The organism is Aminobacterium sp., from assembly GCF_034926885.1.
In the GTDB taxonomy this organism is placed as follows: Bacteria; Synergistota; Synergistia; order Synergistales; family Aminobacteriaceae; genus Aminobacterium.
In genome coordinates this window covers 1-57,671 of the sequence record NZ_JAYFQR010000002.1, presented here as the reverse complement: position 1 = coordinate 57,671, position 57,671 = coordinate 1, and the positions used below count along the sequence as shown (strand labels likewise).

Sequence of the window (57,671 nt, the reverse complement as noted above, 5' to 3'; positions counted from 1 at the left end):
TTATGGAATTTCACAAGACTTTTATTGAGAAAACGATCCCTCTCTTATGAGGCGTTCTGGGGAATATCTATTTTGGCGCTTATATTAGGAACAGCTCTGTGGACGCGGCCTTTCCATCGTATCGAGGATGCAGTGTGGATATCTGTTGCTTTCGGAGTTGCCAATAGGGAAATTTTCCTTTTTCAGCCTCTTCTTTCCTTCTCTGAAAAGGGACAAAAAATTTTATTTACCTTCGCGGGAATGTGTGTATTGTCGGCGCTCCTCTTTTTCGGACATGGCCTTTATGGCGATCGTCTCGTCAGTCTTTCTCTTGATAGCGAGAGTGCTGAAAACAAAAAAAATTATCTGGAAAAAGCCGCAACATCCCTTATGGTGCAAGATATAGCAGAAAAAAAATTAGCTTACTATTATTTGAACTTAGGTGAGAATCATGAAAATCCCGAATTAGTTGCTATTGGTCTCAATCGCCTTTACAACGTTTTTAAGCAACAACCTCACAGTAGGGAGCTTTCAGTTCTTCTCGATTGGGGGAAAAAGCTAGAAAACAAAACTCTAATTCAGGAAATGTCATCTTTTATTCAGTAAACACTATGGGGCAGAGAAAATATTTTCTCTGCCCCATAGTATTATTAATCGTTTTATGGAATGTACAGTAAATCCCTATATGTAGGATAGGGCCATACGCTAGCTGCCGTAATGGATTCAGCTGCGTCACACATGCCTCGAATAGCTTCATAGAGAGGCAATCCTTCTTCTGTGAGAACCTGAGCCTGTTTCTCAAGCGGCATTTCTTGAATAGACTGACGCAAATTGTCCAGACGTTCGATAGATGTTAGAAGCCCGCTCTTAAGTGATCCTAGGCGTTCTACGAATTTAAACCATGGCTGTGTATCGATAGCTCCCTTTCCTTCAAAAGAAGAGAGGGATTGTCCTTCTAGAACAATTTGTTTCGTCAAAGCTGGTAAAATACCTTCCCAGACCATGGAGTGAAGAATGCCCATCTCGATTTCAACAGTTTTTACGTATTGCTCAAGTCGTATTTCATAATATGCAGATGTCTCTCTATCTGTCATAACATGTAAATCAGACAAAAGCTGGCGATGCTCAGGAACAAGATAGAGGGCAAGAGCTTCCGGGGTACTGTTTGCAATAGTCAAGCCCCGTCTTTTTGCTTCATCGTGCCATTCCTGACTATATGCGTTTCCTTCGAAGCGAACATTTTTACTTTCCTGAGCTGCGTAACGAATAGCTTCAAGGGCTGCATCTACAACGTCCCCACCGCCAAGTCGGGACTCTATCATTGAGCATATCTGATCTAATCCCCACGCCCAGATACTCAAGATCATGGTAAGAGGTCCGGCTATGGATTGAGATGCACCAGGTGCACGGAATTCAAACTTGTTACCTGTGAAGGCTAATGGAGCAGTTCTGTTTCTATCTGTATTATCTACGCTGACTTCTGGTAGACGTGTTAGGCCGAGATCGATGAGACTCTTCCCGGGGAAAGATTCGGGAAGTCCTTGCTCGATTCTCTCAAGAATAGCAGATAGCGTATCTCCCAGATAGACACTCATAATTGCAGGAGGAGCTTCATTTCCTCCAAGTCGGTGCATATTCCCTGGAGATGCAATGGAGGCGCGAAGAAGGGGGCTATACTTTGAAAGCCCAAGGAGCAGCGCTGATAGGAACGTCAAAAACTGAATGTTCTTTCTCTGGTTTGATGAAGGTTTCAATACATTCTTACCTTCACTATCCTGTATTGAGAAGTTAATGTGTTTTCCACTTCCGTTGAGACTGGCAAAAGGCTTTTCGTGAAGCAAAAGCATGAGATCGTGGCGACGAGCCATTTTGCGCATAGTTTCCATAATAAGCTGGTTCTGATCGCATGCCAGGTTGGCTTCAGCGAACTGTGGTGCAAATTCGAACTGGCAGGGGGCAACCTCATTATGTCGAGTTGTAATGACAACACCCAGCCGATACAGATCTCGTTCGACATCTTCCATATATGCAAGAACTCGTGGAGGAATGGCGCCAAAATAGTGATCTTCCATCTGTTGTCCTTTAGGAGGCTGACAACCAATAATAGTACGTCCGCAGAATTGAAGATCGGGACGTTTACGTGCACCAGCTCCGTCGACAAGGAAAAATTCCTGCTCAGCTCCTACTGTTACCTTAGCCCAACGGACACCGCGGTTTCCAAAGAGTTTTAAAAGACGAAGGGCTCGGCTTTCCACGGCATCGAGCGATTTCATCAGAGGTGTTTTGAGGTCTAATGGAGTTCCGTCGTAGGAGATGAAGACAGATGGAATACAGAGAGTACCTCCCTTTCGGCTCGTAACAATAAAAGCAGGACTTGTTGGGTCCCATGCACTATATCCGCGTGCTTCAAAAGTAGAGCGAATGCCACCTGATGGGAAAGAAGAGGCGTCTGGCTCACTTTGTACCAGTTCTTTTCCTTTAAAAGACTCCATGGGCAGTCCGTTTTCGTCGGCAGTGAGGAACGCCATATGCTTTTCTGCCGTAAGTTCTGTTCGAGGATGAAACCAATGTGTGTAATGAGTAGCCCCTTTTGAAAGAGCCCATTCTTTCATTGCGGCTGCTACCATATCGGCAATACTTGCGTCAAGTTTCTGACCGCCTTCAATAGAAGCAATGAGAGCATCGTATACATCTCTCGGTAGTCGTTCTCGCATAGCTCGTCGATCGAAAACATACATGCCGAAAATATCACGTGGTTTATCGTACGCCATCTTAATCTCCTCTCCCTTTCTAATGTGGATATAGAATAAAAAACGATGCTGTTTTATAGCACTTAAAAAATAAAGAGTCAATAGCTTTTTGCAAATTTAATGTTATAAGTATGGGTTTAATGTGCAAATTGCATTTAAAAAGTTGTTTTATGCACATTCAATTCTAAAGCGAAGCATTTTTTATGCAGTTTTGCATGTATATGTATTTGGGGATGACAAAATATATCAAAACTGGGTATTTCGTCTCTTTTCTTGTGAGATGCAACAAATGCGAAGTCTTGTAAATATAGTGTAAAATCAAAATAACGTCACTTTTATAGAGAGAGGAGCGAATGGCTCAATGCTTCTTAAGAAAGAGTTTATTTTCGATGCGGCTCATAATCTTGTGCACTATAAGGGGAAATGCGAAAACCTTCATGGGCATACCTACCGCATGGTTATTGTTATAGAAGGAACTCCAGATCATGAGGGAATGGTCGTTGATTTTTGCGAAGTCTCTTCAATAGTAAAGGAAAAAGTTGTTTCTCGTCTTGACCATGCTTATATTAACGATATTATTCCTCAGCCTTCAGCGGAAAATATTGCTGTCTGGGTCTGGAAAGAGATAGAACAGTTTTTCAAACGTCCACATTGTCATCTCTACGCTGTAGAAATTTGGGAAACCGCAACCAGCGGAGTTATTGTCAGAAAGGAAGACATCTATGCGTGATGTTCAAAACGAGAGAGATTCAAGAAAGGTTGCCATTGACCTCGTAGGGGTACGAAATGTTTCTTATCCTATAGTTGTTCTTGACAGAGAACAGAACGAACAGCAGACTGTAGCTCAGATTTCGATGGCGGTCTCCCTGCCTCATCACTACAGGGGAACACACATGAGTCGTTTTATCGAAGTGCTTGAAGAGATACAAGGCAAAATTACCTTATCCCGAATGGAGCAAATTACAGAACACCTTCGCCAGGTTCTGGAAGCCGATCGGGCGGAGATAACCTTTCAATTTCCCTATTTTATCCGCCGTTATGCTCCTGTAACAAAAATTCCGAGCTATTCCCGATATGATGTTACTTTTTGGACTCAAAAAGAGGAAAACTTCGACCTGATAACTACTGTTTCGGTGCCAGTTCAAACGTTATGTCCATGTTCAAAGGAAATTTCGGATGTTGGAGCTCATAATCAAAGAGCTCGGATAGATATTTCTGTCCGTATGAAAAATTTCGTATGGATAGAGGAACTTGTAGAAATAGCTGAGCGATGTGGTTCTGCACCTCTTTACACATTATTGAAACGGGAAGATGAAAAATATGTTACTGAACAAGCGTATAATAACGCTAAATTTGTGGAGGATGTTTTACGTGATACAGCGTTGGAACTCGACACGGAAGAACGCATTTCATGGTACAGAGTGCGAGTTGTAAGCTCAGAAAGTATACATAATCACGATGCTTTCGCGGAATTAGAGCGGCACGTATCTTCTTAGGGGGGATAGTATGAACATACTCTTTGGTGGCAAGGCTTTTTTACGTTTATGGGATGTGCTTTCTCCGGCTTTCCAAGAGCATTCTTTAGATGTTGCCGAAGACGAAGAGATACCTTCCAAACTCCCATGGGCAGATATTTTTGTTATACGCCCCATGACTATAGATAAGGATATTCTCAAGTATGGAGCAAAACTTAAATTGGTTCAGCAGTGGGGTGTTGGTGTAGAGGGGTTAAACGTTGAAGATTGTACTGAAGCAGGCGTTTATGCATGTAATATTCCTTCGCGGGGAACAGGTAATGCAGAAGGTGTTGCAGAGATAGCCATTCTTCATATGATGCTGCTGGCAAGACGATATCACAGGGCGAAAGAAAAACTTCAGGAAGGCAAGGTGTTCACACCTCCGGGAGTCACTCTTTGGGGAAAACGAGCTTGTGTCATCGGACTTGGAAACTTGGGGCACTGTGTTGTTGAGCGGTTAAAAGGCCTTGGAATGAGCGTTACTGGGGTTAATAGAACGTACCGGGAAGAATTTTCCCAATGGGGAGTTGATACCTTTTATTCCCTGGCTGAAATGGAAAAAGCATTGGCAGGTTGCCGCTTTGTAATTTTGGCGTTGGCTTTGACTCCAGAGACATATCATTCAATAGCAGAACCTTTCTTTCAGTCGATGGATAGGGACGCTTTCTTTATTAATGTGGCTCGCGGGGATATTGTTGTGCGTGAAGCCTTTGATAAAGCTCTTCAAAACAAATGGATTGCAGGCGCAGGTTTCGACGTTTTTTGGAAAGAGCCGCCTGAAATTACTGACCCTATATTGAATCACCCTCTTGTAACGACAACCCCTCATATTGGAGGGGTCACTGATGCTTCTTTGAATGGTGCTATTGACTTTATTGTAAAAAATGTTCAGAGGGTGGCCCTTGGAGAAGAGCCCTATTCTTGCTTGAATAGCAGGGATCTTCAAAGAAAGAAGACACTCTAATCGATGGACTTTAAAGAAAAAAGGAAAAAACTTCTTTATGGAGTTATTGTTTTATGTTTTATAACGGCAGCTATTTGGATTTATGGTCTTTGGTGGCGTTATTACGAAGTGACTCATCCTCGTATTGCACAGGCTATTCCTCATTCGTATGAGGAGCAGGTTCCTCTGTATGGTGTTCTTTTATGGGACGAAGTTGTAGTGACTTCTCCCCTCAAGGGAACACTTTCATATGCTGTTTCAGGGCATGGAGGGAGAGTCAGCAAAGGGGATGTCATTGCGACTGTAACAGCCTCCGCACGCCAACAATTACGGGCCCCTCAGACAGGTTATTTTATTCCGGGCCTTGATGGTGTGGAAGGTGGGTTGAGCTACTCTTCCCTTTGGGGGGGAGAGGAAAAATTTCCTGACCTTCCATCGCTGAGGTATTTTCCTGGAAATCATAAAGTCAACAAGGGAGACGCTATCGGTAAAATTATTCCGATGCCTCAACAGCTGCGTATTGTAGGTTATGCCGATTTAACTCCGGCCCTTGAAAAACAACTGGCACGAGGAGTACTTTTGGTGCGCAGAGGGCCCAAAGAATCATTGTACGAAGCGGGAATACGCGTAGTTCGTAAAATGGGGTATAGAACAAAATTGTATCTCTCATTGCCCTTTTTTCCTGTTAATATTGTGAAAAATCGTTCTGTATCGTATCTTATTTCTACGGAAGAACGTGTAGGCGTTTCAGTTCCTCAATCGGCGGTTATCTTGCGAGGCGGGAAACTTGGGGTTTTCCTTGTAGAAGGAAACTATGCCTGTTTTAAAGAAATCAATGGTATTCCCCTGTCTGATCATCTTTTTTTCGTGACAAGCGGACTGCAACCAGGAAATATTGTTATACTCAAAGCAGATCATGCCAGGGAGGGTCGAGTTGAGCTATGGTAAACGTTAATATTTGTGAAAATGTAGAAAGAATTCGTGGCTTGATTGCAGAAAGTGCAAAGAAGAGCGGGCGCAAAAAAGAAGAGATTCAACTTATTGCTGTGACTAAAAATCACAAAGTAGAAGAAATGGTTAAGGCCATACAGGAAGCGGGCGTTACGAACATTGGTGAAAACCGAGTGCAGGAAGCCCAGACCAAGTGGGCAAGCTGGCCGGAAAATGTAAATGCTGAATGGCATCTTATAGGACACTTGCAGAGAAACAAAGCAAGAAAAGCTCTTGAATTTTTTAATGTTATTCAATCTTTAGATTCTATTGCTCTTGCAGAACGACTTGAACGTATTTGTGTGGAAATGAAGCGTACAGTTCGTGTTTTGCTTGAGGTCAATACCTCGGGAGAAAGTGCCAAACATGGAGTTGCTCCCGATGATGTCTATTCTCTTTTCGATTATGTTATGGGAGAGTGTCCATCTCTAACAGTTCAAGGTCTTATGACTGTAGGTCCTCTCACGGAAGAAGAAAGCGAAGTTAGAGAGGCTTTCGCTCTACTCAGAAGCTTGAAAGAAAATTTAAGCTCATCAAGGGACGTTTCGCTTCCAGAACTTTCTATGGGGATGAGCGGCGATTTTCAGTGGGCTATCGAAGAGGGAAGTACCATGGTCCGGATCGGGACGGCGATATTTGGTCCTCGATCGTATTAACCGCTCTTATATTATAGGAGGTGGTTCAATGTTCGAGCGCCTTATGGCGATGTTGGGGCTTGCCGAATATAACTACGATGACGTTAATGGTGAAGATGAAACGGAATTAGAAACAACCTACGGCGAAGAAGATGTTGAAGAACGCCAGAAACGTATCTTAAAATCTCCACCGACACAGGCTCAGATTATTATTTGTCGTGGAGAACTTTGTCTTGATCGTAGAGAAGAACTTGGGGAAGCCCTGCATAAGGGTCTTAATGTTATTGTTGATTTGCGGAATATGGATCGTGACGTAGGGCAAAGTGTACTTGATTTTTTGTGTGGAGTTGCTTTCGCTATGCGAGGAGATGTAGTTCGTGTCTCTCCAGGAGTATTCATGGCATCTCATCGCAAGGGTATAGTGGAAGAATGGAAGGAGGAACATCGTGCCTGATCTTATCACGGCGCTTGATATTGAAAGTAAAACCTTTTCCAGGGCTATCAGAGGGTATGACCCCGATCAGGTTGACGAATTCCTTGATCATTTAGCAGAGACGTTACGTCTTATGGGGCAGCAGTTCTCAGACCTGGAACGGGAAAAAATGCGTTTGGAAGAGCAATTGAAGGAATATAACAATCTTAAGGATACATTGCAGGAAACACTTCTCATGGCTCAAAAAAGTGCAGAAGCGAAAAATGATGCGGCAAAGCAGGAAGCTGATGCTATTATTTCTGAGGCCCGGGCCAAGGGAGAGAGAATTGTTTTTGAGGCGATGAACGAGCGAGACCGTCATCGACGTGATGCGGCCAGGTTTTCTGACATGAAACGCGTCTTTAAGAGTGATATGGCAGCTTTGTTGACCAAGTTCTCTTCCTTAATCGATTCTATTGAAGACGATGTTGACGTTACTCAGGAAATTACTGTAGTTGAGGAGCATCAGGCGGAGTGACCGAACTTGAAGTACATCAGCAACCGATTCGCTACATAAAAGGGGTAGGGGCAGTTCGAGAAAAACTGTTGAATCGTCTAGAGATAGAGACGGTGGAAGATCTTCTTCTTTTTTTCCCCCGTCGTTACGAAGATCGGAGGGGATTAACCCCCCTTGCCGATGTAAAGCCGGATACAACAGTTTCTCTTCTCGTTCGTGTTGTTGCTTTGGAAAAACGCCAGACCTCAAGAAAAGGCTTCATGATTATCCAAGCTCTTCTTACTGATGGACACGATTTCATACGGGCTGTCTGGTTCAATCGGAAGGGACTTGAACGCCTTCTCACTCCAGGGAAGGAAGTTGCATTATATGGTGCAGTTGAATGGCGATACGGGCAACTGCAAATTACGAGTCCTGAATTTGAAATCATAGAGGAAGGGGAACATCCGGATTCCATTGGACATATTGTGCCAGTTTATCCACTTACTGCCGGATTGCAACAACGCTGGTTTCGCAATGTAGTTCGTTTTTGTCTTGAAAATTATAAAATAACGTCGGACCCTCTTCCAACATCTATTTGCTTGAAATATGAATTTCCGACGTTCTTCGAAGCTGTTCGTGAAATGCACTATCCACAAGGCAGAAAGAGCTGGAAGAAAGCGCGGGATCGTCTTGCTTTTCAAGAGCTATTCGTTCTACAGACAGGAATGGCTCTCCGACGGGGTAAGCGTTCGCATTTTGCAGAAAAAGCGCCAATATTACCTGTAGATGGCCCGTTGCGGAAAAAGTTTTTAGATGAGGTCTTCCCTTACGCCTTGACTGAAGCGCAAAAGCGAGTCTCTTTCGAAATAAGTTCAGATTTGGAACAGAGCATTCCCATGCACCGTCTGCTTCAGGGGGATGTGGGCTCGGGAAAGACGGCTATTGCTGTTTTAGCCCTCATTCAAGCTGTGGAAGCTGGGTTTCAAGGAGCATTTATGGCTCCTACAGAAATTTTAGCCCAACAACATTACTATCGATTGAAATCCTTATTTAAACATTTGGGAATTTCTGTAGTTTTGCTCGTTGGTTCTTTAAAAAACAGCGTGAGGGATGATACACTGCACAAAATAGAAAGCGGCGAAGCACAGGTGGTTGTCGGGACCCACGCATTATTCTCAGATCCTGTTCTTTTCTTGAAACTGGGTTTGGCGGTTATAGATGAACAGCATCGATTTGGAGTGCTTCAAAAAAATGCACTGCGTTCCAAGGGAAGCAATGAGGGCATGGTTCCTCACGTGTTGGTGATGACGGCAACGCCCATTCCCAGAACACTTACGCTCTCTGTTTACGGAGATCTTTCTGTCTCTACAATAGATGAGATGCCTCCTGGGAGAACTGAGATTCATACTCGCTGGCTCAAGAAAAAAGAAGAGAGGCGATTGTGGACTTTCATTCGGGAGCGATGCTCGGAGAAAGAGAGAGTATATTGGGTGTGTCCTCTTATTGAAGAGAGTGAAGCCCTTTCAGTAACATCAGTTACGGAAAGATATGAATATTTGCAGGAACTATTTTCTGAACTGAGAGTGGGATTATTACATGGACAACTTCCAGCGAAGGAAAAAGAAAACGTGATGAATCATTTCGCCGCGGGGAAACTTGATATACTCGTATCGACTACTGTTATAGAAGTTGGAGTTGATGTTCCTGAGGCGACGGTCATGATTATCGAAGATGCGGATCGTTTTGGTCTTTCGCAACTTCATCAACTTCGTGGTCGAGTGGGAAGAGGAAAAAAACAGGGGTATTGCGTTCTTTTAAGTAATCCATCAACAAAGGAAGCTGTGGAACGGCTAAAAGTTATGTGTGCGACAACTGACGGATTTAAAATAGCGGAAGCAGATTTGAAACTTCGCGGTCCAGGAGAAGTTTGTGGCATCAGACAGCATGGAATTACAGATTTTCGTGTGGCTGATTTATTGAAAGATCGTTCTCTCTTGGAATTGGCCCGAAAAGATGCGTCTGATCTGATCGAAAAGGATTCACGACTTGAAAAAGAACCGGAACTTTTGAACTACGTGTTAAGAACAGTTGGACGAAACCTGGATTTGGTGGGAATTGCATGAATGAAGAATATTTTGAAAACTATCTTCAGCGTTTGTTGACCCGTGGAGCCTATACGTGTTGGCAAATTCAGGATAAACTCATAAAGAAGGGTGCAGCTGAAGAAGTAGCACATACATTGGTAGAAAAATATACAGAATTGGGCTTTCTAGATGATGAAGCCTATAGTATTCTTTATGTAGCATCTCATGTGGGGTGGGGTGACCGAAAGTTACGGGACGAGCTGAGACGACGAAAAGTGAGTCCTACGATAATTCAAAAGGTGCTCGAGGAAGCGGAAACAGACGAAGTACATCGTGCGTGTGTCTTGGCACAGGAGTGGAAGCGGCATGATGTTGATTCTCGAAAAATATGGGGACGATTGATACGTCGTGGATTTTCTGCCAGTTCCTGCAAGATTGCTTTGGAAAGGACTTGTGAGCCTTTCCGTTGATCTGTAAAATAGAATCCTCAGCACTACGTGTGCGGTCTTAAAATGTTACTGATCAGCACCTTGATAATAAAATGAGGAGTGATAGGCCAATTATGCAAATGATGACTGCTATTATAGGAATAGCTGCTGGCCTTGCTGCTGGAGTTGCAGCAGGGTTCATGCTTTCAAAGACTATTGGAGCCAAACATCTTGAAAATGCCAAATTACGAGCAGAAACAATTCTTAAAGAGGCTCTTCAAGAGGGGGAACAGCGTAAACGGGAGAAGTTGGCGGAGGCTCGCGAAGAAGCGTATAAACTTCGTCAGGAAGTTGAACGGGAAAGTAAGGAGCGTCGCTTGGAACTTCAAAGAGCAGAACGACGCCTTGAGCAAAAAGAAGAAAATCTTGATAAAAAGATGGACCGGATTGGTCACAAAGAGGAAGAACTTCGTCAACGTAAAGACGATATAGAGAAACAGTCTGCCGAGGTAGAGCTTGTTCGACAGGAACAGGTTAAACGCCTTGAAGAGATTGCTCAAATGTCGAGAGAAGAGGCCCGTCAGATTCTTCTTAAAGAGACAGAAGACGATATGCAGCATGATTTGGGCATGCTTATGAAAGATTTAGAGGAACGAACGCGGCGAGAAGCGGAGAAAAAGGGGAAAGAAGTTCTTGCGACGGCTATCCAACGTTGTGCTGTTGAACAGACATCGGAAGTCGCCGTGAGTGTCGTGCCTCTGCCTTCTGATGAAATGAAGGGACGTATTATTGGCCGTGAAGGACGAAATATTCGTTCCTTTGAAACCTTGACAGGCGTAGATCTTATTGTTGATGACACGCCAGAAGCTGTGACTTTGAGCAGTTTTGATCCTGTACGAAGAGAGGTTGCACGTCTTTCTCTCGAAAGACTTGTTGCCGATGGAAGGATTCATCCTGCCCGGATCGAAGAACTGGTGGAAAAGGCAACAAAAGATGTTGATGAGCAGATACTTGAAGCTGGAGAAACCGCCCTTTTGGAAACAGGCGTTAAAAATATGCACGATGAGCTTATTCGCCTTATAGGTCAATTGCGATATCGATATAGCTACGGACAAAATGCCTTACAGCATAGCCTTGAAGTATCACACTTATCGGGTATTATCGCTGCTGAATTGGGTGTTGATGAGGAGTTGGCCAGACGAGCCGGTTTGTTGCATGATATAGGGAAGGCTGTGGACCATCAGATAGAGGGGCCTCACGCCCTTATCGGAGCAGACTTGGCGAAACGGTATGGCGAATCTCCAGAAATCATAAATGCTATCGCGGCACATCATGAAGATGTAGAGCAGCAGTCGGTGTTTGACGTTATTGTTGCTGCTGCAGATGCTGTGAGCGCATCTCGTCCGGGAGCTAGAAGAGAAAGCCTTGACGCATATATACGCAGACTCGAAAAGTTGGAGGAAGTAGCGAAATCTTTCAAGGGAGTAAGTAAAGCATTCGCTATACAGGCTGGACGTGAAGTTCGCGTTGTGGTCTCTCCCAATGTGACGGATGAAGGCGTTGTTTATAAAATAGCCTATGATATCGCCCGTAAGATCGAAGAAGAGATGAAATATCCAGGTCAGATCAAAGTCACGGTAACACGTGAGGTTCGGGCAACAGAATATGCGAAGTAGGCATTTGCGATGATGAGAATACTTTTCGTTGGAGATATAGTGGGGCGACCGGGTCGAAAAACTTTTTTGACCCAGTTGCCTCTTCTTAAGAAAGAATTTTCGAAGATTGATTTTGTCATTGTTAATGGTGAAAATGCTGCTGCTGGAAAGGGCTTGACGGAGAAAATCAAAGATGAGTTCTTTGATGCAGGAGTAGATGGTATTACATCAGGAAATCATATTTGGGATAGGTCTGATTTTTACACAGTTTTAGACGAAGAAACTCGAATAGTGCGGCCTGCTAACTATCCGCCAGGGTGTCCTGGAATAGGAGTGACTGTTCTTTCGAAACGAGGATTGAAGCTTGGCCTTATAAATTTGCAGGGTCGGGTTTTTATGCCTGATACTGATTGTCCTTTTCGTAAGGCTGATGAAATTTTAGAAGATTTTGCCGATGTTCCCACCCTAATTGATTTTCACGCAGAGGCAACATCTGAAAAGAGGGTTTTAGGTTTTTATCTTGATGGCAGAGTTTCAGCTTTTCTTGGAACCCATACTCACGTACAGACAGCTGACGAAGAAATTCTACCAAAAGGAACAGCATATATTTCTGATGTAGGAATGACAGGTGCGCATCACAGCGCTATTGGTATGACGTTAGAAAGTGTTTTGCCAAAATTCCTTACAGGTCTCCCCTCTCGATTTCAAGTGGCCAGCGACGATTTGCGTCTTAATGCTGTGCTTATTGATATCGACACAGAGACTAAAAAAGCTACACACATAGAAAGAATAGTACGAGTATTAGACGAAGAAAACTAATAAGATAATAAAAAAATTGATTAATAAAACAAAAGGGAGGAGCTTTCAAAAGCTCCTCCCTTTTGTAATCATGTAAATTTAATAATTTGTTGTCTTAGCAGATACGGGGCAACATTTCGCCTACTGGCATATCCACTACTCGCATACCACCAATTTTTGTCTGAAGAGCAACCATTCCCTTATGTTCTTCAGTGACACTGCCTATTATTGAGGCTTCTTGGCAAAGAGGGTTTTCCCGTAAAATATTCAATACCTTATCTGTGTCTTTCGGGTCAACTCCTATGGCTGCACATCCTTCACACGCCAAATAAAGCGGATCAAAACCTAAAATATCACAGACAGACTGCACTGATGAACGAATAGGAATGCCCTCTTCTGAGAGTGTTACTCCTAATTGTCGTCCTTCGGCCCATTCGCACATAACCGTACCCAGCCCCCCTCGGGTGCAGTCACGCATACAGCGTAACCCATCAATTTTGAGCAGTGGTTCCAATGCTGGCCAAAGAGGAGCACAATCACTTTTCAGGTCTTCCGGATTAAGATCAAAACGGCTTGCTCCTATTGCTGCACCGTGTCGTCCTATAGATGTGCTAACGATAATCGTATCGCCTGGCTGGAGAAGATTCATCCCCAACGGAGCAGGTGTAACTCTTTCTCCAACAGCGCATGTTGTTATGAAAAGACCTTCAACGTGTCCCTTGGGAACTACTTTAGTGTCCCCTGCTACAAGCTGAATGCCGAGTTTTTGGCATATCGAAGAGGCACTTTTCATATATCGTGTGAGTTCATCTATATGAAGACCTTCTTCTGCAACAACACTCATCGTTATAAATTGAGGTTTAACCCCACGAACGGCTAAGTCATTTGCACTTCCGCAGATTGCAAGCTCTCCAATATCCCCACCTGGAAAATCTCGAGGCGAAACAGTAAAGCTATCAATGGTTACACCAATCTTCTCCCAGATAAGAGCACAATCTTCAAGATCTGACGTAAGATTTTTTTTAGGAAAGACGGAAAGAATGACCTGTATAAGATCTTGAGTTAATCGTCCGCCACTTCCGTGGCCAAGTGTGACTTTTTCCAGGGAGATTCACCTCCTCTATTATATTTGTAGTATGCAGAGCAAGACCCTTCACTTGAGACCATACATGGTCCAACGGGAGTCATAGGTGTGCATCGTTTAGCGAAAAGAGGGCATTCCAATGGACGTATATGCCCTGCTAAAACATCACCACAACGGCATCCTGCAGGAGGAGGCGGTGATGTAAGTGTTATTTGAAACCGAAGAAGGGTATCAAACGATGAAAACTCTTCCTTAAGCATATATCCGGAGAGAGGAATTTCTCCCAAGCCTCTCCATCGAGCAGAGCAGGGTGTAAATACCCGGTCTATCATTGAAAGAGCTTTTTGATTGCCTTCTGGTCGGACAGCTCGTGGATAGAGAGAGTGTAAAACAGCCTGACCATTTGCATGTTGAAAGACAAGGTCAGCAATGGCCAAAAGAATATCCATTGGTTCGAATCCGGCAATAGCACAAGGAATTTTATATTTTTGGGCAATGAACCGATAGGCGTTGTGTCCGAGAATAACACTGACGTGACCAGGAAGAATAAAACCATCTATTTTCAGGTCTGGATCTTGAACTAATTGCTCCAAAACGGGAGGTGTTTGTTTGTGATAACTCAGAATAGAGAAATTTGAAATGTTCTTTTCGCGCGCTTCGAGAACGGTAGCTGCGGTTGCTGGAGCAGTTGTTTCAAAACCCACAGCCAAAAAAACAACTTCTCGTTCGGGGTTATTTTCTGCAATGGATAAAGCCTGAGCTGCGCTTGTTACCAGTCGAACATCCTTCCCCTCGCTTTTTCTCTCGGAGAGAGAGCTCTTGGTTCCAGGAACACGAAGCATATCTCCGTAGGTTGCTACTGTGATTTGTGGCATGTCAAGAATGTCTATGGCGCAATCGATCTCTCCTTGATCTGTCACACAGACGGGACATCCCGGTCCAGATACAAGAGATAACTCTTCAGGAAGAAGAGAGCGGATTCCTGAACGGAATATAGAGACTGTATGTGTTCCGCATACTTCCATAAAAGTTAATGGTTTTGAAATTCTCTGGCCGATGGCTTCTATTACATGTTGAGCTGTAAAAGAGGCCTTGAAGGGGTTGGATTTTTTATCGGACTTTTGCATGGCTCTGTTCGGCATATTGATAAATTTCATCCCAAAGGGCCCGCAACTCTATTGAATCGTCTTTTTCTAGTTTTTCAATAGCAAAACCCGCATGTACCAGAACGGTATCTCCTATTTCAACAGAGTCTAACAAGTCTGTACGAACTTCAACCTGAACGGAACCTGTGTTGGCTAACGCTTTGTTTTCACCTAAGAATTTTTCTATTGTGTGAGGAACAGCAAGACACATCTCGTCTATCACTCCTTCCGACATATAATTCTACTCTATATCATTTCTTATGCAATGGACAGAAAAAATAAAAGAATTTTTGATCATTTTATTTTCATTTAAGGGCTACAATTATTAACCTCTTGATGTATAATTGAAGTACATTATCGTATATCTTGAATAATGCCAATCTTGAGTATTTTCAAATTTAGTTGTTGAGTGTGGGGAGGTGGAAGAGGAAAAAATAGAGTGAGAGTCGAATGTTACAAAAGTTTTTAGTAGTCAGATGAAAAGGGGGGTTATATGGAAGATGAGTAACAATGGAGAGAGAGAACAGTGGGGAAGTAGAATAGGTTTTATTCTTGCGGCCGCTGGTTCAGCCGTTGGTTTGGGAAACATTTGGCGTTTCCCTTATATCACCGGCCAAAATGGTGGAGGAGCTTTTGTTCTTATTTATGTTGCACTTGTTTTTGTTATCGGCTTCTCCGTTATGCTTGCAGAGGTAGCCATTGGACGTCGCGCTCAGTTGAATGCTGTAGGGTCATTTAAAAAATTAAAAGGTGGAGCTTGGCCGATCGTTGGCTGGATGGGTGTCGCTGCAGGGTTTATTATTTTGTCTTATTACGGAGTTATTGGCGGTTGGACTATTAAATACTTTATTAGCTCATGGACAGGGCTCATGGAAGCAGGAGCTGCTGGCAAGGCTGGAGATGTATTTGGCGGTTTCGTAACAAATACGCCACAAGTTATTATGTTCCAAGCGCTTTTTATGATAGTAACTATTTGGGTTGTCTATCGTGGTATAGGCGAAGGAATTGAAAAGTATTGTAAAGTGTTGATGCCAGCGCTTTTTGTAATTCTTTTGATTCTTATTGTTCGTTCTGTGACTCTTGAAGGCGCAGGAAAAGGGCTTGAATTCTATCTTAAACCCGACATGTCGAAAATTACCGGAGATACTTTCTTGGCAGCGTTAGGTCAGGCTTTCTTCTCTCTTTCTCTTGGCATGGGATGTATGATTACGTATGGCAGCTATTTGACGAGAAATACGACAATACCAAGTGCTGTTGGTCAGATATGCTTTATCGACACAATGGTAGCCTTACTTGCTGGTCTCGTTATTTTCCCGGCAGTTTTTGCATTTGGTGTCGAAGCCGGAGCTGGCCCGGGGCTTACATTTGTTACGTTGCCATCTGTCTTTTCTCAGATGCCTGGTGGTCCCATTTGGTCATCACTATTCTTTTTGCTTCTCTTCATAGCGGCGCTAACGTCTGCTATTTCTTTGCTTGAAGTGGTTTCTGCTTACTTTATCGATGAAATGGGATGGGGACGACCCAAGGCTGCGTTGCTTATGGGACTGACAATTTTCCTGTTGGGTATTCCTTCTGCAATTTCTCTTGCAGGCAATTTGAAAGTTGCGGGAAAAGATTTCCTTGATGCGGCGGACTTTTTGGCTTCTAACGTGTTGTTACCTTTAGGTGGACTCTTCATTGCCCTTTTTGTCGGCTGGGTCTGGACAGAGACTGCGCGTAAAGAGGTTAGCAACGATGGCACATATCAATTTGGTCTGATGGATGTATGGATTTGGATATGTAGAACTGTTGCCCCAATAGCCATTGCTATCATTTTCTGGCAGGGGTTGAAATGGTAAAAGAGTAGTAAGGTAATAAAAGTGAAATCAGCAGCGGGTTTTGACAATAGCTGCTTAAAGTAAAGATAACAGGGGGGAGAATAATTCCCCCTGTATTTTGTATATTTATGTGAATAGGATGAAAGTTTCATTTTTCACAAGGGCCTTGACTATCATCACTTATAGTGTAGAATCATAACAGATTGCCGGAGGAAGGTCGCAAGAGAGTCCTTTTTACTATGGTAGAGGGGCGCCGAAGGGGCAATGTTTTTAGGTGTAGGAACCTTAAAATGGAAACTCTCAGGCACAAGGATTGCGACTGGACGGGTCTCTGGAAGAGTTAGCCGCTCTTTTCATAGAGCCAGATTGGGCTATGCGACAGAGATTGTCTTACCTATAGAATCGATATAGGAGGCAGTGTATATGGGTCGCAAGCTCCTCGTAACAAATAATAAAACTCTTTGTAAGAGAGTGAAAAATGTCGAATGTGTAGAAGGATCGTCATTCGACGTTTTGGTTGTAGCTCGTGATTATATCCATCAAGGATGGGTTCTTTTGTCACATCCGCTTTATGGTAATTTGCGCCCCTATCAGCATCCTTTCCGTTCCCTTCTTTTAGAAGCTCCAAGTGAAAATTCTGTACGTCAAGTAGATACATATTCCCTTGAGCTTATAGAAAACGCTCTTTCGATTTATCGTTCTTGTGGAGAGAGGATACTAAAAGTCTCGTCTCTATCAGAGGAAATGATAGATGATTTCTCATTTCTTGATAAGGAACTTATTAAAGAAAGTCTGAATAAGTATTCAATGTTTTTCTCTGCTGGGGATGAGCAGAGATAAATAGGGGTTAGTGTTGTCGTGTTAGTGAGATTTTTAACTTTTTCTGAAAGGAGGTGAAGTTGAATGGCAATGGTCGAATTGACGAAAGAGAATTTCGATGCAGAGGTAAAGGAGAGCAGTCTCCCTGTACTCGTCGACTTTTGGGGCCCTAAGTGTGGTCCTTGTATGGCCCTTCTTCCCAACGTACATAAAATGGCCGAGGAGTTTGAAGGAAAAGTCAAGTTCACTTCTGTTGATGTTTCTCAGAACCGTCGTGTAGCTATCAACAATAGGGTGATGGGATTACCCACATTCCTTTTCTGGAAAGATGGCAAAGAGGTTGCACGTATTAGCGGTGCTGAGGTTACCCTTGAGAAAATCAAGGAAAATGTAGAGAAATTACTGTAAGCGAATCCGCGAAAAAGGGGGGGAGTCATTTGAAATTAGAACTCCATAACGTAAAAGTTAGTAAACTTGCATGGGGAGACAAGACAACAGTAAAAGACGGCGTTCTCTATGTCAACAAAGAAGAGCTTATTGCAAAGCTTTCCGATGACGAGCGTCTTGCTAAAATTGATGTTGATCTTGCTATGCCCGGCGAGAGCGTACGTATCCTTCCAGTGAAGGATGTTGTTGAGCCTCGTTGCAAACTCGAAGGCTCTAACGAAGTATTCCCCGGTTTCATCGGCGATGTAGACACCGTCGGCGAGGGCAAGACTCTCGTGTTAAAAGGTGCTGCCGTTGTAACAACGGGAAAAATAGTTCGTTTCCAGGAAGGCATCATTGATATGATGGGTCCTGGTGCGGAGTATACTCCTTATTCTCAGACCAACAACGTCGTACTTGTTCTTACTCCCGTTGATGATCTTGAGAAACACGATCATGAAGCAGCATGCCGTATGGCTGGCCTTAAGACCGCTGCTTACCTTGCCCAGAGCTGCAAGGAAGCAAAAGCTGACGAGGTCGAGACTTACGAGCTTCCTTCCTTCAACGAAGCTATGCATGCCTATCCTGAGCTTCCTAAAGTAGCATACCTCTATATGCTTCAGTCTCAGGGACTTCTTCACGATACCTATGTTTACGGTGTAGACGCCAAGAAAATTCTTCCCACATTCATCAACCCGACAGAAGTTTTTGATGGCGCTATCGTTTCCGGAAACTGCGTTTCCGCTTGCGATAAGAACAACTCCTATGTTCACCTCAACAACCCTGTCATCAAATCCATGTTTGATCGCCACGGAAAAGATTTCAACTTCATCGGCTGCATCATCACCAATGAGAACGTAACCTTGGCCGACAAGAAGAGAAGCTCTTCCTATGCTGTCAAACTTGCGAAGACACTTGGCGTAGACGGCGTTCTTATCTCTGAGGAAGGCTTTGGTAACCCCGATGCCGACCTTATCATGAATTGCTGGAAAGCCGAGCGCGCCGGAATCAAGACCACTCTTCTTACTGACGAATATGCTGGTCAGGACGGCGCAAGCCAGTCTCTTGCAGACTCCTGCAAAGAGGGCGATGCCTGTGTAACAGCTGGTAACGCTAACGAAGTTATCGTACTTCCTCCAATGGAGAGAGTTATCGGCATTCCTGAAGAAGCCAACACTATCGCTGGCGGCTGGCAGGGTTCCCTTGCTGAAGACGGCACAATTACCGTTGAGTTGCAGGCTATCCTCGGCGCTACAAGTGAGCTTGGTTACACGAAACTTGGAGCCTACACAATCTAGTTTTCAGTAGTGTAGGAAGTTCCTTATAAAAAAGACTAAAAAGGAGGTGCGAAGCATGGGCAAATTGGCTGGAAAAAAAGTTCTTCTTCTTGGCGAGCGCGATGGCGTTCCAGGACCTGCCATGGAAGCATGCTTCAAAGATAGCGGCGCTGAGGTTGTCTTCTCAGTGACCGAGTGTTTCGTCTGAACGGCTGCAGGAGCCATGGACTTGCAGAACCAGCAGCGTGTTAAAGATGCTGCTGAAAAGTATGGAGCCGAAAACGTAGTAGTAATTCTTGGTTCTTCTGATGCAGAAGGCGCTGAGATTTACGCTGAAACAGTAACAAACGGTGATCCTACTTTCGCTGGTCCTTTGGCTGGAGTTCCGTTGGGACTCGCAGTATACCACGTATTTGAGCAGGAAATTCGCGATGAAGCCGATGAAGCGGCTTGGGAAGATCAGATCAGCATGATGGAAATGGTTCTCGACCCCGAGGCACTTTCTGCTGCTGTAAAATCTATGCGCGAAGAATTTAGTAAGCATACATTATAAATCCTTATAGAAAGGAGGGGTACATATGACTTACCGTGTCGTTCATTATATAAATCAGTTCTTTGCAGGTATTGGCGGTGAGGAGAAGGCTGATTATTTACCAGAGCTTCGTGAAGGTGTAGTAGGCCCTGGTATGGCCCTTAATGCAGCATTTAAAGGAGAAGCCGAAATAGTCGCCACCGTTGTCTGTGGAGATACATACTTTGCTTCCAATATGGAAGAAGCAACAAAGACGATTCTTGATATGGTGAAAAAGAGCAATGCCGATGCTTTTATAGCTGGCCCTGCTTTTAACGCTGGACGTTATGGCACAGCTTGCGGCGCTATTTGTTCCGCAGTTTCCAAAGAGCTTGGCGTTCCTGTCGTTTCCGCCATGTATCCTGAAAACCCCGGCGTTGAGATGTATAGAAAGAACCTTTTCATCGTAGAGGCTGCTGACAGTGCTCGCGGAATGGGTAAAGCAGTGCCTGCAATGGCTGCTCTTCTTCTCAAACAGCTTAAGGGAGAGAAAATTGGTCTGCCCACAGAGGAAGGCTACATTGAGCGCGGTGTTCGAATCAACAAGTTCTATGAGAAACTTGCTGCCGAGCGCGCTGTTGACATGTTTGTAGCAAAAATGCAGGGCAAACCTTTCACAACTGAATATGCAATGCCTGTCTTTGACAGAGTAGCTCCAAACCCTGCCATTAAAGACCTTAAAAATGCCACTGTTGCTATTGTTACATCTGGTGGTATTTGCCCCAAAGGAAACCCTGATCATATCGAGGCTTCCAGTGCCAGCAAATATGGCGAATATGATATTACCGGCGTAGATGACCTTACAGCTGAAGCTTACTGCACAGCCCACGGTGGCTATGACGCTACCTATGCTGACCAGGATGCCGACAGAGTTCTTCCTGTTGACGTACTGAGAGAGATGGAAAAAGCCGGAGTATTTAAAAAGCTTCACAATAAATTCTATACAACAGTTGGTAACGGTACTGCCGTAGCCAGCGCAAAACGTTTCGGTGCCGAAATTGCTGAAAAATTAAAGAAAGACGGCGTCGATGCGGTAATATTAACATCCACCTGAGGAACTTGTACTCGTTGCGGTGCAACGATGGTAAAAGAAATTGAGCGCGCTGGTCTTCCAGTCGTTCACGTTTGTACAATCGTTCCTATTTCCTTGACTGTTGGTGCTAACAGAATCGTTCCAGCTGTTGCCATTCCTCACCCCCTGGGTGACCCAACAAAGCCTTTCGAGGAAGAAAAAGCAATTCGTCGGCATCTCGTAGAGAAAGCTCTGAAAGCCCTTCAGACAGAAGTCGACGATCAGACAGTTTTCACAGACTAGTAACGTCTGTAATCAGGGCCCAGGGTAATCCCTGGGCCTATCTCTTATTGTAGAATAATAAAGAAAGATTGTTAATTGAGGAGGTTTTTGCAGCCATGTCCAGTGTTGGTATTAAAGGTTACGCTTACTGCCTGAACCACGTCCCCGAACTGGGTCTCCATTATGGGAACACCCCTTACGTTGAGAGGCACCATCATAAAGGAGAGAGTGAGTATTTAAAAAATTTACCGGAACATATGCAGTCCTTTGAGGATGCAAGAGATTATGCTCCCAACCAGGCTTATATTGGCGGTTTCCCTCTTTCCGAGTATGAAGCCAAGAAACAGCCCTGGTATGAAAATCGTTTAACAGGTTCAAGCCGTTATGGCAAGTTTGGTGAAATCATGCCCGAGGATGAATTCCTTGGACTCATGGATATATGCGACGTCTTCGATATTATTTGGCTTGAGAAAGGTTTTGCAGCCAGCGTAAAAGAGAAGCTCGCCCAGGATCCAATAATCAATGATCATGTTCTTGCCCGTCTTGAGGCAGGACACGACCTTTCCGAAATAGAGACAGAAGTGAAAGATCATTTAGCTTTGCCTCTCTATTTTGACAATAAAGTTGTAGGATGCGCACGTAACGGTCACGAGGTTGACGAGTGCCTTTTCGCCTACGTATTACTTGAAAATTTAGCTTGTAAGGCTGGCGGAGTATTGGCCCTTCTTCACATGTTGGAAAATACAGGCGTTGCTCCTGAGGAAATCGATTTTGTTATCGAGTGTTCTGAAGAGGCTGCCGGAGATATGAACCAGCGTGGCGGCGGCAACTTTGCAAAATCTGTTGCTGAAATCGCAGGCTGTGTAAATGCAAGTGGATGTGACGTTCGTGGATTCTGTGCTGGCCCTGTTAATGCTATGCTTGCAGCGGCATCACAGGTTGCTTCCGGTCTTCGTAAAAACTGTGTCGTGCTCGCTGGCGGAGCTATTCCTAAGCTTTACATGAACAGCCGCGACCATGTTAAAAAGGGAATGCCTGCACTGGAAGATTGTCTTGGAAACTTTGCAATTATGCTTGTGCCCGATGATGGTACAAATCCAGTAATTCGCCTTGATGCTGTGGGTAAGCACTCTGTAGGTTCCGGAGCTTCCCCCCAGGCTGTTACCTCTGCCCTCGTTTTCGAGCCTTTGCAGAAAATTGGTTTGACATTTACAGATGTAGATAAGTTTGCAGCTGAACTTCACACACCTGAAATAACACTTCCTGCCGGCGCCGGCGACGTGCCTCTTGCAAGCACAAAAATGATTGCCGCGTTAGCTGTTATGAAGAAAGTTATTGAGAAAGCCGACATGATGAACTTCGTAAAAGAGAAAGGTCTCGTTGGATATGCCCATACACAGGGACACATTCCTTCTGGAGTTCCTTTCGTTGGCCCAGCTTGCGAAGCCATTAAAGAGGGTTCTATGAACCGGGTGATGATCATCGGTAAGGGAAGTTTGTTCCTTGCACGTTTGACCAACCTGGCTGACGGAGCTTCCTTCCTTATCGAGCCGAGCAGCGGTGGTGCTGGAGCTGTCGTGAGCAAGGAAGATGTTAAAGCGCTGATTCTCGAGGTTCTTTCTGAGATCACGGAAAAGCTCCAGTAGTAGGAGCGAGGTGAGCAGTATGAGTGAAATCAGGCGTCTAGTCGGGGAGGCTCTCTCCGAAATAGTTGAAACAGCTAAAAGTGGCGGTCCTCGCATCAGCGTAGGACTTATGGCTACTGGAAGTGAACATGGAGGAGAAGAGCTGGCAAAAGCTGGTGTTCTGGCTCAGGCACAGTATCCCAACGTCAAGGTCGTTATGATTGGTCCTAAAGTGGATGGATATGATGAGCTTGAATGGATTGAAACTCCTAATTGTGAGGCTGATGTTTCTTCCGCAATGGAGAAAGCCATAAAAGAGGGAGTTATACAGGGTGCTGTCGCGATGCACTATCCTTTCCCCATGGGAGTAACAACTATTGGACGTGTTGTAACTCCTGCTAAAGGAAAAGATATGATTATCGCTTCTTCCACAGGTACTTCTGCTATTCAGAGAGTTGAAGCCATGGTTAAGAATGCGATTTACGGTATTGCCGTTGCCAAGTCTATTGGTAAAGAGAATCCGACGGTAGGTATATTAAACGTAGAGGGAGCTCAGCTTGTTTTCAGAGCTTTAAGCCAGTTGAAAGAGAAAGGCTACGATATTACCTTTGGAACAAGCATTCGTAAGGATGGTGGTTCTGTCCTTCGTGGGAACGATATCCTTGCTGGTGCCGTTGATGTGTGTGTTAGCGACACATTGACAGGTAACGTGTTGATGAAGGTATTCTCTTCATTTAACACAGGTGGTTCCTATGAGGCTCTCGGTTGGGGTTACGGCCCATCAGCTGGTGAAGGCTGGCCTCACGTTATTTCCATTATTTCAAGAGCTTCCGGTGCTCCTGTAATTGCTAATGCCTTAGCTTATAATGCAGCTGCGGTTCGTGGAAACCTTCCTGCAGTTGTTGCTGAGGAAATTGCGAAAGCAAAAAGTGCTGGACTTGACGATATCATTGCGGCCCTGCAGCCCAAACCTGCGGCTGCAGAAGAGGAGATAACACCTCCTCCTGCAGAGCCGACAGATGATGAAATTCATGGGATAGACGTACTTTCCATTGAAGATGCCGTAAAGGTGCTTTGGAAAGAAAAGATCTACGCTGAGTCTGCCATGGGCTGTACAGGCCCAGTGGTCAAGTTGCCGGCAAAGTATACAGAAAAGGCCAAAGAAATATTAAAGGCCAACGGATATCTCTAGAATCAAGTAGTACTAAAGACTCAAAATTGAAATAAAAGAGTAAGCGGGAAAACAGTTTAATGTTTTCCCGCTTTTTTTATTAAGTAAAAGTGATATAATTTTCGTAGTTTTTAGATTGTTTAAAATCTAACAAAAAGTAGGAGGTGGTAGAAAGTTCAGTTTAGTACGTGCTTTTCGCTCCTTGAAGTTTGCACCACGAGAAAGAGTGTGTTGTGAAGAGAGTAGAGAATGACAAGAATAGAGAAAAGTCATGTTCTCTCTCATAGTGAAAGGGGGAATTGCATCAATGGACGCTATTATGAAGCTGAACGGTATAATTAATGGTATTGTGTGGGGACCTTGGATGATTACGTTGCTACTTGGAACAGGAGTTTACCTTACGATAGTTCTTGGCTTTCCTCAGGTTCGTTATTTTGTTTTTATGTTTAAAGAGATTTTTGGTAATTTAGGTAAAAAGAAAGAAGGAGAAGGAACAATTACCGCTTTTGGTGCTCTTGCTACAGCACTCGCCTCTACTTTAGGATCAGGGAATATTGCCGGTGCTGCTACGGCCGTACATTTGGGAGGGCCCGGTGCCTTAGTATGGATGTTGATAACTGCAATATTTGGAATGACCACTAAATTTGCTGAAGTGGCTTTGGCTGTGCATTTCCGTACGAAAGATGAAGAGGGTAATTGGCGTGGCGGTACCATGTATGTCTTAGAAAAAGGTACCGGATATAAATGGTTAGCATGGCTTTTTGCCTTCTTTTCCATGTTCGCAGCTTTTGGTATAGGAAATGCAATTCAAGCAAACTCTGTTGCAGAAGCAATTAACCTCGGCTTTAAACTTCCTCATTATATTACTGGTGTTGCCATAGCTATTCTTGTCGGACTTGTTATTATTGGCGGAATCACTCGAATTGCTCAAGTAACGACCTACCTTGTTCCTTTTATGGCCGTTTTTTATGTTATAGGTGCTCTTATGGTTATAGCTCATCACGCAGATATGATTTTACCTGCTTGGAGTAGTGCTCTGAAATATGCTTTTTCAGATCCAATGGCTATGCCTGGAGCTTTAGCTGGCTGGACCATTAAACTAGCCTTAACGAAAGGTGTTGCACGTGGAATTTTCTCGAATGAAGCTGGTTTAGGATCCGCTCCCATGGTTCACGCTACAGCGATTACAGATCATCCTTGCCGTCAGGGGACATATGGACTTTTTGAAGTATTCCTTGACACCATTGTTATATGTACTTTAACAATTACAACAATACTTGTAACTGGAATGCTTACAGGAAGGCCTGAACTTACAGGAGCGCAACTTACTCTTTCAGCCTTTGAAACGGTACTCGGTCAAACAGGAGTAATGATTCTCGCTGTCGGTTTAGCCATGTTTGCTTTCTCCACTATTCTTGGATGGTTCTGGTATGGTGATACAAGCGCCCGCTATATTTTTGGCCCCAAAGTAGGCCCCATTTATAAAGGGTTATGGATTTTGGTTATTGTAGTTGGAGCTGCAGGTGGCGGTGGTAAATTCCTTGGTAACATTTGGAACCTTTCCGATACAATGAACGGTCTAATGGCTGCTCCTAACCTTGTTGCCCTTCTTTTACTCTCCAAAGAACTTCGTCGCCTTGTCAAAGATTTTGATGCCAAGAGAAAATCAGGGGAAATTAAGTAAATTATCACAATTTGACAAATATACTAACTATTGTAACATGGCGGCAGGGGCGGAAATCCGCCCCTGTCTTCTGTGCAACGAAATTTATATAAAGAACAGGGGGAATAGGTGTGTTACTTCGTCCTACCAGAATGGAAGTTAATTTGAAGAATATTCAATCTAACTTCAAAGCAATTCAGAAACACGTAGGAACTGGTTCCCAGGTCATGGCTGTAGTGAAAGCTGATGCTTATGGGCACGGTGCTTTAGAAGTAACCAAAGCTCTTCTTGATGTAGGATGTCAGCGTTTTGCCGTAGCCACTCCAGATGAGGCGGTACAGATACGAGAAGCAGCAATAAACGACCCACTATTGGTTCTTGGCCCCTCTCCTTACGATGTTGCTTCAGAATATGTCAAATATGATATAGCGGCTGCCCTTACAGATATTAAGTTTGCACAGGCGATGAGCCGTGAAGCTGTTAATCAGGGAAAGACAGCTTTGCTTCATCTAAAAATTGATACTGGAATGGGGAGAATAGGTTTTCTCCCACAAGAAATACCTCAAGTTATAGATGAAATTTTGAAATTACCAGGAATAAGAGTAGAAGGACTCTTTACTCACTTTGCTGTTGCAGATGAAAAACGCTTGGATTATACAGAGCTTCAATTTACGCGATATATGGATGTGTATCATTTTCTTGAGAGCAAGGGGCTCCGAATTCCATTGCGCCATGTTTGCAATAGCGCAGCAGTGCTTCATTCTCCCGAGATGTATCTGGATGCTGTTCGACCAGGTGTCATCCTTTATGGTATGTGGCCTTCCGATGAGTGCGTTCGCCCTATAGAATTAAAGCCCACATTTGAAGTAAAAACAGCTATTGCTTCTATAAAAGAGTTGCCATGCAATAGTGGCATCGGATACGGTCTTCGCTATATGACACGAGGCATAGAAAAAATTGCCATTATTCCGTTAGGTTATGGAGACGGGTACTCTCGCTCACTGTCAATGAAAATACCAGTTCTTGTGCGCGGTAAAAGAGTTCCTATTGTTGGAAATATATGCATGGATCAGACGATGATCGATGTTACGGATATAGATGACGTAAAAGTGGGAGATGAAGTTGTTATTATAGGGCGTCAGGGTGAAGAGTTTATTACGCCAGAGGAAGTGGCGGCAATTCGGAATACTATTAATTACGAAATTCCAATTATGTTTTTGCCGCGAGTTCCCAGAGTTTATATTCGTTAGATCAACAGGAAAGAATAAAGGGAGGCTGTCAATGGAGGCAGCCTCCTTATTTTTTTATGACCCTCTTTACCGAAGGGGCATACGTATTTTTTCCATGGTGATTTCTTTGAGGTTTGCAGCGCCACACATAAGCATAATGTTACGAAGCTGTTCGCCTAAAAATTCTGTATAAAGAGCAACACCTTCAGATTGGCCTCCGCATGCTGCTATAACATATGGTCGACCGATCATAACTGCGTCGGCTCCTAGTGCCAAGGCCTTGAAAATATCGGCTCCCGTACGGATTCCTCCGTCTACTATTATTTTGAGGCGATCTTGTACTGCTGCCCGAATTTCCGGTAAGACCTCACACGTGGCGGGAGCTGAGGGCATAACGCGGCCACCGTGAGAAGATACGACAATAGCGTGGCCCCCTGCCTCTAAGGCTTTAAGTGCGCCCTTAGCGGTCATAACACCTTTAAGAATGAAAGGAACTTTTGTCGCATTAGTAAGAAGGCGAAGGTCTTCCACGCTCTTAGGCGAGAGAGTATTGACTTTACTTCCCATGTTTTTCAACCCTGCCATATCAATATCCATTCCAAAAGCTGTGGGTTTTGTTGTATTAATTGAATCGAGTCTCTCTTGTAATTTTTCATTGCTCCACGGTTTGCATACGGGGACACCGCGATTCTTATGCCTTTTAATAATATCTATGCTGCTTTCGAACATCCCAGGAGCAGGTCCATCTCCCGTAAAAGCAAGGATACCTGCCTTGTTGGCTCCTTCAATGGTTAATTCCATATATTCGATGTCAGTCATAATACCGTTATAGTTTTTTTTCATACCACCTATGGGGGCAATAAAGATCGGATAGCTAAAGTTCTGACCGAACATAGCCAAAGTTGTATCTTGTCCGCAGTTTTCATAGCACGTATCCATATTGAGTTTGACACTATCCAAAAATTCAGTGCAAACAGTCCAAGAAGAACCGTTGCCTACAGCCCCCACTCCAGGGACTTCTCCACGGCAGGAGATGCCGTTACATACTTTACAGACTCTGCATCTTGGGGACATCTTTTCTTTTGCGCGCTCCCATATTTCTTGTATTGTCATTTTGAGATGCTCCTTTGTATAGAAAATATACCGTGTCATTGTAGTTTCTCTTATTATTGGAAGTCAAAATAAATTTGTTATGGGGGAATAAAAATGTTTTTCTATTTTATGCCCTTATGCTTCATATAATTATGCTGTAGAGGTTAGAATACATAGGATAGGATAAAGGGGCATTTTTTGAGGGATGTTCTTTTTTTACATAAAAATTATGCCTCAAAAGGAAAAAATGGATATAATCAGACCTGGAGTTTGAATATAAGGAGGACGTAAGACTGATGGAAAACAATTTGCCTTCACTTCGGAATTTTCCCGTAGAGGCGTTAACCGACGAAGACGTAAAGCTTCTTGATAATGCAGCTCGCAAGGCACGTATTGATGCTGTGACTATGGTTTCTCTCGCAGGGAGTGGACATCCTGCCGGATCCCTTTCAAGTATGGAAATGTACTTGGCTACATACGGTGTGGCCAATCTCACCCCTGAAAATTGCAACGATACAGACCGTGACTATATAGTCGTCAGCCACGGACATACCTCTCCTGGCGCATACGCGACTTTAGCTACATGGGGCTTTTTCGAACCTCTCGATGCTGTTGCCAATTTCAGATTATGCTCCAGTCCTTTCCAGGGACATGTTGAGAGAAATGTTCCCGGAATAGACTGGGGAAGTGGAAACCTCGGGCAAGGGCTGGCTGCTGGTGTAGGTTTTGCTCTTGCGCAAAAAGCCCGGAATAACAGCGGGCGTGTCTTTGTCGTTATGGGTGACGGAGAACAGACCAAGGGGCAGGTTGCCGAAGCACGGCGAATTGCGGTAAAAGAGGGACTTTCAAATATTACAGCCCTTATCGATTATAACCACATACAAATTTCCGGACGTACAGAAGATGTTATGCCTGTTGATGTGCGTTCATTATGGGAAGCCGATGGTTGGGGAGTTCTCGAATGCGATGGACACTCCTTTGCCGAGATCTATGCGGCTTTGCGCGATGCTGTAAATGACGATGTTCCGACAGTAATTATCTGTCATACCCAAATGGGAAAAGGCATCTCCTTTATGGAAGGTATTCCTGATTATCACGGAAAAGCACCGAGTAAAGATCAGTATGCAGAAGCCATGAAAGAGCTTGGCGGTGACTTGGAATATCTCGAAAAGGCCAAATCTTTACGGGGCAATCCGATGCCTGTAGGGAGAAAAATTGTTCCCAATTCAAATAATCTTGTCTATGGGGAACCTCGCCAGTATGACAGTGAAACGAAGACAGACAACAGATCGGCCTTTGGCAATGCTCTTGCCGATGTGGGAGCCCTTAACTATAAGAAAGAAGACAAGACACCTCTTCTTGTTTTTGACTGTGACTTGGCAGGTTCTGTAAAAACAGCCGATTTCGCTAAAAAGTGCCCTGAATGGTTTATTCAGACAGGCATACAGGAGCATGCTACTGCGACAGTTGCCGGAGCTGCTTCTGTGGCTGGCGCTGTAAGCGTTTGGGCTGATTTCGGAGTGTTCGGATTGAGCGAAGCCTATAATCAGCAGCGGCTGAATGACATAAACAAGACAAACCTTAAACTGGTGCTTACTCACGTGGGTCTTGACGTGGGAGAAGATGGCATGACCCATCAGTCCATTGACTACGTTGGCCTTTTAAGAAATACATTTGGTTGGAAACTTATTGTTCCGGCAGACCCCAATCAGACAGACAGAGCGACACGATGGGCCATTAAAGAAGCGGGGAATGTCTGCCTTGCCATGGGACGAAGCAAGTTGCCAGTCCTTACAGACGAGGAAGGCAAACCAATCTTTGGCGAAGATTATACGTTTGAATATGGTCAGGCAGTGAAGGTACGTGATGGTAAAGATGGTGCCATCTTTGCACTTGGGGCCATGACAGGAAAAGCTCTTGAAGCCTGGGAAATACTTCGTGAAAAAGGATTGAACTTCAAGCTCTTTTCCGTAGCTACTCCATTAGCCATCGACACGGCAGCTTTAAGGGAAGCTTGCGACACAGGCGTTGTTATTTCTGTTGAAGATCATCATTATCACAATGGTTTAGGTGTTAGCATAGCCTTAGCAATGGCTGAGGAAAGGCTTAGTGCTGCCTTTATGCCTCTTGGCGTACATTCATACGGTGCTTCTGGCAAGTCTGAAGAAGTAATGAAGCAGATGAAGCTTGATGCAGCGTCAATAGCTTCGCAGGCCGAAGAATGTTGTAAAGGAAGGGCGTAAGTAAAAAAACATGCACAATCTCTTGCTACATATTTGTTGTGCTCCAGATGCAACAATCCCATGGCCAGCACTTATTGAGGAAGGGTATTGTGTAACGGGATATTTCTACGGGCACAATATTCACCCGCAAGAAGAGTATAATCGGCGGAGAGAGGCAGTAGAGACACTTGCCTCTCTCCTGTCTCAATCTGTATATATAGAAGAATATAATCCCAATGAATGGCTTGAAAAGGCAAAGGCTTTATCTGAAGAGCCCGAAGGCGGGCGTCGGTGTTCCCTTTGTTTTGCCTTACAGCTGGAAGCCGCTGCTCAGAGAGCCCGGGAGCTTTCTTTTTCTTATTTATGTACGACCCTGACTATTAGTCCTCATAAAGATCCTGATAGAATTAATAGGTTGGGAGAAGAAATTTCAGCTCGATATGGAATTATATGGCTGAACAAGATATGGAGAAAAAATAACGGTTTCGTAGAATCGGTACGAAAAAGCCGTGAGATGAATCTATATCGTCAGAACTATTGCGGTTGTTGCTATAGCATACATGCCGAAAGTATTGATAAGAGGAGATGACCCCCATGGAGGATGAACGTAGCGTATTGCCTGTCGGAAAACTTCCCCCAGATATTCTAGAGAAGCACATATTGCAGTTTAGTGGAGCTAGACGGCCTGATGTTCTCGTTGGACCTGGCATTGGGGAAGATGCTTCGCTTATCCGGTTCCCCGAGGGAAAACTATTAGCTGTCTCTTCTGATCCTATTGTAGGCGCTTCGGAGGGTGCTGGAACCTTTCTTGTTCATATTAACGCCAACGATATCGCATGTAAGGGTGGAGATCCCGCATATCTCATTATTACGCTCATTATCCCTGTAGATCAGGGGCTTCCCTTTGCGTCGATGATCATGGAAGAAATCCACCACGCCTGTAAAAAAATGGGTGTTGCCGTTATAGGTGGTCATACGGAATTTACAGATAGATATAAAAAACCTGTCATAGTGGGAACGATGATGGGCCAAACATCGTATCTTTACAGAGCAACTGACATTTGTGTTGGCGATGGTGTTATTATGACCAAACATGTGGGGCTTGAAGGCATGTCCATACTGGCTCATGATAGATGCGATCTTCTCGAAAGAAGTCTGACCAGCGAAGAAATTCAAGAGGTTTCGTCATGGATTTCTTCAATATCCGTATTGGAAGATGCCAAAACTGTTCGAGATATAGCCAGATTTATGCACGATCCTACTGAAGGTGGACTTTTTGGTGGACTTGCAGAGATATGTCGCTTAAGCGGACTTGGCCTTCAACTCAATAAAGAGGCCATTCCAGTTCACCCCTTAACGAAAAAAGTACAGGACGACTTAGATTTTGACGTTTTTCATCTTATCTCTTCAGGAGTTCTTGTTGTTGTTGTTCCTAAAGAACATATTGACGAAGCATTGGCACGTTTCGAAGAGAAAGATATTTCTGCAACGTTGATAGGAACCATAGCTGCAGAAGGCCAGGACAATGATGAACTGAACACAAAAGAAGAACTATGGAGACTTCTTGATCTGTAAGAAGTCCCAATAAGGAGGAAAAAGTGCTTATGCAGAATATTTTTCACCGTACAGAGAAGTTACGTCAGTCTTTTCCCGCCCTTGGAATAGACGCTGTTGCGCTTTTTGTTTTCGAACGTTCTAATTGGGAAAGTGTGTATTACATTTCCGGTTTCCGTGGAAGTAGCTCTGGAGTTCTTATCACAGAAAAAGAAACATTTCTTGTAACAGATGGGCGCTATTTAACGCAGGCATCGGAGCAGTCGCCCTTTACGCTGGTTCCACAGGGACAACGTTCTCTTCTTGAAACAATGTGTGATCTTATGGAGGAACATGGCTGTTCTCGAATCGGAGTGGAGAAAGAAAAGATATCGGCCAAGACATTTGAGCAGATTCAACATTCACTGGAAGGAAAAGAATGGTGTGATATTTCCAGTCTTTTGCCTATAATGCGGAGGACGAAGGATACTTCTGAGATTGAGCTGATCAAAGAGGCCGGAATGATTGCGTGCAATGCTTATAGAGAAGTTACAGCCCGAGTACAAGAAGGGATGTCTGAAAAAGAGTTTGAAGCTCTATTGGAATATATGGTGAAGAAGCTTGGTGCTGAGGCAGGTTGGGGAAATCATAATTTTATAGTTGCCTCTGGAGCTCGGAGCGCTTTGCCTCACGCGGCACCCACTGACCAGCCTTTCAAAAAAGGAGATTGGGTGACAGTCGATTTTGGTGCTATGGTTGGAGGATATATCTCTGACCTCACGCGTAATTTCTGCCTTGGCGAACCTGATTCGAAAGTGCGAGAGATCGAAGCAATTTTGCTGCGTGCCCATAAGGAAGCTGCTGCAGCCCTTAAACCAGGTGTTGCCGGAAAGGACATAGATGCCATTGCCCGTAAAATCATTTTTGATTCAGGGTATGGAGAATATTTCAACCACGGTCTGGGACACGCTTTGGGATTGGAGATTCATGAAAATCCGAGATTATCTCCATTAAGTAAAGATATTCTTCAAGTTGGGGATGTAGTCACTATAGAACCTGGCATTTACATTCCTGGTTTCGGAGGAATGCGTATCGAAGATGATTATCTCATTACGGAAAATGGAGCGGAGCGTATTTCCGGAGATTTAGATCAGGGGCTACTTATTCTTTAATACATTAACGGTTGCTTTTTTAACAGAGAGACGGATATAATGTCTCTACATGTGAAGTTTAAAAAATGAAGGAGGGGAAGTTATGACAAAGTATGTTTGCACAGTGTGTGGATATGTTTATGATCCTGCAGAAGGGGATCCTGATAATGGTATTGCCGCTGGAACATCTTTTGAAGACCTTCCGGAAGATTGGGTTTGCCCAGTTTGTGCCGTTGGAAAGGATATGTTCGAGCCAGAAGAGTAGTCTTTCTTGTGGCTTGTTGTATAAGTCTTTTTAATTTAGTAGAAGGAAGAGGGGATTTTTCCCCTCTTTTTTCTTGACTTCTTCCTTGCCTGAATTATAATAGACCAATCTTAAACTATAGTTCTAAAATTTGACTATATGTAACTAGTGTTTAAATAGGGAGGAATAGGTATGAAGAAGTTAGTCGTGTTGCTTGCTGTTATTTTTGTTTTTACGAGTGCTATTGGTGCGATGGCTGCCCAGTCAGCTCTTGAGAAAGATGTTATTCGAGTAGGAACCGAATCGACGTTTCGCCCCTTTGAATTTAGAAACGTTGATAATGAAGTTGTAGGATTTGATATTGACCTCATTAACATGATAGCAGAAAAACTTGGTAAAAAAGTTGAAATCGTAGACTCATCTTTTGACTCTCTTATCCCTTCTTTGCTGACAAAGAAGATTGATATTATAGCAGCAGGAATGAGTGCAACTGAAGAGCGAGCAAAACGCGTTGCCTTCTCAGATACGTATTATCTTACCCCTTCCGCAGTCGTTGTTAAGGCAGAAGAGTCGGGAATAACAAAGGAAGAGGATTTAAAAGGTGATAAAGTGGCTACCGTTCAGATGGGTACAATTCAGGATGCGTACGTCTCTAAGCTTGGTTTGAAAGAAGTCAAACGTTTCTCGAAGACGGATGACGCTTTCAGAGAGGTTCTTCTTGGACGAGCCGATTTTGCAGTAGTAGATGGAACTGTAACTCAGGAAAACCTTGAAAATAACAAAGATTTTACAGATACGCTTAAGAAAGCTTTCAACCTTTATATCGATAAGGGAATGGCCCTGGCCATGAGTAAAGATGATCCTCAGTTCGTAGAGGCTGTCGATAATGCTCTTCGCGAGCTTAAAGAATCTGGGGCACTTGATGAGCTTGAAAAGAAGTGGATGGGAGAGAAATAGTATTTAAAAGCAAGAGCTAGAAGTTTCGCTACGTTGCTTAACTATACGAGATAAAGCGAGGAGAAATTACCGTGTAAGGTAGTTTCTCCTCGCTTCTTTTTTATGTAACGTGGTATTAAACGCTTCTTAGTTCTCTTTATTTTCCAGCTGGAAGAGAATCTCTTGTGTTACCCTAAAAAGCTCTTCTTCCTCAAGACTCTTGCTTTCTACAATCAATGTGGTGTGTTCTGGAAGACGGACAGATAAAGCTTTTCCAACTTGCGGGTAGCTTTCGAGTAGCGCTCTGTATTTTCCCAGGGAGAGAGTGCGGTAGGTAGCTCCAAACCCCATGGGGCGGTCATCTGTGTTAACTTCCTTTTCAGGAATGTAAAGATCGCCGCTTCCTGAGCCAGAGAGCACCGTAAGACTGAAATTACGCCCACCTGGGGCAATATAACGTCGTTTACGCCATATGCCATAATTGCCAGAAGGAGCCTCTAGTTGTTGTGAAAAAAGGTCTTCTCCTGTCCATCCTTCAAGATCAGGCAACGTATCTATTGCGGCTGAAGATACTTCTGCAGAGAAGAGCAGAAGCATCAACGAGAAAAATACTATTTTATGAAAAAGTTTCATCTCTATCCCTTCTTTCGAAGACAACTCTTTAGGTGATATTTTAGCATCAAAAAAGGGGCCCGAAGGCCCCTTCCCCTCAAATAGAACTACAGATAGCTTGCAAGCCCGAGTTCTATAAGTTTTTCTTCTGTTGGTATTCCTTCTTCATTCCATCCTCGCAACGAGTAGTATTGAGGAAGCATGGAATCAAGACGATTGACTCGTCCCTTCATAGGTCCATTGGGAATTGGATCTTTCAACAAGCGTGGAGGCAACGTGTCGTCACTTTTTGAGAGACCTGCCTTCATATTGAAAAGACGTTCGAGGTTCCAGATTCTATCTCCAGCCTGCATGAAGCTTTCTTCTGTATAATCGACTCCCGTTACTGCCGCAAGTTGAGGAGCAATATCTGCGGCTCCAAGGGCGAATGTTGTGAAAAGGCACATTCCTGCAGAGTCAAGGGCAGCGGTGAGATCTTGAAAAGCCTTGAGCCAGACGGGTTTTGTTTCGTTATCTTCAGGATCTATTTTTTCGGGAGCGCCTAATACTTCAGGTGAAGTCAAATAACCTCTTACATGGCACCCGCCTCGGTTGGAAGTTGCGTATTCAAGTCCCATACCTTGCAAGGCTCGTGGGTCGTAGGCTGGCATTTCCTGCTTTTTTACGGTCATGGAAAGTTCAGGATGGCCCCATTTTTCAGCCAATCTCCACGATCCTTCAGCAAGTTCATCGCCAAACCCACGTCTATAGGCTGTATCTTCTGTTAACTTTACCATAGCGTTAACATTGCCAAAATGCAAGTCATATTCAGTTTCATTTTCGGTAAGAACGCCCATTTCGTAAAGTTCCATGGCGCAGGCTATAGTGGAACCGAGTGTTATTGTGTCCATTCCCAGTTCGTTGCAGATAAAATTGGCTTTGACAATAGCATCAATATCGTCAATGCCGCAATCTGGGCCGAATGACCACGTGCTTTCATATTCTGGCCCTTCACCCTGCCCCACATAGATACCGTTGCTCTTGGCAACTCGTCCACATCCGATTGGGCATCCCATACAGCCCTTATTTTTTATGAGGTTTTTCTCATTGTATGTTTCGGCACTGACTTTATCTGCACCTTCGAAAATAGCTTCTCTGAAGTTTCTTGTGGGAAGAGCTCCCGCTGAGTTGATGATGCCGACAAGTACGTTTGTTCCGAAGGTTGGCAGTCCTCCTGATGTTACTGGATGTTCTTTGAGTTTCTTTCGTGCAGCGGCTACGCTCTGGAAAACGGCATCCCGATCGGCAACTTTGACGCCCTTCGTTCCTCGAACGACGATGGCTTTAAGATTTTTAGAGCCCATAACGGCTCCTACACCGGAACGGCCGGCGGCTCTGTCTTTTTCGTTCATAATGCAGGCGAATTTAACGAGGTTTTCTCCTGCCGGCCCGATACAGGCTACTTTTGCTTCAGAGTCTGTCTCTGTGAGCAGGGAGTCTGTTACGGAGTGAACATCCTTTCCCCAGAGATGACGTGCGTCACGAATTTCTATCATGTCATTGTATATGTAGATATAGACTGGAGCTTTGGCTTTTCCTTCAAGAATGACCATGTCAAAACCGGCATATTTAAGTTCCGGTCCCCAGAACCCCCCCGAGTTGGAAGCCGCAATAGTTCCCGTCAGAGGTCCCTTGGTTATAACATCGTATCGTCCTGATGATGTGGTGAGGGTTCCGGTAAGAGGTCCCGTGGCAAAGATGAGTTTGTTTTCAGGGCTGAGCGGGTCGACTGTTGGGTCAACTTCATCTATATAGTATTTTGTGCCAAGGCCGCGTGCTCCTATAAAGAGACGGGCGTCTTCGCTTCGAATAGGTTCTATTTTCCACGTTTTTTCGCCGAGATTTACACGTAAAACCCGACCTGTCCATCCAAACATTATGCCTCAACCTCCTCAACTATCGCTGCAAATTTAGCGGCATAGGCTCTTTTCTTTTCGAGGTTATCCTTTTCGGCAGGAACATATTGAAGAGCTTCGGTAGGGCAGAAAAGAGCGCATTGAGGATCACCATCGCATTGCGTGCACTTAAAGGCGCTTTTGCCCTCTCTGTTATAGGAAATGTTCCCGAAAGGACAGGCAACTACGCACATACGGCATCCAATGCATTTTTCTGAATGAATATTAATAATGCCCGTTTCCTGATCCTGTTCCAGTGCGCCAGTCTTGCATACTGATGCACATGGAGCGTTTTCACATTGCAAACATGTCATGGGAACATGTATTCCCAGTTCGAATCTGAACACTTTGATTCGAGCCAGGGAAGGACGACATTCCCCTTCCTGAGACAAAGAACAAGCTACCTCACAACTGCCACATCCAATGCAGCGATCTGGCGAAATGAGTAATACTTTTTCCATGAACTTTTCTCCCCTTTCACATTTTGCAATATAGTTGAATTAGCCTACCCCCGTGTTGCTTTTACTTTTGAAAAAACAAGTGCGTACGCTTCCTCTTTACGACGACATTGCGGGCATATCTCTTCATAAGAGCTAAGATCGTTATCGTCGTCGTAGTTGAGAGCTGCCCGTTCTAGCTGCTCTTTTGTTGCGAAAAAGCGTCCACATCGAGTGCACTGTACAAGTTGGAACTCTCTTCCCCAGAGTATTCGTACGCCATCCTTTTCCAGCTTTTCTATAGCGCCGGTAGGGCATACTTCTGCGCATGCGCCGCATCCGATACACGACGTTGGCGGTTCCTTGAAGGGAGAGGTGACTTCACGTTGATGACCTCGCCGGCAGAAATCAAGACATCCAATACCTTCAGCTTCGCAGGCGCGAACGCAAAGGCCGCAGAGAATACATTTCGATGCAGAATCGTGGGAGGCATTCTGAGACGTATCAATCGGAGCATTGAGAGATGGATTGGGAGATAGATCGAGTGGGGGAGCGAGATGAGTATCAAGTGGAATGTGGGGAAGGGAATCTGGCGAAGTATTGAATTGAGTGGGAACAGAAACTTTGTATTTTTCAAAGAGATGGCGAAGAACTGGTGTGTTACACGCTTCTTTTGCCTCTTTGGCGATAAGTGTCAGTACGAATTTCCGAAGCGAGTATATTTTCGGCGTATCCGTTTCTATGATGAGTCCGTCTTTTGTAATGGGATAAGAGCACGCCATAACGACTTTGCGCTTCTTGCCTTCTTCTATCTCTACGGAGCACATTCGGCAATTTCCATCAGCCGGTAATCCGGGGTGGTAGCAGAGAGTGGGGATATGGATGCCAAGAAGGCCGGCTGCTTCTAAAATGGTTGTTCCTGCTTCGATGTCCAGAGGATTTCCGTTTATAGTGACAGAGATCATGATGTCGCCTCCTTTGGCCTGGGTTCAATAGCTTCGAAACGACATACCTCCAGGCACATTCCGCAGGTAATACATTTATCGTGGTCGATTTTTCGAATATCCCGGTCCTTTCCCGAGATGGCGCCAGTTGAACAGTTGGCCTGACAGGCACCGCAGCCTATACACTTGTTACGGAGAATAAAAGGCATGTACATTCCTTGGCAAACGCCGGCTCGGCAGAAATGTTCCTTTTCATGTTCTTCGTATTCTTCTGGAAAATAGAGAAGGGTGGAGAGAACGGGATTGGATGCTGTTTTCCCAAGTCCGCAGAGAGCTGTTTCAGGCATATTCTCTGCAATAGCGCGCAACCTTTCAGTGTCTCCAGATTCACCTTTCCCCCTTGTCAATTTATGAAGAATCCGTTGCATTTCCATAAGGCCTTCACGGCAGGGAGTGCATTTACCGCACGATTCCGTTACGAGAAAATCAACAAAATATCGGGCCACATCGACCATGCAGCTTCGTTCATCCATGACGATTATGCCGCCGGAGCCCATCATAGACCCTACGTCAGCCAAACGGTCGAAATCCACAGGAAGGTCGAGGAAGGATTCGGGAATGCATCCCCCCGATGGTCCACCTGTCTGTACGGCCTTGAAAGGCCTGTTTTTCAGGGTTCCCCCTCCAATATCGAAGATAATTGTACGGAGAGTTGTTCCCATGGGAACTTCGACGAGGCCGCTGTTTTTGACTTTGCCTACGAGAGAGAATATTTTTGTGCCTGGGCTCGTCTCTGTTCCCAGACTTCGAAACCAGCTGGCTCCCTTCGAAATAATGGGAGGAATATTGGCCCATGTTTCTACATTATTAAGAACTGTAGGTTTCTCCCAGAGTCCTTTCTCTGTAGAACGGATATATTTGACCCTCGGAACTCCAACCCGGCCCTCTATGGAGGCCATTAGCGCTGTCGATTCGCCGCAGACGAAGGCTCCGCCTCCACGATAGACTTCAATGTCGAAGGAAAAACCGGATCCGAGAATATTATTGCCAAGAAGCCCCACCTTACGGGCTTCCTTTATCGCCATGGAGAGGTGCTTGACGGCTAACGGATATTCGTCTCGCACATATATAAAGCCCTGATTAGCGCCTATGACATAAGCACCGATGGCCATTCCCTCAATAACGCTGTGTGGGTCGCCTTCCATAAGACTTCGGTCCATAAATGCCCCTGGATCTCCCTCGTCCCCGTTGGCGATAACGTAGCGAATGTCTGATTCTATCTTTCGAGCGGATTGCCATTTCTTGCCAGTAGGGAATCCGCCGCCGCCCCGGCCTCTCAGACCGGAATCGATAACTTCCTGCAAAACATGTTCTGGCCCTGTTTCGAAGGCTCGAAGAAGAGCTTCGTAGCCGTTGGCCAGAATATAGTCGTCTATTTTTTCAGGGTTGAGCTCTCCTGAATTGCGGAGGGCGATTCGTGTCTGATGAGAATAGAAGGGAATCTGTTGGGCTTCGGTAGTCGATTTCTTCGTGTTGGGATCCCGATAGAGAAGATGACTAATTGTTTTTTGCCTTAAAATGGTTTCGTCGATGATTGACTGAACGTCTGATGGCTTAACTTTCTGGTAGAAAATGTTACCGGGGTTAATAGTTACCAGTGGGCCATGTTCGCAAAAACCGTGGCATCCTGTTGAATCCAGGGAAATCTGAAGATTAACGTTTAACTTCCTCTCTTCGAGTTCCTTTTCGAAGGTGCGGTATACGTCGCGACTCCCACTTGCGATACATCCTGTACCAAAACATATGCGGACGGAGGGAATGGTAGCCGCTGTTTTTTCTTCTCGTAGTTTTCTCCGGTATTCACGAAGGTCTGAAGGGGTGTTAAACGTCATTGTTTCGTTCCTCCTCAATCATAGATGGAATGAGATTGGGCGTCATTTGTCCGTAGACTTTTTCATTGACCATGACTACAGGAGCCAGAGCGCACGCACCAAGACAGTTTACCGTTTCCAGAGTAAACTGACCATCTGGAGTTGTCTCCCCTGAAGAGATAGAGAGTTCCTTTTGCAGCGTGTTGAGGATGAATGCTCCTCCTCTGAGGTGACAGGCTGTTCCCCCGCAAACACGAATAGTCTTACGTCCTCTTGGCGAGAGCGTAAAGGCTTTGTAAAACGTGGCGACACTGTAAACGCGACTTTCCGGAACATCAAGATAGGTAGCGACTTCTTTCATCGCTTCGACGGGAAGATAACGGAAGGTTCGTTGAATATCCTGAAGAATGGGAAGAAGAAAGCGTGATTCCTTGGAGTATGAAGAGAGAATGTTCAGCAAGGCTTCTTTTTGTTTCTGGCGGTTGTCAGAAGACATAGTAATACTATGGTCTGTCAATGAAAGTCCCCCCTTTATGCCGACTTTCTGACAATTCTTTTATATTGTACAACTTAATTTGTTTTTGTCACTTTCTCCCTTGAGCGGGTACATCGCTACTTTTCTTTTTAGACGTCTTCCCCAAATCATGTTAAGATTTTTCAGTTAGACTGTTTGTTATGTTAGAATATTAGAATTTCTATGGCCAGGAGGAATACGTGTGTATCGTTTTGCATTAAAGGTATATGGCTGCCAGATGAACGTTTATGATGGCGATAAACTTCGTACAGCCCTTATTCAAAAGGGGTGGAAAGAAGTAGAGGAAGAAGAGGCCGATCTGGTTATCTTCAATGGCTGTAGTATCAGGGCCAAAGCTGAACATAAAGTGTGGAGCGAACTCGGTCGTTACGGTGATAGCTGGAATGAGAAAAGCAAACCTTATGTTGCTGTAACCGGCTGTATTGCCCAGCGTTTGGGAGAGGCCATGATGACTCGTTTTCCATGGGTGCGCCTTGTGGGAGGTCCCCGTCATATAGGGAATCTGCCTGAGGCATGCGAACGAGTAATGGCAGGGGAGTGTATCTCTCTTCTTGATGAGGATCCCAGAGCCTTTATTGACCTTGAGGTTCCTCCTATTGAAAGAGTGAATCCATGGAAGGCTTATGTGACCATAGCTCATGGGTGTGATAACTACTGTACATATTGTATCGTTCCCTATGTGCGAGGGCGTTTTGTTTCCAGATCTCCAGAGTCAATTATCAGAGAGGTTGAGAAACTTGTTGCCGATGGCATAAAAGAGGTAACTCTTTTGGGTCAGAATGTCGACAGTTACGGTCTTGATTTTGATAATGGCTACACATTTTCATCCCTTCTTCGCGATGTAGCTAATATTGAGAATCTGCCTCTTATTCGTTTTGTAACCTCTCATCCGAAAGATTTTACGCCGGATATTGTCAAGGTTATGTCTCATTACCCGAAGATTTGTCCGTCGATAAACCTTCCCATACAGTCGGGGAGCGAGCGCATATTACAGAAAATGAACAGGAAATACACTCTTGAAAAGTATAGAGAAACTGTTTCTATCATTCGTAGCGCTCTGCCAGAAGTGGGATTGACCAGCGATCTTATCGTAGGATTTCCAGGCGAAACAGAAGAAGACTTTCAGGATTCTGTAGCGGCACTTCACGAGTTCCGTTACGATCTTGTTCATACAGCTGCATATTCTCCCCGTGAAGGAACAGTGGCTGCTACAATGCCAGATCAGATTCCTCAGGAGATAAAGATGAAACGTCTCAATATCGTTAACGAAATACAGTCTCGCATAGCTTCGGAAATCAACCAGAGCCTTGTAAATAGAACGTATTCGATTCTTATTGACGATGTTGCTCCGAAGGGGGAAGGATTGGTTCAGGGTCGTACTCCTACTGATAAAGTTGTTATTATCAAGGGTGGAAAAGACCTTATCGGTCATTTTGCTACTATAAAAATTACTTCTGCTGATAATTGGTGCCTTTACGGAGAGGTGATTGATATCGTTGACTAAAGAAAAAACGAAGGCGCTCTTTTTCTTCGCCGCCGGAATTCTTTGTCTCGTCTTCGCAGGTCTGCTGATTACCACTTTTTCAGGACGATGGGAGGCAGGCCGTCCCACTGTTGTTGCAGGGCCTCTGCCTGTTGCCAGAGTGGAGAAGGAACCGCAGCCGATGGAACAGCAACCTGTGGAGGAAAAAGACGAGTGGGTCGTATATATAACGGGGTGTGTGCAAAAGCCTGGTGTCTACCACGTTCCAGCTGATTCGAGAGTCTATCAGGTTGTTGATATGGCCGGCGGGCTCTCTTCACTGGCCGATCACGAAGCTATCAATCTCGCGACACCGTTACAGGATGGGATGCACATTCACGTGCCGGTTCGTGGCGAGGTTCCCAAAGAGGATGTTCAGACGAAGGGGACGTCTTCCGTTTCTTTGAATGGGGCTGTCGCGTCTCGTGCAGAAGAAAGGGATATAAATAGGAAGATTGATATTAACAGTGCTTCAGAGGAACAATTACAGGCATTACCAGGAGTTGGTTCCAAGATAGCAGCGTCTATAGTGAGTTACAGAGAGTCTCAAGGGGACTTTGAGGTCGTTGAGGATCTGCTGAGGGTGAGAGGTATTGGCCCTGCAAAATTCGAGAAGATACGTCAACTGGTTACGATAGGTTCATGACAGCTCTCGGCAGAATGCCGGCCCTCTTTCCCTTTGCCGGCATATGTCTGGCCCTTCTTGTTCAGCAACGTGGCGTGTCATTGATATGGGATTCTTTACTGGCCATGCTTGGCACTCTGGCGTTGCTTTTCCTTTTTACTGACAGAGATGCTCCCGATTATTGGAAGGCCGCGATAGGACTTCTTCTTATTGCGGGAATTGGCAGCATGGGAGTTTGCCTGAGAGTGTCTGAGCCTTTTGAACATGCCGGAGAGAGATACAAAGGGCAGGGCGTTGTTCTTTACGAGCGTTCCTGGGGAGGAAGAAGGGCTCTTTTGCTTCGAACCTCAGTAGGTCGGGTTATGGCAAAAGTAGGGCCCCAGTATGAACTCCTTCCTGGAGATAAAATAAAATTATCGGGGATACTGCTCGAACTTCCGTCATATAAGGATAATTCCTTTCGAGAGGATCGATATTGGAAGGCCCGCGGAGCCATTGGCGAGATTATTCCGGAAGATATTTCGTTGCTTGGCTCATCACGCTGGATGTCGCCCATTGGGTGGAGAAATGTCCTCGTACAGCGTATTCTTTTGACATTGCCTCCCCGTACGCGAGGGTACATACTGGCCTGTTGGACCGGTCTGAAATCTCCAGTGTTGAGCTTTAAGCATCAGCAATGGGGGACGAGCCACCTATTGGCTGTTTCCGGTTTTCACGTTGCTCTTTTTGTTTCAGGCCTGTGGCTTCTTATTCCCGCAGGAAAGAAAAGGGAGCTCGTGGTTTCTGGTGCTTTGTGGGGCTATATTTTCCTGACTGGAGCGGCTCCAAGTGCGATACGAGCTGCAATTATGATGCAGATAGCTCTTTTAGGGCGCTTATTTGGCCGACCTCCGTCACCTGTTAATTCCGTTTCACTGGCGGGACTCTTGCTTCTTTTATGGCGTCCCTTCTGGTTTTGGGATTTGGGATGGCGTCTTTCTATAATAGCGGCTTTGATTATTGCCGCAGCCCTTGAGAGAAGACTTTCTCCTCTGTGGTGGTGTAGTGTGAGTCCTGCAATTTGGGTGTCTACTCTTCCGCTGGTTTCCGCGGTCTGGGGGAGTGTCCCCTTGGCGGGAGTTGTTATGAACACTTTTGCCGGTGCTGTTTTTGGCGTTTTATATCCTCTGAGCTCTCTTTTGGTCTTGCCGTCGTTACTGGCTATCCCTGGCGGATATTGGCTTTCCCGCTCCGCTGAAGGGCTCTTTTATCTTTGGGAACTTTGTGCTGATACGATTGTTCGTTTTGTTCCCTGCCACGTCTCGTGGAACCCCTTCTGGGGAGCTCTTGCCGCTGGAATTTTCCCCTTGTTTCTTGCTCGATCCATCCGGCTTTCGTGGAAGCGTTCTCTATCGACGGCATTACTGTTACAATGTGTTGTGATATTGATTTTGATGTAGTATTTAAGATTAAGAGTTGAGACTGAGAGTTATGGAGGTTGAGAGGCATGTTACTTGTTTTAGATGTAGGAAACACGACGACAGTTGTGGGTGTCTACGATAATGATAATCTTGTAGCTCACTGGCGGCTTGTTTCTGAACGACATACATCTGATGAACTTGGAATCTACTTGCGCAACTTATTGCAGTTTGCGTCTATACCATATAGAGAGATACACGGAGCTATTCTATCGAGTGTCGTTCCTTCTTTAGACAGTGTAATTCAGGAAGGCGTATCCCGTTATTTTAACGACGTTCACTGTTTGCGCGTTTCGTATAAATTGGATTTAGGCATGGACATCCTTTATGGTGCTCCGCACGAAGTTGGGGCGGATCGTCTGGTCAATGCTGTGGCAGGGCGTGAACGTTATGGCGCTCCGCTGATCGTCATCGATTTCGGAACGGCCATTACTCTCGATATTATTTCGAAGGAAGGGGCCTATCTGGGTGGCACCATTTCACCAGGCCTTGTTTCAGGAATGGAAGCTCTCTTTGGCCGCACGGCGAAGCTGCCTCAAGTCTCTTTGGAGGCTCCGATGAGTGTTATAGGAAGCAATACCATGGAATCCATTCAGGCTGGGCTTATGTTTGGAAATGCCGGTTTGGTGGATTTTCTTGTTCGAAAAACAAGGGAGACTCTGGGATGCCGTTGTGGTGTTATCGCTACAGGCGGTCATGCAGAGGCTATCGCTAAAATATCTGAGACCATTGAAACTGTAGATCAATGGCTTACCTTGGAAGGACTGCGGATAATATATGAAAGAAACGTTTCCTAAGGTTGTTGGAGGAGTTCCCCTCGAATCACCTCTTATCTTAGCTCCCATGGCCGGTATAACCATTCCTCCGATGAGAGCCTTTTTCCGCAAACTTGGAGCCGCTGCCGTTCATACGGAGATGATCAGTGGTGCCGGTTTGATCCGCAGTAGTGTGAAGACGAAGAACATGCTTGCCGTCTGTGAGAAAGAGGATCCGGTGATTTTGCAATTTTTTGCCGGCGATACAGACACTCTCTATGCAGCGGCCTGTAAGGCTGAGCAGGAGGCGCATGGGCGATTTGCTGCCGTTGGAATCAATATGGCTTGTCCCATGCCTAAAGTTCTTAAAAAGGGAGCCGGGTCTCGTTTACTTCAATATCCCGATAGAGCGGTTTCCATGGTGAGGGCATTGAAGGAATTCAATCTCCCCGTCTGGGCCAAAGTACGAATTTGCTCAGATCGTGCCCCGCTCTCAACAGAAATGTTTTGTGAGAAACTATTAGAGGCTGGTGCAGATAATATTTGTGTGCACGGCAGAACTCCGGCCCAGCGATATTCAGGAACGGCCGATAAAGAGTCTGTTATGAAACTAGCTCAACTTTTTCCCGGAAAAATAAGCGCCAGTGGCGACGTTTTTGAACCTGAAGATGCCCTCCAATATCTGAATGCGGGGTGTGTTTCAGTGTTTATGGCCCGGGGGGCGTTGAAAGATCCTTTTATTTTTCCCCAAACACTGGCGACTTTAGGCTTTTCGGTGGATAATAGATTGTTATGTCCTTCCATAGAGTTGCAAATATCCTTGCTTATTGAATTGGGGGACCACATTGCAGAAATGGCCAGTCCCAGACTGGCTGAAATATTGATAAAGCGGCTTCTCTCCGGTATGTTTAAAGGCATTCCAGGAATAGCAGAACTTCGAAGGGATTGCGCCAGCTTCCATGGCTGGGACGAACTTCGAAGACTCATGAGCGGCTGCGAGCACTATTTTGAAAGGAGAGACGTGTTGTGTCGGCCAATGTAGAAAACAAGACAGATGAGATTGCTCTGCCAGAGGAAGAAATATTCCGCCAGAGAAAAGATAAGCTTCAAAGATTAGTAGAGGAAGAGGGGTACAATCCGTACCTCATAGAGCGCTGGGAACGCGCTGATTTCCTTAAAGATATTAGGGAACGTTTCGATCATCTCGGTGTTGACGAAGCTGATGAGAACGCAAACCTTACTATTGCCGGTCGTATGATGACCCTTCGTAAGCATGGTAAGGCTATGTTTGCAAATCTTCAGGACGAAACTGATACTATGCAGCTTTACTTCCAGCTTAACGCCATGGGAGAAGAAGCCTATAATTTCGCCAAAAAATGGATAGATGGTGGAGATTTTGTGGGTATCGTCGGTATTCCCTTCAGAACGAGACGGGGAGAACTTACCCTGTTGGTGAAGGAGTGCACCCTTCTTTCGAAGGCTCTCCGTCCCCTCCCTGAGAAGTGGCATGGATTGAAGGATACTGAAATTCGTTATCGTCAGCGTTATCTTGACCTGATGGTAAATCCCGATGTGAAAGATACCTTTAGAAAGAGATCTGCCATCATCGCATCTATACGAAAGACTCTTGTAGATCATGGAACTCTCGAAGTGGAGACGCCCATTCTTTCTCTTCTTGCAGGAGGAGCTAATGCGCGCCCCTTCGTTACCTATCATAATGCCCTTGATTCCAATATGTATCTTCGTATTGCTACGGAGCTCTACCTCAAACGCCTTGTCGTAGGAATGTTCGGGCGGGTATTTGAAATTGGTAAGAACTTTAGAAATGAAGGCATAGATACAATGCACAACCCTGAATTTACACTCATGGAAGTGTATTGGGCCTATGCTGACTATAACGATATGATGGATCTTACCGAAGAGATTATACGCAACGCGGCAAAGGTCGTAGGCGAGCAGACTGTTACATACCAGGGCGTTGAACTTGACTTCAGCAAGCCTTTCCGCAGAGTATCCATGCTGGATCTCGTGAAAGAATATGCAGACATTGATTTCAACACCATAAAGACAGACGAAGATGCACGCAAGATTGCCAGAGAAAAGGGCGTTGAGCTTAAGGGTACAGAGAGCCGTTTTGGCGTTCTTAACGAGGTCTTTGAGGCCTTTGTCGAAGAGAAGCTTGTGCAGCCTACCTTTGTTTTGGGACATCCGACGGAGATTTCTCCTCTTGCGAAGAGAGATCCCGAGAATCCTGATTACACCCACCGTTTCGAGCTCTTTATCTATGGCTCCGAGGTGGCTAATGCCTTTAGTGAATTGAACGATCCTCTCGATCAGAGAGAGCGGTTCCTCGATCAGCTTCGCAAGAAAGAAGAGGGAGACGAAGAGGCTCATGCCTTTGACGAAGACTTTATTAACGCTATCGAGTGCGGACTGCCTCCAACTGGCGGTCTTGGCATTGGAATAGATCGTTTAGTCATGTTCCTTACTGACTCTCGCTCCATACGGGACGTTATTTTGTTCCCGACAATGCGTCCAAAAGCGTAAGAGGAGGCTGTTTTTGTGGATCGTAACGAGGCTCAAAAGCGTATTGAAGCTTTAAGAGAAGAACTCAACCATCACGCTTATCTATACTATGTTCTGGACTCTCCTGAAATAGAGGATGATGTCTATGATGCCCTTTTGAGAGAGCTTCTTTCTTTAGAGAAGCTCTTCCCTGAATTTGACGATCCTGATTCTCCCACCCACAGGGTAGGAGGCATTCCTTTAGATCATTTTGAAAAGGTAATTCACGAGACGCCGCTGCTCAGCCTCGATAATGCCTTATCGAAGAATGAAATGTGGTCGTTTGCAGATCGAGTTTCATCAGCCTTAGGGTTGAACGATATAGATTATCTTTGCGAATTGAAAATAGATGGTCTGGCCGTCTCACTGGTCTATGAAGACGGGGTCTTTGTGCGAGGTGCAACCCGTGGGGATGGTCAAATTGGCGAGGATGTAACGGAAAATCTGCGTACCATCCGTTCGCTACCCCTTCGTCTTCGCGAAAAAGTTCCGGGACGGCTGGAAGTCCGTGGAGAAGTGCTCATGATGAGAGAGCAGTTCGCAGCGCTGAATCAGGCTCGTGAAGAGGCTGAGGAACCGCTTTTTGCCAATCCCCGGAACGCTGCTGCCGGAAGTTTGCGGCAGCTCGACTCGACGATTACGGCGTCACGGAAGCTCTCGATTTTCCTTTATTATGTGTCTCAGCCTCAGGAGTACGGTCTATCGACTCAAAAGGAGATACTGGAGTGGCTTCAGCATCTTGGTTTTCCCGTTCAGAAGGCCTGGAAACTCTGTTCCACTCGGAATGAGATTGATGCCTTTATAGAAAAGTGGCGGGAAGGGCGTTTTTCCTTGCCTTACAGCACTGATGGCGTGGTCTTGAAGGTCAATACTGTGGATTTGTGGGGAGACCTGGGATATACGGCTAAATCGCCTCGCTGGGCCATTGCCTTTAAATATCCGCCGGAAGAGAAGGAAAGCCAGATTCTTGACATCGAAATTTCAGTAGGCCGCACAGGCGTTCTTACCCCTGTGGCCAATCTGGAGCCGGTTCATCTTGCCGGAACCATCGTTAAGCGGGCAAGCCTGCATAACGAAGATGAGATACGGCGCAAGGATATTCGCGTTAAAGATAGAGTGGCTGTTCGAAAGGCCGGGGAGATTATTCCCGAAGTTGTGCGGGTGCTTGTTGAGAAGCGTACTGGAGATGAGAAGGAATTCCTCATGCCTGACACCTGTCCGGTGTGCGGTTCTCACGTTATTCGCATACCTGGCGAAGTGGCGTTGCGGTGTCCCAACAAGGCATCGTGTCCTGCCCAGCTTCGAGAAGGATTGGCCCATTTTGCCTCTCGTGCCGCCATGGATATTCGTGGCCTTGGCGATAAGCTCATAGAGCAGCTTGTCGAAAAGAATATGGTTAAGAATATGGCCGATCTCTACGCTCTCAGTCGAGAGGAGCTTCTTTCTCTCGAACGTATGGGCGAAAAATCGGCAGATAAACTTTTAAAGGCTTTCGATACGTCAAAACAGAGATCACTTTCCAATCTGATTACCGCTCTGGGCATTCCTCTTGTAGGAAAGAAGGTTGCGGAAATACTGGCAGACCATTTCGGTCGCTTAGATGCCCTTGCCTCAGCGAAGGAAGAGGATCTTTCATCTCTTGAAGGCGTAGGACCTAAGATCGCGGCGTCCATCAGGGCCTTTTTTGACGACGAGTCTAACAGGGAAATGATTCGCCGCCTCAAGGAAGCCGGTGTTCAGATGGAAGAGAAGCAAGAAGCGTCAAGGGAGGATACGCCCTTTGAAAACCAGCGTTTTGTTTTTACCGGTGAACTCCAATCCATGGCCAGGGCCGATGCCGAAGCTCTCGTGAAAGATCTGGGAGGGGCGAGTTCCTCCAGCGTGAGCAAAAAGACATCTATAGTCGTTGCGGGGCCTGGTGCCGGAAGCAAACTTCAAAAGGCCAGGGAGCTTGGCGTAAAAGTTATAGATGAAGAAGAGTTTTTAACGATGATTCGTCCCTATATAGAAGAATCATTCGAAGATAAACATATTTCAGCGAAGGAGGAGTGATCATGGCAGTCTCAGCAGATGATATTAGACATGTTGCAGCCTTGGCTCGTCTTGAGATCACAGACGATGAGGTTCAGGCTATGCACCAGCATTTCGAAGAAATATTAGGATATTTTAACAGGCTGAACGAACTTGATCTCGAAGGGATAGATGCGTTTGCATTGAAAGTTGACGAAGAAATCCCCTGGAGAGAGGATAAAGCGGTGCAGAGTTCTGTGCGGGAAGATGCTTTAGATGAAGCTCCTTATCGGCATGGAGATTTCTTCAGAGTGCCTCGTATAGTGGAGGAGGATTAGCATGGAACTTTTTGAGCTTTCAGTAGCGCAAATCATAGAAGGCCTTCAGAACCGCACCTTTTCGGCAAGTGAAGTTTTTAAAGCATGCCTGAATAGGGCTAAGATGCTGGAACCTCGCATATCCGCGTTACTTTCATTTACTGAAGAGAGCGGAATGGCTCAGGCGGAAGCAGTGGATAAGGCTTTGGCGTCAGGAGAAAAACTTGGTCCTCTTGCCGGGGTTCCCTTTATTGTGAAAGACAATATGTGCACCAAAGGCATTCCAACTACGTGTGCGAGCAAAATTCTTGCACAGTGGAAGCCTCCCTATAATGCTGCCGTAGTCGATTTTCTCGATGAAGCGGGTGCCATCCTCATGGGGAAGGCGAATCTTGACGAGTTTGCCATGGGCGGCTCAACTGAGCATTCGGCCTACGGCGTAACCTCGAACCCCTGGAAACTGGATTGCGTTCCAGGCGGTAGTTCTGGCGGAAGTGCGGCCTCTGTTGCTGCCGGATATGTTCCTTTCAGCCTTGGCAGCGATACAGGCGGCTCTATTCGTCAGCCAGCCGCTTTCTGCGGTATATACGGTCTGAAACCGACCTACGGCCTTGTAAGCCGTCGTGGTCTTGTCGCCTTCGCTTCATCTCTTGATCAGATCGGACCTTTTACACGAACTGCCGAAGATATGGCACTCGTGCTTGATGTTATTTCACAGAAAGATGATCATGATTCCACATGTAGCCGTCGTTCCCGTCCCGATTACAAAAAGGCTCTGCGCGCGGATTCCTTGAAGGGACGGAAGATTGGTCTTATTAAAGAGACTCTGGGATACAAATTGGATCCGGAAATCAAAGAAGCTTTCGACAAAACAGTGAAGTTTTGTAAGGAGCAGGGGGCTGAAATTGTCGAGATTTCTCTTCCCACAATGATCGAGTACGGACTTCCTTGCTATTACATTCTTGCTCCAGCGGAAGCTAGCTCCAATTTGGCCCGTTTTGACGGCGTTCGCTACGGCTTAAGTGAAGATGCGGCGTCTTTGATCGATCTCTATATGAAGACACGTGCCGAGGGCTTCGGAGTGGAAGTCAAACGTCGTATTATGGTTGGAACCTATGTGTTGAGTTCCGGCTATTATGATGCCTATTATCTTGTTGCTCAGAAAGTGCGGCAGCTTATTAAACGAGAGTTTGTAAACGCCTTTAAGTCTGTAGATACAATACTTCTTCCCACAGCGCCCACACCGGCTTTCCGTAAGGGAGAACTAGTGAACGATCCTATTCAGATGTACATGGCGGATGTCTTTACGTTGCCTGTAAACCTGGCGGGGCTTCCCGGTCTCTCTCTCAACGCTGGCTTCTCAAAAGATGGCCGGCCTCTTGGTGTTCAGTTTATCGGATCATGGTGGGGTGAGGAGGATTTGCTTTCCATAGCGGCCCTTCACGAAAAAGCCTATGGAACCGCTCCTATTGCCCAAGGGGGTGTTTGCTAATGTCTGAATTGACCTTTACACCTGTTATCGGTCTTGAAATTCACGTGCAGTTGGCAACGAAGAGTAAAATTTTCTGTTCGTGCTCCACTGACTACATCGGTGCCGTGCCGAACACGAATGTTTGCCCTGTCTGTCTGGGGTTGCCGGGAAGCCTTCCCGTACTCAATGCCAAAGTTGTTGAATATGGCGTTAAGGCAGCATTGGCCCTGAACTGCACAGTAAATACAGCGACGAGATTTCACCGGAAAAATTACTTCTATGCAGATCTGCCCAAGGCGTATCAGATCAGCCAGTACGATCTTCCTTTAGCTGAAAAGGGCTATGTGGAGATTCCAACAGAGGATGGCGGACGATATCACGTTCGTATTACACGACTTCACCTTGAAGAAGATGCCGGTAAACTTGTTCATGAAGCAAGTGACGGCCGTCTTGTAGGTGCGGACCAGTCTTTTGTCGATTACAACAGAGGCGGTGTTCCTCTGGCAGAGATTGTTTCAGAGCCGGATATCCGCTCTGCTGCAGAGGCGAAAGAGTATGTGGCCCGTCTTCGCCAGCTTGTTCGTTATCTTGGTGTTTCTGACGGCGATATGGAAAAAGGTTCTCTTCGTGTCGATGCCAACATTTCGGTGAAATGTTCTGACGGACGATGGGGAGACCGTGCCGAGGTAAAGAACCTGAACTCGCTACGCGCTCTTGAGCGAGCACTTGAATACGAGTTCAAACGTCAGAGCCAGCTTTTGGCCGAGGGTAAAACTGTCACTCAGGAGACACGGCACTGGAATGACGTAGAGGGTGTGACTATGGCTACGCGAAGCAAGGAAGAGGCTCACGATTACAGATACTTCCCGGAGCCGGATTTGCCTCCGCTGCTTCTTCCTGACGGGTATGTAGACAAAATAAAAGAGACTATGCCTGAACTGCCTTGGCAGAAAGTGGATCGTTTCGAAAAATCCTATAAATTGAACGAAACTGACGCTATGATTCTGACAGAGCATATTCCTCTTGCCGACTTCTATGAAGCGTGTGTCAAGGCGGGAGCAAGCCCTCAGAGAGCTTCAAACTGGGTGCGGACAGAGGTTCTTCGCATCATGAACGAACAGAAGATCGAAATTGAGGACTTCCCCATCAAGCCTGCGGTTTTGGCCCAGCTCGTTTCTAAAGTTGACGATAATAAGATATCGACAACAGCGGCGCGAGAGGTTTTCGACATGATGGCAGCTCGTCGAATTTCTCTTGAAGAAGCTATGTCGGAGTGTGGAGTGGAGGAAGGCGGCATTTCCGGATCGAACCTTGAAAATATGGTTCGCGGTATTTTGAAAAATAATGCCGATGTCGTTGAAATCATCAAGACGGGACAAGATAAGAAGGGGAAAAAGCAAAAGTTCCTCCAAGGCTTGATTATGAAGGAAGCACGGGGACAAGCTGACCCCAAAGAGGCGGCATCTGTGTTGGCTCAACTTTTGGAAGAATAATGATTGAGGGCAGGGAATGTATTCCCTGCCCTCTTCTTTATTGACTATCGTAATAGCAATGCGTAAGATAAAGCAATGTAAAGAAGATATAAATCTGCCGGCTTGCTGACCGGAAGAGAATAGAGAGGGAGGCAGTCGGACGTCTTAGAGGAGGTAGTAGGGTATGGGAACGCGCAAACCTGAAGACATTAGAAGTGTTGCCATTGTGGCTCACGGTGGGGCCGGAAAGACATCCCTTGTTGAAGCGATGCTCTTTGCTAATGGTGACATTAGTCGTATGGGGAATGTCGTAGATGGCAACACCGTTGCAGACTTCGGAGCCGAAGAACAGAAGCGACAGATTTCCATCAATACTGCACTTGTTACACTTGAGCGTAGCGGGAAAAGATTCTATCTTCTTGACACGCCGGGGTTTGCTGACTTCATAGGTGATATGCGTTCAGCAATGAGAGTTTCAGACTCGGCATTAGCAGTAGTAAGCGGTCTTCATGGTGTTGAGGTTCAAACAGGCAAAGCATTTGAATTTGCAGAAGATTTTGGTATTCCTGTAGCATTTGCAATCAGTAAGCTTGATCGCGAACATTCGGATTTTGCCAGAACAGTAGAAGATATTCAGAAACAGCTTACAGAAAAGGCTGTTCCATTTTTCCTTCCCATAGGCAAAGAGGCTTCCTTCAAGGGAGTTATCGACATTTTGAATCAGAAAGCCTATATGTATGAAGGAGACGCGACAGGTTCTTTCAAAGAATGCGATATTCCTGCTGATATGGCAGACGACGTAGCAGCTGCACGAGAGTCTTTGGTTGAGACGATTGTTGAAGCTGACGATGAAGTAATGATGATGTATCTTGACGGCGAAGAGCTTTCTCCAGAACAGATTCTTTCTGTTGCGAGAAAAGCAATTCGGGAACGTCAGATTTATCCGGTACTCCCCGTTTCGGGAACATCTAATGTAGGAACGCAGCATCTTCTTGATTTTATTGGAACGATGCTTCCTTCTCCTCTGGAATCACATTCACGCCAGGCTAAAAAGGGCGAAGAAACCTTAACTATCGAACCAGATCCTGAAGCTCCATTTTCGGCACTCTGCTTTAAGATTATGGTTGACCCCTATGTAGGAAAACTTTCATATATTCGTGTGAACTCAGGACATCTGTCTAGTGAGAACACTATTTACAATGTCAGCCAACAAGAGGAAGAACGCATAAGTTCCTTCAAAATTATGAAAGGAAAAGACGGCGCTGACGAAAAGGAAATTATTCTTGGAGATATTATTGCCATTCCGAAACTTCACAGCACTCAAGTGGGAGACACATTGGGAACGAAGAACACCGAATACATCTTCCCGCCGATTAAATTCCCCAAACCTGTTTACAGCGTAGCTGTTATGGCGAAGAGCCGGGCAGACGAAGATAAGCTCTCCAATGCTCTTCATAAGATTCTGGAAGAGGACCCTGTTCTCACCTTTGCAAAGAATCCCGAGACAGGCGACAACGTTCTTTCCGGAATGGGCGATATGCATATAGAGATTCTTCTCTCTCGTATCCGTGAGCGATATGGAGTAGAGCTTGAAACAAAGACACCTCAGGTTCCCTATCGGGAAACAATTCGTAAAACCGCCGAAGCCCAGGGAAAATATAAGAAACAGACTGGTGGACGCGGACAGTACGGAGACGTTCACATTCGGTTTATTCCTCTCGACCGCGGGTCAGGATTTGTCTTTGAAGATAAGATCGTGGGAGGAGCCATTCCCAAGGGCTTCATTCCCGCCGTTGAAAAAGGTTTACGTGAAGCATTGACTAAAGGGCCTTTGGCAGGATTTCCCACAGTTGATTTTAAATCCGAACTTTTCTTCGGGTCATATCACGATGTAGATAGCTCTGAAATGGCCTTTAAAATCGCAGCATCCATGTCGTTTAAGAAAGGTATTCTTGACGCCAACCCAGTGTTGCTTGAGCCTATTATGCAGATTGAGGTTATTGTTCCAGAAGATTATCTGGGCGATGTAATGGGCGACTTGAACAGCCGACGTGGACGCATTCTTGGAATTGACAGCCGCGGCCGTTTACAGGTTGTACGTGCTCAGGTTCCTTTGGCAGAAATGTTTAAATACGCTATCGTGCTTCGTTCTATGACATCAGGACGTGGAACGTTCTCTATGGAATTCGACCACTATGAGGACGTGCCTGGAGACGTGGCCAAGAAGGTTATAGCCGAGCACAAGAAAGAAGAGGAAGAGGAATAGCGAATAGCGTCTGAAATGCTGTTCACTATGTATAAAAAAAGAGAGGGACTGAAAAATCAGTCCCTCTCTTGCTTTTCTTTGAAACGTAAGGTGTGTGGAGGTTTGCTAAAACGTTGAGTTAGCGATTTTTTTGGTCTTCACAAAAGAATTTCCACATGGTAGCTTCTGCATTTTGAGTATCAAGTTTCCCCTCAGAAATGACATGTTTCCATGCTCGTTCAGTTAAAGAACCAATATACGCGTCAAACTCCGGACTGTTGCGCCGAGCTGCTATTTCTAACGTTTGCTCTCTGAATTCTTCCCAACGGGCAGCTTTTTTCTCATCAATAGACATCTCAGCATTCCTCCTTATGTTTTAATTTAGAAGCACGTTTCCCTTACTTGCCGGCAGCTTTTTTCTCAGTGATGTACTTGTCGATAGCGACGGCAGCCTTTTTGCCTGCACCCATGGCAAGGATGACTGTTGCTGCTCCGGTGACGATGTCTCCACCAGCGAAGACCCAGTCAGGATCAGCCTGACCAGTTTCAGGATCAGCTTCGATGTAGCCACGTTTGTTCAGCTTAAGTTCGGGGAAGGCGCTTAGCAACACCTTGTTGGGGCCCTGTCCGATGGCCTCGATAACGGTGTCTGCTTCGATTGTGAATTCACTGCCTTCTATTTCAACGGGGCGGCGGCGGCCAGATGCGTCAGGCTCACCGAGCTCCATACGTACACATTTTACGCCTACAAGATTACCACTCTCGCCAGCAACATACTCAACAGGGTTGGTGAGCCAGTTGAAGACAACTCCCTCTTCAACTGCGTGATGGTACTCTTCAATACGGGCAGGAAGTTCTTCAAGAGAACGACGATAGACAACCTGAACACTCTTGGCTCCAAGTCGAAGAGCGGAGCGTGCCGCGTCCATGGCAACGTTTCCGCCGCCAACAACGACAACCTTCTCAGACTGTTTTGTAGGAGTATCGTATTTGGGGAACTCGTAGCCGTGCATAAGGTTGATACGTGTGAGATATTCACTTGCAGAATATACACCGTTCAAGCTTGTTCCGGGAACGCCCATGAAGTGAGGGGTACCGGCACCAGTTGCAATATAGACGGCATCATAGTTATCTTTAAGCTCTTCAATAGTTACGCTGCGTCCTACAGCAACGTTGGTCTGAAATTCGACGCCAAGAGCCTTGATGTTCTCGATCTCTCTACGAACAATGGCTTTGGGAAGACGGAACTCGGGAATTCCATACATAAGAACTCCGCCAGCGGCGTGGAGAGCTTCATAGACTGTGACCTTGTAGCCCATTTTGGCAAGATCACCAGCAACTGTAAGGCTTGAAGGGCCAGAACCGACAACAGCAACTTTCCCCTTGTTCTGTTCAGGAACCTTAGGGGCAACTTTGCTGCCGTGCTCACCCTTCCAATCGGCGATGAAACGCTCCATCTTACCGATGGAAACAGGCTCATAGCCTTTGATTCTTCCTACGGTGCAGACGCCTTCACACTGTTTCTCCTGAGGGCAAACACGTCCACATACGGCTGGAAGGTTGGTGTATTTTGTAAGAGCTTCCCAAGATCCTTCAAGGTCTCTCTCTTTGATAGCTTTCAAAAATTCAGGAATATTGATACCTACAGGGCAGCCCTTCACGCATGGAGGGTTTTTGCACTGAAGGCAGCGGGAACTCTCAGCTACAGCCTCTTCAATGTTATAGCCTATAACGACGTCATTAAAATTATGAACACGTTCCTCGGCACTCTGCTCAGGAACGGGAAGTCTTTTCGGGGTTATGTCTAAAGCCATTACTCTTCACCCATTTCAGCTTTATATTTTTCCAGAGACATTTTTTCTTCGTCTTTGTACTGACGCATACGGTTCATAAACTCATTCCAGTTTACGCCCCATCCGTCAAACTCTGGTCCGTCAACACACGCGAATCTGATCTGGTCATGAATGGTTACTCGGCAGCCGCCGCACATTCCTGTTCCATCGATCATAATTGGGTTTAAGGAAACAAAAATGGGAATATTCAACTCTTTGGCTTTCAAAGAGGAGAATTTCATCATAATGGAAGGACCGATGGCCCATGACTGATCGAATTTGATTCCGCGATTATGAAGCTCCACCATAGCATCGGTAACAACGCCCTTCATGCCGGCAGATCCGTCATCAGTGGTGATGAGAAGCTCATCAGAGTACTTCTCACACTCTTCCTTCATAATGACAAGATCCTTTGTTCGTCCGCCAAGAATGGTGTAAACTTTGTTCCCGGCCTCTTTCAAAGCTCTGATAATTGGGAAAAGGGCGGCTATACCAACGCCACCACCGATCATTAATACTGTTCCGTAATTTTTGATCTCGCTGGGCATTCCCAGGGGACCAAGAATATCGGTTAAACAGTCTCCCTCTTTCATGTCGGCAAACTCGGCAGTTGTCTTTCCAACGATCTGGAAAATCATGCGGATAAGACCTTTTTCACGGTCAAAGTCGGCCACAGTGAGAGGAATACGCTCTCCTTGGGGGTTCGTACGGATGATGACGAACTGCCCCGGCTGAACATGTCGTGCCACTCTAGGAGCTTCTACCCAAATGTCGAATTCCTTGGGGACGACAAGCTTTTTGGAAATAATTTTGTACACTTTGTTTCCTCCTCGTTTATCGAAGATATACTGGGGGTTATGTTATTAGGGGTCGTGTTATCTACTCTCAACTTGATACCTTATATGTTATATTTATTTTGTCAATACAAATTATGCCATATATTGTAGATGGGCCAGAGTTTCGTTCCGTTTACTTAGGTAAAGTGAAAGAGATAATGAAAAAGGCGGGCACCTCTCCTTTATACTGGTGTTGCTCAAACAACCAAAATAAAGGATATAGGAGGTAAACCCGCCATGAC

At 45.4% G+C, this 57,671-nt stretch carries 53 protein-coding genes and 1 riboswitch (1 of these 54 running past the window's edge); of the genes, 39 read left to right on the top strand and 14 right to left on the bottom strand.

Going from position 1 to position 57,671, the window contains the following annotated elements; all coding sequences use genetic code 11:
* Positions 1–585: the final stretch of an O-antigen ligase family protein gene (locus VB083_RS00785; RefSeq protein ID WP_213690835.1), read on the top strand. The gene continues 1,125 nt to the left of window position 1, outside the view; only the last 585 of its 1,710 coding nucleotides appear in the window; its start codon lies beyond the left edge, outside the window; the stop codon is at positions 583–585.
* A gap of 53 nt (positions 586–638) precedes the next feature.
* On the opposite strand, the gene VB083_RS00780 is transcribed toward VB083_RS00785, so the two are convergent.
* On the bottom strand, positions 639–2,750 hold the full coding sequence (locus tag VB083_RS00780) for a glutamine synthetase III (RefSeq protein WP_213690836.1): 2,112 nt from the start codon (positions 2,748–2,750) through the stop codon (positions 639–641).
* 340 nt (positions 2,751–3,090) lie between these two features.
* Between VB083_RS00780 and queD the strand changes: the two genes are divergently transcribed.
* The 11 genes from queD (at position 3,091) to VB083_RS00725 (ending at position 12,711) form a co-directional block, all read left to right on the top strand.
* Complete coding sequence (queD, locus tag VB083_RS00775; protein WP_213690837.1) at positions 3,091–3,459, top strand: 6-carboxytetrahydropterin synthase QueD; 369 nt, start codon at positions 3,091–3,093, stop codon at positions 3,457–3,459.
* Positions 3,452–4,225, top strand: coding sequence for a GTP cyclohydrolase FolE2 (folE2, locus tag VB083_RS00770; protein WP_213690838.1), 774 nt, complete (start codon positions 3,452–3,454; stop codon positions 4,223–4,225). The genes queD and folE2 overlap by 8 nt, the downstream gene beginning before the upstream one ends.
* A 10-nt stretch (positions 4,226–4,235) precedes the next feature.
* Positions 4,236–5,210 (top strand): 2-hydroxyacid dehydrogenase, encoded by a 975-nt coding sequence (locus tag VB083_RS00765; RefSeq protein WP_213690839.1) that lies wholly within the window; start codon positions 4,236–4,238, stop codon positions 5,208–5,210.
* Between the two features lie 3 nt (positions 5,211–5,213).
* Positions 5,214–6,137, top strand: coding sequence for a hypothetical protein (locus VB083_RS00760; RefSeq protein ID WP_213690840.1), 924 nt, complete (start codon positions 5,214–5,216; stop codon positions 6,135–6,137).
* On the top strand, positions 6,131–6,835 hold the full coding sequence (locus VB083_RS00755; RefSeq protein WP_213701266.1) for a YggS family pyridoxal phosphate-dependent enzyme: 705 nt from the start codon (positions 6,131–6,133) through the stop codon (positions 6,833–6,835). Before VB083_RS00760 ends, VB083_RS00755 begins: the two co-directional genes overlap by 7 nt.
* A 28-nt stretch (positions 6,836–6,863) precedes the next feature.
* The gene (gene sepF / locus VB083_RS00750) at positions 6,864–7,268 is read left to right on the top strand and encodes a cell division protein SepF (RefSeq protein ID WP_213690842.1); all 405 of its coding nucleotides are present in this window, start codon (positions 6,864–6,866) and stop codon (positions 7,266–7,268) included.
* On the top strand, positions 7,261–7,764 hold the full coding sequence (locus VB083_RS00745; protein WP_213690843.1) for a DivIVA domain-containing protein: 504 nt from the start codon (positions 7,261–7,263) through the stop codon (positions 7,762–7,764). Before sepF ends, VB083_RS00745 begins: the two co-directional genes overlap by 8 nt.
* Positions 7,761–9,848: an ATP-dependent DNA helicase RecG gene (gene recG / locus VB083_RS00740; protein ID WP_213699634.1), complete on the top strand. Its 2,088-nt coding sequence runs from the start codon at positions 7,761–7,763 to the stop codon at positions 9,846–9,848. Before VB083_RS00745 ends, recG begins: the two co-directional genes overlap by 4 nt.
* On the top strand, positions 9,845–10,279 hold the full coding sequence (locus tag VB083_RS00735; protein ID WP_213699633.1) for a regulatory protein RecX: 435 nt from the start codon (positions 9,845–9,847) through the stop codon (positions 10,277–10,279). Before recG ends, VB083_RS00735 begins: the two co-directional genes overlap by 4 nt.
* Positions 10,280–10,371: 92 nt before the next feature.
* Positions 10,372–11,913 (top strand): ribonuclease Y, encoded by a 1,542-nt coding sequence (rny, locus tag VB083_RS00730; RefSeq protein WP_213690846.1) that lies wholly within the window; start codon positions 10,372–10,374, stop codon positions 11,911–11,913.
* A 12-nt stretch (positions 11,914–11,925) separates the two neighbouring features.
* A complete protein-coding gene (locus tag VB083_RS00725) occupies positions 11,926–12,711 on the top strand; it encodes a TIGR00282 family metallophosphoesterase (protein WP_213690869.1) in 786 nt (261 codons plus the stop codon).
* Between the two features lie 94 nt (positions 12,712–12,805).
* Here VB083_RS00725 and hypE read toward each other — a convergent pair whose 3' ends face one another.
* Genes hypE through VB083_RS00710 form a run of 3 tightly spaced genes read right to left on the bottom strand, consistent with a single transcriptional unit; the run spans position 12,806 to position 15,154 of the window.
* The gene (gene hypE, locus VB083_RS00720) at positions 12,806–13,732 is read right to left on the bottom strand and encodes a hydrogenase expression/formation protein HypE (RefSeq protein WP_323401630.1); all 927 of its coding nucleotides are present in this window, start codon (positions 13,730–13,732) and stop codon (positions 12,806–12,808) included.
* A gap of 20 nt (positions 13,733–13,752) precedes the next feature.
* Entirely contained in the window at positions 13,753–14,916 is a 1,164-nt protein-coding gene (hypD, locus tag VB083_RS00715) for a hydrogenase formation protein HypD (protein ID WP_323401595.1), read from the bottom strand.
* The gene (locus VB083_RS00710) at positions 14,885–15,154 is read right to left on the bottom strand and encodes a HypC/HybG/HupF family hydrogenase formation chaperone (RefSeq protein ID WP_307879850.1); all 270 of its coding nucleotides are present in this window, start codon (positions 15,152–15,154) and stop codon (positions 14,885–14,887) included. The genes hypD and VB083_RS00710 overlap by 32 nt, the downstream gene beginning before the upstream one ends.
* Positions 15,155–15,419: 265 nt before the next feature.
* Between VB083_RS00710 and VB083_RS00705 the strand changes: the two genes are divergently transcribed.
* The 10 genes from VB083_RS00705 to alr all read left to right on the top strand — a co-directional run bounded on the left by VB083_RS00705 (position 15,420) and on the right by alr (position 26,832).
* Positions 15,420–16,757, top strand: coding sequence for a sodium-dependent transporter (locus VB083_RS00705; RefSeq protein ID WP_213699632.1), 1,338 nt, complete (start codon positions 15,420–15,422; stop codon positions 16,755–16,757).
* Positions 16,758–16,946: 189 nt separating this feature from the next.
* Positions 16,947–17,062, top strand: a riboswitch (glycine riboswitch).
* Positions 17,063–17,159: 97 nt separating this feature from the next.
* Positions 17,160–17,576, top strand: coding sequence for a GrdX family protein (locus VB083_RS00700; protein ID WP_213690848.1), 417 nt, complete (start codon positions 17,160–17,162; stop codon positions 17,574–17,576).
* Positions 17,577–17,645: 69 nt separating this feature from the next.
* A complete protein-coding gene (locus VB083_RS00695; protein WP_213690873.1) occupies positions 17,646–17,963 on the top strand; it encodes a thioredoxin family protein in 318 nt (105 codons plus the stop codon).
* Positions 17,964–17,992: 29 nt separating this feature from the next.
* Positions 17,993–19,279: a glycine/sarcosine/betaine reductase component B subunit gene (locus tag VB083_RS00690; protein WP_213690849.1), complete on the top strand. Its 1,287-nt coding sequence runs from the start codon at positions 17,993–17,995 to the stop codon at positions 19,277–19,279.
* Positions 19,280–19,334: 55 nt separating this feature from the next.
* The gene (gene grdA / locus VB083_RS00685) at positions 19,335–19,811 is read left to right on the top strand and encodes a glycine/sarcosine/betaine reductase complex selenoprotein A (RefSeq protein ID WP_213690850.1); all 477 of its coding nucleotides are present in this window, start codon (positions 19,335–19,337) and stop codon (positions 19,809–19,811) included.
* A gap of 25 nt (positions 19,812–19,836) precedes the next feature.
* On the top strand, positions 19,837–21,144 hold the full coding sequence (gene grdB, locus VB083_RS00680) for a glycine reductase complex selenoprotein B (RefSeq protein ID WP_213690851.1): 1,308 nt from the start codon (positions 19,837–19,839) through the stop codon (positions 21,142–21,144).
* A 95-nt stretch (positions 21,145–21,239) separates the two neighbouring features.
* A complete protein-coding gene (gene grdC, locus VB083_RS00675; RefSeq protein WP_323401594.1) occupies positions 21,240–22,769 on the top strand; it encodes a glycine/sarcosine/betaine reductase complex component C subunit beta in 1,530 nt (509 codons plus the stop codon).
* 19 nt (positions 22,770–22,788) lie between these two features.
* Positions 22,789–23,940, top strand: a complete 1,152-nt coding sequence (gene grdD / locus VB083_RS00670; protein WP_213690853.1) for a glycine/sarcosine/betaine reductase complex component C subunit alpha — start codon at positions 22,789–22,791, stop codon at positions 23,938–23,940.
* A gap of 286 nt (positions 23,941–24,226) precedes the next feature.
* A complete protein-coding gene (locus VB083_RS00665; RefSeq protein WP_323401593.1) occupies positions 24,227–25,603 on the top strand; it encodes a sodium:alanine symporter family protein in 1,377 nt (458 codons plus the stop codon).
* Positions 25,604–25,713: 110 nt separating this feature from the next.
* Positions 25,714–26,832, top strand: a complete 1,119-nt coding sequence (alr, locus tag VB083_RS00660; RefSeq protein WP_213699749.1) for an alanine racemase — start codon at positions 25,714–25,716, stop codon at positions 26,830–26,832.
* 66 nt (positions 26,833–26,898) lie between these two features.
* Here alr and VB083_RS00655 read toward each other — a convergent pair whose 3' ends face one another.
* A complete protein-coding gene (locus VB083_RS00655; protein ID WP_323401592.1) occupies positions 26,899–27,924 on the bottom strand; it encodes an alpha-hydroxy-acid oxidizing protein in 1,026 nt (341 codons plus the stop codon).
* A 275-nt stretch (positions 27,925–28,199) separates the two neighbouring features.
* Between VB083_RS00655 and VB083_RS00650 the strand changes: the two genes are divergently transcribed.
* From VB083_RS00650 to VB083_RS00625, 6 genes are all read left to right on the top strand, one after another.
* Positions 28,200–30,146: a transketolase gene (locus VB083_RS00650; RefSeq protein WP_323401591.1), complete on the top strand. Its 1,947-nt coding sequence runs from the start codon at positions 28,200–28,202 to the stop codon at positions 30,144–30,146.
* A 10-nt stretch (positions 30,147–30,156) separates the two neighbouring features.
* Complete coding sequence (locus VB083_RS00645; protein WP_213690858.1) at positions 30,157–30,714, top strand: epoxyqueuosine reductase QueH; 558 nt, start codon at positions 30,157–30,159, stop codon at positions 30,712–30,714.
* Positions 30,715–30,719: 5 nt separating this feature from the next.
* Positions 30,720–31,700, top strand: a complete 981-nt coding sequence (locus VB083_RS00640) for an AIR synthase family protein (protein WP_307879852.1) — start codon at positions 30,720–30,722, stop codon at positions 31,698–31,700.
* 29 nt (positions 31,701–31,729) lie between these two features.
* Complete coding sequence (locus VB083_RS00635) at positions 31,730–32,830, top strand: M24 family metallopeptidase (protein WP_307879853.1); 1,101 nt, start codon at positions 31,730–31,732, stop codon at positions 32,828–32,830.
* A gap of 82 nt (positions 32,831–32,912) precedes the next feature.
* On the top strand, positions 32,913–33,074 hold the full coding sequence (rd, locus tag VB083_RS00630; RefSeq protein ID WP_213690861.1) for a rubredoxin: 162 nt from the start codon (positions 32,913–32,915) through the stop codon (positions 33,072–33,074).
* Between the two features lie 171 nt (positions 33,075–33,245).
* On the top strand, positions 33,246–34,010 hold the full coding sequence (locus VB083_RS00625) for a transporter substrate-binding domain-containing protein (RefSeq protein WP_213690862.1): 765 nt from the start codon (positions 33,246–33,248) through the stop codon (positions 34,008–34,010).
* A gap of 126 nt (positions 34,011–34,136) precedes the next feature.
* Here the strand turns inward: VB083_RS00625 and VB083_RS00620 are convergent, their stop codons facing one another.
* The 6 genes from VB083_RS00620 to nuoE form a co-directional block, all read right to left on the bottom strand.
* Complete coding sequence (locus VB083_RS00620; protein WP_323401590.1) at positions 34,137–34,622, bottom strand: hypothetical protein; 486 nt, start codon at positions 34,620–34,622, stop codon at positions 34,137–34,139.
* Positions 34,623–34,708: 86 nt separating this feature from the next.
* A complete protein-coding gene (locus VB083_RS00615; protein WP_213690864.1) occupies positions 34,709–36,517 on the bottom strand; it encodes an aldehyde ferredoxin oxidoreductase family protein in 1,809 nt (602 codons plus the stop codon).
* Complete coding sequence (locus tag VB083_RS00610; protein WP_213690865.1) at positions 36,517–36,996, bottom strand: 4Fe-4S dicluster domain-containing protein; 480 nt, start codon at positions 36,994–36,996, stop codon at positions 36,517–36,519. The genes VB083_RS00615 and VB083_RS00610 overlap by 1 nt, the downstream gene beginning before the upstream one ends.
* Positions 36,997–37,040: 44 nt before the next feature.
* On the bottom strand, positions 37,041–37,937 hold the full coding sequence (locus tag VB083_RS00605) for a 2Fe-2S iron-sulfur cluster-binding protein (protein ID WP_323401589.1): 897 nt from the start codon (positions 37,935–37,937) through the stop codon (positions 37,041–37,043).
* Positions 37,934–39,808: an NADH-ubiquinone oxidoreductase-F iron-sulfur binding region domain-containing protein gene (locus VB083_RS00600; RefSeq protein WP_323401588.1), complete on the bottom strand. Its 1,875-nt coding sequence runs from the start codon at positions 39,806–39,808 to the stop codon at positions 37,934–37,936. The genes VB083_RS00605 and VB083_RS00600 overlap by 4 nt, the downstream gene beginning before the upstream one ends.
* Positions 39,798–40,304 (bottom strand): NADH-quinone oxidoreductase subunit NuoE, encoded by a 507-nt coding sequence (gene nuoE, locus VB083_RS00595; protein WP_323401587.1) that lies wholly within the window; start codon positions 40,302–40,304, stop codon positions 39,798–39,800. The genes VB083_RS00600 and nuoE overlap by 11 nt, the downstream gene beginning before the upstream one ends.
* A 199-nt stretch (positions 40,305–40,503) precedes the next feature.
* Here nuoE and miaB point away from each other — a divergent pair, with 199 nt between their 5' ends.
* The 11 genes from miaB (at position 40,504) to fusA (ending at position 54,782) form a co-directional block, all read left to right on the top strand.
* Complete coding sequence (miaB, locus tag VB083_RS00590) at positions 40,504–41,826, top strand: tRNA (N6-isopentenyl adenosine(37)-C2)-methylthiotransferase MiaB (RefSeq protein ID WP_323401586.1); 1,323 nt, start codon at positions 40,504–40,506, stop codon at positions 41,824–41,826.
* Positions 41,819–42,490: a ComEA family DNA-binding protein gene (locus tag VB083_RS00585; protein WP_323401585.1), complete on the top strand. Its 672-nt coding sequence runs from the start codon at positions 41,819–41,821 to the stop codon at positions 42,488–42,490. The genes miaB and VB083_RS00585 overlap by 8 nt, the downstream gene beginning before the upstream one ends.
* A complete protein-coding gene (locus VB083_RS00580; protein ID WP_323401584.1) occupies positions 42,487–43,908 on the top strand; it encodes a ComEC/Rec2 family competence protein in 1,422 nt (473 codons plus the stop codon). Before VB083_RS00585 ends, VB083_RS00580 begins: the two co-directional genes overlap by 4 nt.
* A gap of 47 nt (positions 43,909–43,955) precedes the next feature.
* Positions 43,956–44,723, top strand: a complete 768-nt coding sequence (locus tag VB083_RS00575; RefSeq protein WP_323401583.1) for a type III pantothenate kinase — start codon at positions 43,956–43,958, stop codon at positions 44,721–44,723.
* On the top strand, positions 44,704–45,723 hold the full coding sequence (locus VB083_RS00570; protein ID WP_213699738.1) for a tRNA dihydrouridine synthase: 1,020 nt from the start codon (positions 44,704–44,706) through the stop codon (positions 45,721–45,723). Before VB083_RS00575 ends, VB083_RS00570 begins: the two co-directional genes overlap by 20 nt.
* The gene (gene lysS / locus VB083_RS00565; RefSeq protein ID WP_213701254.1) at positions 45,708–47,228 is read left to right on the top strand and encodes a lysine--tRNA ligase; all 1,521 of its coding nucleotides are present in this window, start codon (positions 45,708–45,710) and stop codon (positions 47,226–47,228) included. Before VB083_RS00570 ends, lysS begins: the two co-directional genes overlap by 16 nt.
* 15 nt (positions 47,229–47,243) lie before the next feature.
* A complete protein-coding gene (ligA, locus tag VB083_RS00560) occupies positions 47,244–49,298 on the top strand; it encodes an NAD-dependent DNA ligase LigA (RefSeq protein ID WP_213701253.1) in 2,055 nt (684 codons plus the stop codon).
* A 2-nt stretch (positions 49,299–49,300) separates the two neighbouring features.
* Positions 49,301–49,594 carry an Asp-tRNA(Asn)/Glu-tRNA(Gln) amidotransferase subunit GatC gene (gatC, locus tag VB083_RS00555; RefSeq protein WP_213699735.1) on the top strand — a complete coding sequence of 98 codons (294 nt, stop codon included), beginning with the start codon at positions 49,301–49,303 and terminating at the stop codon, positions 49,592–49,594.
* A 1-nt stretch (position 49,595) separates the two neighbouring features.
* Positions 49,596–51,065 carry an Asp-tRNA(Asn)/Glu-tRNA(Gln) amidotransferase subunit GatA gene (gene gatA / locus VB083_RS00550; RefSeq protein ID WP_213699734.1) on the top strand — a complete coding sequence of 490 codons (1,470 nt, stop codon included), beginning with the start codon at positions 49,596–49,598 and terminating at the stop codon, positions 51,063–51,065.
* Positions 51,065–52,537: an Asp-tRNA(Asn)/Glu-tRNA(Gln) amidotransferase subunit GatB gene (gatB, locus tag VB083_RS00545; RefSeq protein WP_213701252.1), complete on the top strand. Its 1,473-nt coding sequence runs from the start codon at positions 51,065–51,067 to the stop codon at positions 52,535–52,537. Before gatA ends, gatB begins: the two co-directional genes overlap by 1 nt.
* A 163-nt stretch (positions 52,538–52,700) precedes the next feature.
* Positions 52,701–54,782, top strand: a complete 2,082-nt coding sequence (gene fusA / locus VB083_RS00540) for an elongation factor G (RefSeq protein WP_213699732.1) — start codon at positions 52,701–52,703, stop codon at positions 54,780–54,782.
* A 118-nt stretch (positions 54,783–54,900) separates the two neighbouring features.
* Here the strand turns inward: fusA and VB083_RS00535 are convergent, their stop codons facing one another.
* From VB083_RS00535 to VB083_RS00525, 3 genes are read right to left on the bottom strand one after another with little or no spacing between them, the layout of a single operon-like run.
* Positions 54,901–55,116 carry a DUF255 domain-containing protein gene (locus tag VB083_RS00535; protein ID WP_213699731.1) on the bottom strand — a complete coding sequence of 72 codons (216 nt, stop codon included), beginning with the start codon at positions 55,114–55,116 and terminating at the stop codon, positions 54,901–54,903.
* Between the two features lie 43 nt (positions 55,117–55,159).
* Complete coding sequence (gene gltA / locus VB083_RS00530; RefSeq protein ID WP_213699730.1) at positions 55,160–56,575, bottom strand: NADPH-dependent glutamate synthase; 1,416 nt, start codon at positions 56,573–56,575, stop codon at positions 55,160–55,162.
* Entirely contained in the window at positions 56,575–57,411 is an 837-nt protein-coding gene (locus VB083_RS00525) for a sulfide/dihydroorotate dehydrogenase-like FAD/NAD-binding protein (protein ID WP_213691861.1), read from the bottom strand. Before VB083_RS00525 ends, gltA begins: the two co-directional genes overlap by 1 nt.
* Positions 57,412–57,671: the final 260 nt, after the last annotated feature.

What these genes read in the sequence shown, in the direction of transcription:
- VB083_RS00735 (WP_213699633.1), top strand. Translation starts at nt 9,845, where the DNA reads ATGAATGAAGAATATTTTGAAAACTATCTTCAGCGTTTGTTGACCCGT.
- VB083_RS00705 (WP_213699632.1), top strand. Translation starts at nt 15,420, where the DNA reads ATGAGTAACAATGGAGAGAGAGAACAGTGGGGAAGTAGAATAGGTTTT.
- sepF (WP_213690842.1), top strand. Translation starts at nt 6,864, where the DNA reads ATGTTCGAGCGCCTTATGGCGATGTTGGGGCTTGCCGAATATAACTAC.
- VB083_RS00755 (WP_213701266.1), top strand. Translation starts at nt 6,131, where the DNA reads ATGGTAAACGTTAATATTTGTGAAAATGTAGAAAGAATTCGTGGCTTG.
- gatA (WP_213699734.1), top strand. Translation starts at nt 49,596, where the DNA reads ATGGAACTTTTTGAGCTTTCAGTAGCGCAAATCATAGAAGGCCTTCAG.
- VB083_RS00695 (WP_213690873.1), top strand. Translation starts at nt 17,646, where the DNA reads ATGGTCGAATTGACGAAAGAGAATTTCGATGCAGAGGTAAAGGAGAGC.
- VB083_RS00620 (WP_323401590.1), bottom strand. Translation starts at nt 34,622, where the DNA reads ATGAAACTTTTTCATAAAATAGTATTTTTCTCGTTGATGCTTCTGCTC.
- VB083_RS00625 (WP_213690862.1), top strand. Translation starts at nt 33,246, where the DNA reads ATGAAGAAGTTAGTCGTGTTGCTTGCTGTTATTTTTGTTTTTACGAGT.
- VB083_RS00645 (WP_213690858.1), top strand. Translation starts at nt 30,157, where the DNA reads ATGCACAATCTCTTGCTACATATTTGTTGTGCTCCAGATGCAACAATC.
- VB083_RS00725 (WP_213690869.1), top strand. Translation starts at nt 11,926, where the DNA reads ATGAGAATACTTTTCGTTGGAGATATAGTGGGGCGACCGGGTCGAAAA.
- VB083_RS00575 (WP_323401583.1), top strand. Translation starts at nt 43,956, where the DNA reads ATGTTACTTGTTTTAGATGTAGGAAACACGACGACAGTTGTGGGTGTC.
- gatB (WP_213701252.1), top strand. Translation starts at nt 51,065, where the DNA reads ATGTCTGAATTGACCTTTACACCTGTTATCGGTCTTGAAATTCACGTG.
- VB083_RS00570 (WP_213699738.1), top strand. Translation starts at nt 44,704, where the DNA reads ATGAAAGAAACGTTTCCTAAGGTTGTTGGAGGAGTTCCCCTCGAATCA.
- VB083_RS00655 (WP_323401592.1), bottom strand. Translation starts at nt 27,924, where the DNA reads ATGACAATACAAGAAATATGGGAGCGCGCAAAAGAAAAGATGTCCCCA.
- VB083_RS00615 (WP_213690864.1), bottom strand. Translation starts at nt 36,517, where the DNA reads ATGTTTGGATGGACAGGTCGGGTTTTACGTGTAAATCTCGGCGAAAAA.
- grdD (WP_213690853.1), top strand. Translation starts at nt 22,789, where the DNA reads ATGAGTGAAATCAGGCGTCTAGTCGGGGAGGCTCTCTCCGAAATAGTT.
- VB083_RS00665 (WP_323401593.1), top strand. Translation starts at nt 24,227, where the DNA reads ATGGACGCTATTATGAAGCTGAACGGTATAATTAATGGTATTGTGTGG.
- VB083_RS00535 (WP_213699731.1), bottom strand. Translation starts at nt 55,116, where the DNA reads ATGTCTATTGATGAGAAAAAAGCTGCCCGTTGGGAAGAATTCAGAGAG.
- grdC (WP_323401594.1), top strand. Translation starts at nt 21,240, where the DNA reads ATGTCCAGTGTTGGTATTAAAGGTTACGCTTACTGCCTGAACCACGTC.
- rd (WP_213690861.1), top strand. Translation starts at nt 32,913, where the DNA reads ATGACAAAGTATGTTTGCACAGTGTGTGGATATGTTTATGATCCTGCA.
- VB083_RS00700 (WP_213690848.1), top strand. Translation starts at nt 17,160, where the DNA reads ATGGGTCGCAAGCTCCTCGTAACAAATAATAAAACTCTTTGTAAGAGA.
- VB083_RS00635 (WP_307879853.1), top strand. Translation starts at nt 31,730, where the DNA reads ATGCAGAATATTTTTCACCGTACAGAGAAGTTACGTCAGTCTTTTCCC.
- VB083_RS00760 (WP_213690840.1), top strand. Translation starts at nt 5,214, where the DNA reads ATGGACTTTAAAGAAAAAAGGAAAAAACTTCTTTATGGAGTTATTGTT.
- VB083_RS00710 (WP_307879850.1), bottom strand. Translation starts at nt 15,154, where the DNA reads ATGTCGGAAGGAGTGATAGACGAGATGTGTCTTGCTGTTCCTCACACA.
- VB083_RS00605 (WP_323401589.1), bottom strand. Translation starts at nt 37,937, where the DNA reads ATGATCTCTGTCACTATAAACGGAAATCCTCTGGACATCGAAGCAGGA.
- rny (WP_213690846.1), top strand. Translation starts at nt 10,372, where the DNA reads ATGCAAATGATGACTGCTATTATAGGAATAGCTGCTGGCCTTGCTGCT.
- VB083_RS00650 (WP_323401591.1), top strand. Translation starts at nt 28,200, where the DNA reads ATGGAAAACAATTTGCCTTCACTTCGGAATTTTCCCGTAGAGGCGTTA.
- folE2 (WP_213690838.1), top strand. Translation starts at nt 3,452, where the DNA reads ATGCGTGATGTTCAAAACGAGAGAGATTCAAGAAAGGTTGCCATTGAC.
- gatC (WP_213699735.1), top strand. Translation starts at nt 49,301, where the DNA reads ATGGCAGTCTCAGCAGATGATATTAGACATGTTGCAGCCTTGGCTCGT.
- gltA (WP_213699730.1), bottom strand. Translation starts at nt 56,575, where the DNA reads ATGGCTTTAGACATAACCCCGAAAAGACTTCCCGTTCCTGAGCAGAGT.
- queD (WP_213690837.1), top strand. Translation starts at nt 3,091, where the DNA reads ATGCTTCTTAAGAAAGAGTTTATTTTCGATGCGGCTCATAATCTTGTG.
- VB083_RS00640 (WP_307879852.1), top strand. Translation starts at nt 30,720, where the DNA reads ATGGAGGATGAACGTAGCGTATTGCCTGTCGGAAAACTTCCCCCAGAT.
- VB083_RS00780 (WP_213690836.1), bottom strand. Translation starts at nt 2,750, where the DNA reads ATGGCGTACGATAAACCACGTGATATTTTCGGCATGTATGTTTTCGAT.
- hypD (WP_323401595.1), bottom strand. Translation starts at nt 14,916, where the DNA reads ATGCCGAACAGAGCCATGCAAAAGTCCGATAAAAAATCCAACCCCTTC.
- VB083_RS00610 (WP_213690865.1), bottom strand. Translation starts at nt 36,996, where the DNA reads ATGGAAAAAGTATTACTCATTTCGCCAGATCGCTGCATTGGATGTGGC.
- VB083_RS00580 (WP_323401584.1), top strand. Translation starts at nt 42,487, where the DNA reads ATGACAGCTCTCGGCAGAATGCCGGCCCTCTTTCCCTTTGCCGGCATA.
- fusA (WP_213699732.1), top strand. Translation starts at nt 52,701, where the DNA reads ATGGGAACGCGCAAACCTGAAGACATTAGAAGTGTTGCCATTGTGGCT.
- VB083_RS00765 (WP_213690839.1), top strand. Translation starts at nt 4,236, where the DNA reads ATGAACATACTCTTTGGTGGCAAGGCTTTTTTACGTTTATGGGATGTG.
- VB083_RS00600 (WP_323401588.1), bottom strand. Translation starts at nt 39,808, where the DNA reads ATGACGTTTAACACCCCTTCAGACCTTCGTGAATACCGGAGAAAACTA.